Source organism: Pseudomonadota bacterium (assembly GCA_039193195.1).
GTDB lineage: Bacteria > Pseudomonadota > Gammaproteobacteria > Steroidobacterales > JBCBZW01 > JBCBZW01.
In genome coordinates this window covers 173015-230685 of sequence record JBCCWS010000004.1, presented here as the reverse complement: position 1 = coordinate 230685, position 57671 = coordinate 173015, and the positions used below count along the sequence as shown (strand labels likewise).

General features: G+C 64.0%; 47 protein-coding genes, 1 pseudogene and 1 riboswitch (2 of these 49 running past the window's edge). Of the genes and pseudogenes, 19 read left to right on the top strand and 29 right to left on the bottom strand.

All coding sequences use genetic code 11. The features are described 5' to 3' along the window. The 3 genes in view from AAGA68_06550 to AAGA68_06540 are tightly spaced (at most 30 nt apart) and all read left to right on the top strand, a layout consistent with a single transcriptional unit that may run on beyond the window. A protein-coding gene (locus AAGA68_06550) for a 4a-hydroxytetrahydrobiopterin dehydratase (GenBank protein MEM9384701.1) crosses the window boundary here: on the top strand, window positions 1-132 show its 3' portion. 246 nt of this gene lie to the left of the window's left edge; the window shows 132 of its 378 coding nt (coding positions 247-378); its start codon lies beyond the left edge, outside the window; it ends in the stop codon at window positions 130-132. A gap of 30 nt (window positions 133-162) precedes the next feature. Continuing rightward, window positions 163-1608, top strand: coding sequence for a DUF6513 domain-containing protein (locus tag AAGA68_06545; GenBank protein MEM9384700.1), 1446 nt, complete (start codon window positions 163-165; stop codon window positions 1606-1608). Window positions 1609-1616: 8 nt separating this feature from the next. Further along, complete coding sequence (locus AAGA68_06540; protein MEM9384699.1) at window positions 1617-2180, top strand: DUF447 domain-containing protein; 564 nt, start codon at window positions 1617-1619, stop codon at window positions 2178-2180. Window positions 2181-2203: 23 nt separating this feature from the next. Here AAGA68_06540 and folP read toward each other — a convergent pair whose 3' ends face one another. Continuing rightward, the gene (folP, locus tag AAGA68_06535; GenBank protein ID MEM9384698.1) at window positions 2204-3547 is read right to left on the bottom strand and encodes a dihydropteroate synthase; all 1344 of its coding nucleotides are present in this window, start codon (window positions 3545-3547) and stop codon (window positions 2204-2206) included. A gap of 179 nt (window positions 3548-3726) precedes the next feature. On the opposite strand from folP, the gene AAGA68_06530 reads away from it, so the two are divergent. Together AAGA68_06530 and AAGA68_06525 are read left to right on the top strand one after the other, a co-directional pair. Beyond that, on the top strand, window positions 3727-4650 hold the full coding sequence (locus AAGA68_06530; GenBank protein ID MEM9384697.1) for an HDOD domain-containing protein: 924 nt from the start codon (window positions 3727-3729) through the stop codon (window positions 4648-4650). Next, window positions 4607-6382 carry a PP2C family protein-serine/threonine phosphatase gene (locus AAGA68_06525; protein MEM9384696.1) on the top strand — a complete coding sequence of 592 codons (1776 nt, stop codon included), beginning with the start codon at window positions 4607-4609 and terminating at the stop codon, window positions 6380-6382. The genes AAGA68_06530 and AAGA68_06525 overlap by 44 nt, the downstream gene beginning before the upstream one ends. A gap of 34 nt (window positions 6383-6416) precedes the next feature. Here the strand turns inward: AAGA68_06525 and AAGA68_06520 are convergent, their stop codons facing one another. The 10 genes from AAGA68_06520 to AAGA68_06475 all read right to left on the bottom strand — a co-directional run bounded on the left by AAGA68_06520 (window position 6417) and on the right by AAGA68_06475 (window position 17708). Then, window positions 6417-6857, bottom strand: a complete 441-nt coding sequence (locus AAGA68_06520) for a YtoQ family protein (protein ID MEM9384695.1) — start codon at window positions 6855-6857, stop codon at window positions 6417-6419. A gap of 13 nt (window positions 6858-6870) precedes the next feature. Next, entirely contained in the window at window positions 6871-8601 is a 1731-nt protein-coding gene (locus AAGA68_06515; protein ID MEM9384694.1) for a CRTAC1 family protein, read from the bottom strand. Continuing rightward, window positions 8598-9989: a tetratricopeptide repeat protein gene (locus AAGA68_06510; GenBank protein MEM9384693.1), complete on the bottom strand. Its 1392-nt coding sequence runs from the start codon at window positions 9987-9989 to the stop codon at window positions 8598-8600. Before AAGA68_06510 ends, AAGA68_06515 begins: the two co-directional genes overlap by 4 nt. Window positions 9990-10000: 11 nt before the next feature. Next, a complete protein-coding gene (gene argH, locus AAGA68_06505; GenBank protein ID MEM9384692.1) occupies window positions 10001-11350 on the bottom strand; it encodes an argininosuccinate lyase in 1350 nt (449 codons plus the stop codon). Then, window positions 11347-12297: an N-acetyl-gamma-glutamyl-phosphate reductase gene (gene argC / locus AAGA68_06500; GenBank protein MEM9384691.1), complete on the bottom strand. Its 951-nt coding sequence runs from the start codon at window positions 12295-12297 to the stop codon at window positions 11347-11349. Before argC ends, argH begins: the two co-directional genes overlap by 4 nt. Beyond that, window positions 12294-13607 (bottom strand): acetylglutamate kinase, encoded by a 1314-nt coding sequence (locus AAGA68_06495; protein MEM9384690.1) that lies wholly within the window; start codon window positions 13605-13607, stop codon window positions 12294-12296. The genes argC and AAGA68_06495 overlap by 4 nt, the downstream gene beginning before the upstream one ends. 2 nt (window positions 13608-13609) lie before the next feature. Further along, complete coding sequence (locus tag AAGA68_06490; GenBank protein ID MEM9384689.1) at window positions 13610-14755, bottom strand: acetylornithine deacetylase; 1146 nt, start codon at window positions 14753-14755, stop codon at window positions 13610-13612. Next, on the bottom strand, window positions 14752-15978 hold the full coding sequence (locus tag AAGA68_06485) for an argininosuccinate synthase (GenBank protein ID MEM9384688.1): 1227 nt from the start codon (window positions 15976-15978) through the stop codon (window positions 14752-14754). The genes AAGA68_06490 and AAGA68_06485 overlap by 4 nt, the downstream gene beginning before the upstream one ends. Next, window positions 15975-16982 carry an N-acetylornithine carbamoyltransferase gene (locus tag AAGA68_06480; GenBank protein ID MEM9384687.1) on the bottom strand — a complete coding sequence of 336 codons (1008 nt, stop codon included), beginning with the start codon at window positions 16980-16982 and terminating at the stop codon, window positions 15975-15977. Before AAGA68_06480 ends, AAGA68_06485 begins: the two co-directional genes overlap by 4 nt. A 240-nt stretch (window positions 16983-17222) precedes the next feature. After that, window positions 17223-17708, bottom strand: a complete 486-nt coding sequence (locus AAGA68_06475; protein MEM9384686.1) for an Lrp/AsnC family transcriptional regulator — start codon at window positions 17706-17708, stop codon at window positions 17223-17225. Window positions 17709-17933: 225 nt separating this feature from the next. Here AAGA68_06475 and AAGA68_06470 point away from each other — a divergent pair, with 225 nt between their 5' ends. Both AAGA68_06470 and AAGA68_06465 read left to right on the top strand, forming a co-directional pair. Continuing rightward, window positions 17934-19952, top strand: a complete 2019-nt coding sequence (locus tag AAGA68_06470; protein MEM9384685.1) for a transketolase C-terminal domain-containing protein — start codon at window positions 17934-17936, stop codon at window positions 19950-19952. Window positions 19953-19954: 2 nt separating this feature from the next. Next, complete coding sequence (locus tag AAGA68_06465; GenBank protein ID MEM9384684.1) at window positions 19955-21292, top strand: 2-oxo acid dehydrogenase subunit E2; 1338 nt, start codon at window positions 19955-19957, stop codon at window positions 21290-21292. 31 nt (window positions 21293-21323) lie between these two features. Here the strand turns inward: AAGA68_06465 and AAGA68_06460 are convergent, their stop codons facing one another. Then, on the bottom strand, window positions 21324-22535 hold the full coding sequence (locus AAGA68_06460) for an amino acid aminotransferase (GenBank protein MEM9384683.1): 1212 nt from the start codon (window positions 22533-22535) through the stop codon (window positions 21324-21326). A 43-nt stretch (window positions 22536-22578) separates the two neighbouring features. Further along, window positions 22579-24702 carry a 3-hydroxyacyl-CoA dehydrogenase NAD-binding domain-containing protein gene (locus AAGA68_06455; GenBank protein ID MEM9384682.1) on the bottom strand — a complete coding sequence of 708 codons (2124 nt, stop codon included), beginning with the start codon at window positions 24700-24702 and terminating at the stop codon, window positions 22579-22581. 1719 nt (window positions 24703-26421) lie between these two features. Between AAGA68_06455 and trpS the strand changes: the two genes are divergently transcribed. Together trpS and AAGA68_06445 are read left to right on the top strand one after the other, a co-directional pair. Beyond that, entirely contained in the window at window positions 26422-27438 is a 1017-nt protein-coding gene (trpS, locus tag AAGA68_06450; GenBank protein ID MEM9384681.1) for a tryptophan--tRNA ligase, read from the top strand. Between the two features lie 20 nt (window positions 27439-27458). Further along, entirely contained in the window at window positions 27459-28085 is a 627-nt protein-coding gene (locus AAGA68_06445) for a glutathione S-transferase family protein (GenBank protein MEM9384680.1), read from the top strand. Window positions 28086-28092: 7 nt separating this feature from the next. Here AAGA68_06445 and AAGA68_06440 read toward each other — a convergent pair whose 3' ends face one another. Continuing rightward, window positions 28093-28962, bottom strand: coding sequence for a hypothetical protein (locus AAGA68_06440; protein ID MEM9384679.1), 870 nt, complete (start codon window positions 28960-28962; stop codon window positions 28093-28095). Window positions 28963-29121: 159 nt separating this feature from the next. On the opposite strand from AAGA68_06440, the pseudogene AAGA68_06435 reads away from it, so the two are divergent. The 3 genes and pseudogenes from AAGA68_06435 (at window position 29122) to acs (ending at window position 32948) form a co-directional block, all read left to right on the top strand. Continuing rightward, a pseudogene (locus tag AAGA68_06435) lies at window positions 29122-29816 on the top strand (cytochrome ubiquinol oxidase subunit I). A 39-nt stretch (window positions 29817-29855) separates the two neighbouring features. Continuing rightward, the gene (gene cydB, locus AAGA68_06430) at window positions 29856-30860 is read left to right on the top strand and encodes a cytochrome d ubiquinol oxidase subunit II (GenBank protein ID MEM9384678.1); all 1005 of its coding nucleotides are present in this window, start codon (window positions 29856-29858) and stop codon (window positions 30858-30860) included. A 123-nt stretch (window positions 30861-30983) separates the two neighbouring features. Beyond that, window positions 30984-32948, top strand: coding sequence for an acetate--CoA ligase (gene acs / locus AAGA68_06425; GenBank protein ID MEM9384677.1), 1965 nt, complete (start codon window positions 30984-30986; stop codon window positions 32946-32948). A gap of 97 nt (window positions 32949-33045) precedes the next feature. Here acs and AAGA68_06420 read toward each other — a convergent pair whose 3' ends face one another. Further along, window positions 33046-33324, bottom strand: a complete 279-nt coding sequence (locus tag AAGA68_06420) for a hypothetical protein (protein MEM9384676.1) — start codon at window positions 33322-33324, stop codon at window positions 33046-33048. 152 nt (window positions 33325-33476) lie between these two features. Here AAGA68_06420 and AAGA68_06415 point away from each other — a divergent pair, with 152 nt between their 5' ends. Continuing rightward, window positions 33477-34175 carry an NAD(P)H-dependent oxidoreductase gene (locus tag AAGA68_06415; GenBank protein MEM9384675.1) on the top strand — a complete coding sequence of 233 codons (699 nt, stop codon included), beginning with the start codon at window positions 33477-33479 and terminating at the stop codon, window positions 34173-34175. Window positions 34176-34323: 148 nt separating this feature from the next. On the opposite strand, the gene lon is transcribed toward AAGA68_06415, so the two are convergent. The 8 genes from lon to AAGA68_06375 form a co-directional block, all read right to left on the bottom strand. Beyond that, entirely contained in the window at window positions 34324-36762 is a 2439-nt protein-coding gene (gene lon / locus AAGA68_06410; protein ID MEM9384674.1) for an endopeptidase La, read from the bottom strand. A gap of 191 nt (window positions 36763-36953) precedes the next feature. After that, window positions 36954-37406 carry a cysteine-rich CWC family protein gene (locus AAGA68_06405; protein MEM9384673.1) on the bottom strand — a complete coding sequence of 151 codons (453 nt, stop codon included), beginning with the start codon at window positions 37404-37406 and terminating at the stop codon, window positions 36954-36956. Between the two features lie 435 nt (window positions 37407-37841). After that, the gene (locus tag AAGA68_06400) at window positions 37842-38021 is read right to left on the bottom strand and encodes a hypothetical protein (protein ID MEM9384672.1); all 180 of its coding nucleotides are present in this window, start codon (window positions 38019-38021) and stop codon (window positions 37842-37844) included. Window positions 38022-38043: 22 nt separating this feature from the next. After that, a riboswitch (cobalamin riboswitch) is annotated at window positions 38044-38261 on the bottom strand. A gap of 300 nt (window positions 38262-38561) precedes the next feature. Continuing rightward, window positions 38562-39293 carry an aspartyl/asparaginyl beta-hydroxylase domain-containing protein gene (locus AAGA68_06395; protein MEM9384671.1) on the bottom strand — a complete coding sequence of 244 codons (732 nt, stop codon included), beginning with the start codon at window positions 39291-39293 and terminating at the stop codon, window positions 38562-38564. Window positions 39294-39388: 95 nt separating this feature from the next. Further along, entirely contained in the window at window positions 39389-40276 is an 888-nt protein-coding gene (locus AAGA68_06390) for a DMT family transporter (GenBank protein MEM9384670.1), read from the bottom strand. A 186-nt stretch (window positions 40277-40462) separates the two neighbouring features. Then, window positions 40463-40888 carry a GtrA family protein gene (locus AAGA68_06385; GenBank protein MEM9384669.1) on the bottom strand — a complete coding sequence of 142 codons (426 nt, stop codon included), beginning with the start codon at window positions 40886-40888 and terminating at the stop codon, window positions 40463-40465. A gap of 264 nt (window positions 40889-41152) precedes the next feature. Further along, window positions 41153-41581 (bottom strand): hypothetical protein, encoded by a 429-nt coding sequence (locus tag AAGA68_06380; GenBank protein ID MEM9384668.1) that lies wholly within the window; start codon window positions 41579-41581, stop codon window positions 41153-41155. Between the two features lie 217 nt (window positions 41582-41798). Next, window positions 41799-43388 (bottom strand): DUF3612 domain-containing protein, encoded by a 1590-nt coding sequence (locus AAGA68_06375; GenBank protein ID MEM9384667.1) that lies wholly within the window; start codon window positions 43386-43388, stop codon window positions 41799-41801. Window positions 43389-43638: 250 nt separating this feature from the next. Here AAGA68_06375 and aceA point away from each other — a divergent pair, with 250 nt between their 5' ends. Continuing rightward, window positions 43639-44940 (top strand): isocitrate lyase, encoded by a 1302-nt coding sequence (gene aceA / locus AAGA68_06370; protein ID MEM9384666.1) that lies wholly within the window; start codon window positions 43639-43641, stop codon window positions 44938-44940. A 229-nt stretch (window positions 44941-45169) separates the two neighbouring features. Continuing rightward, window positions 45170-46123 carry a M23 family metallopeptidase gene (locus tag AAGA68_06365; protein MEM9384665.1) on the top strand — a complete coding sequence of 318 codons (954 nt, stop codon included), beginning with the start codon at window positions 45170-45172 and terminating at the stop codon, window positions 46121-46123. A gap of 32 nt (window positions 46124-46155) precedes the next feature. Here the strand turns inward: AAGA68_06365 and AAGA68_06360 are convergent, their stop codons facing one another. Then, the gene (locus AAGA68_06360; GenBank protein MEM9384664.1) at window positions 46156-49101 is read right to left on the bottom strand and encodes a DUF349 domain-containing protein; all 2946 of its coding nucleotides are present in this window, start codon (window positions 49099-49101) and stop codon (window positions 46156-46158) included. A 230-nt stretch (window positions 49102-49331) separates the two neighbouring features. On the opposite strand from AAGA68_06360, the gene AAGA68_06355 reads away from it, so the two are divergent. Then, window positions 49332-49928 carry a sigma-70 family RNA polymerase sigma factor gene (locus AAGA68_06355; GenBank protein MEM9384663.1) on the top strand — a complete coding sequence of 199 codons (597 nt, stop codon included), beginning with the start codon at window positions 49332-49334 and terminating at the stop codon, window positions 49926-49928. Window positions 49929-49932: 4 nt separating this feature from the next. On the opposite strand, the gene AAGA68_06350 is transcribed toward AAGA68_06355, so the two are convergent. Continuing rightward, window positions 49933-51408: a hypothetical protein gene (locus AAGA68_06350; GenBank protein ID MEM9384662.1), complete on the bottom strand. Its 1476-nt coding sequence runs from the start codon at window positions 51406-51408 to the stop codon at window positions 49933-49935. Window positions 51409-51729: 321 nt separating this feature from the next. Between AAGA68_06350 and AAGA68_06345 the strand changes: the two genes are divergently transcribed. Then, the gene (locus AAGA68_06345) at window positions 51730-52446 is read left to right on the top strand and encodes a M23 family metallopeptidase (protein MEM9384661.1); all 717 of its coding nucleotides are present in this window, start codon (window positions 51730-51732) and stop codon (window positions 52444-52446) included. Between the two features lie 9 nt (window positions 52447-52455). Here AAGA68_06345 and AAGA68_06340 read toward each other — a convergent pair whose 3' ends face one another. Then, on the bottom strand, window positions 52456-52749 hold the full coding sequence (locus tag AAGA68_06340) for a hypothetical protein (GenBank protein MEM9384660.1): 294 nt from the start codon (window positions 52747-52749) through the stop codon (window positions 52456-52458). A gap of 145 nt (window positions 52750-52894) precedes the next feature. After that, complete coding sequence (locus AAGA68_06335) at window positions 52895-53788, bottom strand: DUF72 domain-containing protein (protein MEM9384659.1); 894 nt, start codon at window positions 53786-53788, stop codon at window positions 52895-52897. A 114-nt stretch (window positions 53789-53902) separates the two neighbouring features. On the opposite strand from AAGA68_06335, the gene AAGA68_06330 reads away from it, so the two are divergent. Together AAGA68_06330 and AAGA68_06325 are read left to right on the top strand one after the other, a co-directional pair. Beyond that, a complete protein-coding gene (locus tag AAGA68_06330; protein MEM9384658.1) occupies window positions 53903-55750 on the top strand; it encodes an aspartyl protease family protein in 1848 nt (615 codons plus the stop codon). Window positions 55751-55761: 11 nt separating this feature from the next. Next, a complete protein-coding gene (locus AAGA68_06325) occupies window positions 55762-56694 on the top strand; it encodes a PDZ domain-containing protein (protein ID MEM9384657.1) in 933 nt (310 codons plus the stop codon). A gap of 26 nt (window positions 56695-56720) precedes the next feature. On the opposite strand, the gene AAGA68_06320 is transcribed toward AAGA68_06325, so the two are convergent. Both AAGA68_06320 and AAGA68_06315 read right to left on the bottom strand, forming a co-directional pair. Next, a complete protein-coding gene (locus AAGA68_06320) occupies window positions 56721-56990 on the bottom strand; it encodes an acyl-CoA-binding protein (GenBank protein MEM9384656.1) in 270 nt (89 codons plus the stop codon). Between the two features lie 43 nt (window positions 56991-57033). Further along, a protein-coding gene (locus AAGA68_06315) for a hypothetical protein (GenBank protein MEM9384655.1) crosses the window boundary here: on the bottom strand, window positions 57034-57671 show its 3' portion. Its footprint extends 538 nt past the window's final position; 638 of the gene's 1176 nt are visible here — the last part of the coding sequence; its start codon lies beyond the right edge, outside the window; its stop codon occupies window positions 57034-57036.

Here is a 57671-nt window from a genome sequence, read left to right as displayed (position 1 = left end):
ACGGATAAGGACTTCGAGTTGGCGGCGCGCATCGAGGACGTGATTCAGTGGCAACCCGGCGAGGACAGCGACAGTGCGCTCGAGGGCACCCCGAAGGACGACGCGCGCGTTCGCTACGTGAAGTACGACTGAGCGGGCGCTAACGGGCGGATCACCACGGCCATGGGCGAGCGCATTCTCTTCCTGACCGGGCGCCTTGCCAAGGACAGCCTGGAACGAGAGCTAGCGGCCCTCGAGAAACGTCAATTCGACTATGAGGTGCGAGATCTCGGCCTGAAGGTGGCTGCGTTGATGACGGCGCAGATGATCGATCGTCGCTTGGGTGATGTGGCTGGCTTTGACCGTATTCTCGTGCCCGGCTTGTGCGGGGGCGATCTGGGGGCAGTCAGCGCCAACCATGGAGTCCCCTTCGAACGCGGCCCGAAGGACCTAAAAGACCTATCGGAGTTCTTCGGCGGGCGCGGTCGCGAAGTCGACCTCACGCGTCACTCGGTGTTGGTATTCGCTGAGATCGTCGATGCGCCTGATGTCTCGGTGGAGGCTGTCGTGGAGCGCGCGCTGCGCTACCGGCAAGACGGCGCGGATGTGATCGACATCGGATGCCTGCCGGGTCGGGAATTCCCCCATCTCGAGGAGTGCATCGAGGCCTTGCACGAGGTGGGCCTCGCGGTCAGCGTGGATTCGCTGGAGGTGGATGAGCTTCGCCGTGCCGGTCGCGCGGGGGCTGACTACCTCTTGAGCCTCAAGCTCAGCACGCTACATCTCGCTGATGAGGCAGCGAGCACCCCAATCTTGATTCCCGAGCAGCATGGGGATCTGGATAGTCTAGTGGAGGCGGTGGCAGCGATGGAGGCCCGGGGGCGCCCCTACTTCGCCGACGCTATCCTGGACCCGATTCACTTTGGATTTACCGAGTCAATCGTGCGCTACCAGACCTTGCGCAAGCGCTTGCCTAAGGCCCCGATCATGATGGGTGTAGGCAACGTGACTGAACTCACGGATGCGGATACCACAGGTGTCAATGCCGTGTTGTTCGGCGTTATCTCCGAGCTCGATGTGGGTGCCGTACTGACGACCGAAGTAAGCCGCCACGCGCGCAGTGCCGTGCGAGAAGCAGATGTGGCCAGGCGAATGATGTTCGCGGCGAGGGCAGATCAACGCCTGCCGCGGGGTTACAGTGGCGATCTCATGACCCATCACGAGAAGAAGCCCTTCACCCACTCAAGGGCCGAGATCGAGGAGATCGCGGCGCAAATACGAGACCTCAACTACCGCATTCAGGTGACCGAGGAGGGGATTCACGCCTATAACCGCGCCGGCCACCAGCATGGGAGGGATCCCTTCGATTTTTACTCCGGTCTCGCGGTAGACGACGATGCGAGCCACGCGTTTTACCTTGGCGTGGAGTTAGCTCGCGCGCAGGTGGCTTGGCAGCTTGGTAAGCGCTACTTACAGGACAACGAACTCGAGTGGGGTGCCCTAACCCCGCCAACGAAGGCGACGCCGGTAGATCCCGCCACCGGCTATCGCGCACCGGGCCCTACGCTCAAAGCACGGCGCGCGAAGGCGGCGCGCGCAGCGCGAAAGACGAAGCAGCACAAGGAATAATCGTCGTGATGATCACTGAGGCGGTGGTGACCACCGTGGCGCCCCAAGGGCAGGTCCATATCGCGCCGATGGGCGTGCGCGAACTGGATGGGCGCCTTCTGCTGGCGCCGTTCCGTCCGTCTACTACGCTGGATAATCTCATTGACACGAAACGGGCCGTGATCAACCTTATCGATGACGTGCGCGTGTTCGCTGGCTGCGTGACCAAGCGCCAGCGGCTGTGGCCAACGGTCGGTGTTGGGGACGGACGCGTCCGCTTAGCGTGTGCGCTCGTGCATCGCGAGCTCGCAGTCGACGAAGTGGAGCCGGACGAGCAGCGCCCCCGCATCTGGTGCCGCCAGACTGGTGCTTATACCCATGCCCCCTTCGCTGGCTTCAATCGCGCGCAGGCGGCTGTGGTGGAGGGGGCGATCCTGGCTAGCCGACTCTCGATGTTGCCCGCCGAGAAGATCATCGGCGAAGTGGCTTACCTGCGCATCGCGATCGACAAGACGGCAGGCCCGCGTGAGGCGCAGGCCTGGTCCTGGCTGATGGAGGCCATCGATGCGCACCTCAAGGCGGACGCGCCCTAGTGGGCCGCTTGGCATTCGTCGCCTTAGGGATTGCTGCGCTCGGCAGGCGGCAGGGGCATCGCGACCAGGTGGCTCCAGCCCCGATAGGCGTCCGTGTGCATCGGAACGTTGTGAACGCGGATGATATCCACCCCTTGCTGAGACAAGTTCAGCGAAGCTCCGGTGGTGATCAGGTCGCGTTCCATGCTGTCCAATGGCCCTTCACTGAAGCTCTTCATAAACGACTTGCGCGAATGCCCGACTAGTAGGCGCACGCCCAGTCGGCCGAGCTCGCCCGCGGACCGCAACAGGCGCAGGGACTGAAGCGCATCCTTGCCGAATCCGATTCCGGGGTCGATCACCGTGCGCTCGGACGCAAGCCCCGCCCTCGACCAGGTCTCGAGCTTGCGCAGGATCCAATCGCGCACCATCTGATAGGGATCGGAGTCGCCAGGCAGGGTCACCGCACGATCAGCGGGCACGCCGAGGTTATGCATAGCGATCACCGTGGTGTCCGGATGGTCGACAGCCACCTCCAGCATGCCTGGCGCCTCTAGCCCGCTTACGTCGTTGATCACCTGGACACCGGCCTCGATAGCCCGTGAAGCAACGCTCGCGTGGTAGGTGTCAACGCTGATCAGGGGGCGCAGAGGGTCGTCGCCGAGGAACTCCACTAGGGGAAGCAGGATCGTTGCTAGGCGCGCCCATTCGGCCTGCGCATCGAGGGGTTCGGCACCTGGGCGGGTGGATTCGGCGCCGAGGTCCAACAGGTGCACACCGTGCTCTCTCATGCGTTGCACCTGCCCCTTTACGGCTTCCCAGTCTTGGTGCTTGCCGCCGTCGGAAAAGGAATCCGGGGTGATGTTCAACACGCCCATCCAAAGCGGGATGTGGTGGGGGAGTGCGCGACTGTAGGCGAGGGCTGTCAATCCGCTCGTGTCGCCCGGAATCCGCAGCTCCGGGCAGATCGCGGCGAGTGGACTGAGCACGAAGTTGCGCGTGAGCAGATCTGGGTGGGGAACCGTGACGCGTCCCACCGTTCTTTGCTCCTCGCCGAACAGCAGTACATCGATGTCGAGCGGTCGTGGCGCCCAGCGCGAGGGGTGGGGGCGGCCACAAGCAGCCTGCGCTGCATCGATATGCTCGCGCAGGCGGGTGATCGCGCTCTCCACGGTGCCGTTCGCCTCGTGCTCGTAGGTGGCGACACAGTTGAGAAAAGGTCGGTTCCAGTCCCACGGTGAACCTGCCGGCAGCAGGGCCGGTGACTCCACCACCGGCGAGACTCGTTGCAAGGTCAAACCGGGCACGCGTTGCATGGCGCGGATCCCCTCGCGCAACCAGTGGTGACGATCGCCGTGATTAGAGCCGAAGCCAAGGATTACTTGCATCAACGATTGCTCTGCCTTCTAAGGAAGCGGATGTGCGTCCCGCGCGCTGGCGATATGCGGTCCAGTTCACGGACCCATCGTTTGGGCACTCGGTAGTCTTGTGATCTGGCGCATCCTACCCCAACCGACACCAGACCAGGGTTGCGTCACCGCGTCTACAGACTCAAGAGCCAAACCCCATGCCCGTAGTGCAAAGTGACAGCCTCGAGGCCCTCACCCGAAAGACGAGCGTCGAGGTTGCCCCCACCATCACCACCAGCGTCAGCGCCGAGCGCATCGCGCGGCAGATGGAGGCACTCGGGCCCCTTCCCGCCGTGGCCCTGGAGGTGATGCAGCTTACCGAGGATCCGAATTCGGACGCCAAGGATCTGCAGCATTCCATTTCTCGCGATGCCGTCATCGCAGGCAAGGTCTTGCGGATGGCGAACTCCGCCTACTTCTCCTCGGGGCAGCCCTGCCAAACCCTACAGCAAGCCAGTACGCGCCTTGGGATGAAGATGATCCGCAACCTCGTGGTCAGCTCCTGCGTGACCGGTATGATGGATAGGGACCTGCCTCACTACCCCTACCACTCCTTCGGGCTGCAAAAGCACTCGCTGGCGACGGGGTTGATTACCGGCGAAGTTGTCACTCGACTCGGCTTGCCGCGCACGTTGACCGACGAGCTGTTCCTCGACGGCCTGCTGCACGATGTCGGCAAGCTTGTCCTCAACCCGCTGCTCCCAGATCGCGTATCCGCGACGGGTGTTGCCGGGATCAAGCGGGAGCGCCTGTTGACGGGGACCGACCACGCGGCCGTGGGAGTTCTCATGGCCGAGCACTGGAAACTGCCCGAGCATGCGGTCGCCGTGATCGGTCACCACCACGACGTGGACGGCGTCGATGAGGACTTTCGCGCCCACGCTGCGGTCGTTGGTATCAGCGACTGGCTGCTCAACACGCGCCGCATCGGTCTGGCTGATGACGCTGAGCAGGTTGAGCCTACCCCGGACGGCCCCGCGCTCGGTGCGTTGGGGATCGATGAAGAACAATTCACGGAATTGACCAGCGATATCGACGATGCCCTTGTCACCATCCTCGAGTTCTGCGACGCCGCTATCTAAGGCGCGCCCGGGCTTCGCCCCTGCCGCCGTCTTCGATCCGCTGCCCCTGCACGCGGCCGAGTCCGCCGACGAGCTGTCGCGGGCACTAACGCAGGTGCTGCAGGCAGCGGAGGTCGCCAGCGGCTGGAGCATCGCCTTCCGTTTGGTGGGCGAGGAAGACCAGGTCACGGTCTACCTCACCACCGACAGCGTGCTGCACGTGGGTGAGCGCCTAAGCTTGCCCGAGCCTGTGCTGCGGGTTGGCCTGATGGCCGGCGATGAGGCGATCCCTGTTGCTCGTGCTGACGGCACCCCCAGTGGACTGCAATGCACGGCGCTGGTCTCCCTGGAGGTGCGGCATAACCACTACGGTTACCTGCTCCTTCACGATGATCTCGACATCATTCAACGGGCCGTCCTGCTGGCCCTCGCCGATCACCTGGCGCTCGCGCTCTACGCCTTGCAGACACGCCAAGAGCGGGCGCGCCTGCAAGCGTTGGACGGACGCAAACTGTCACTCATGATTCAGGCCTCGAGCGTGGTCCTGCGCGAGTTGGATCTCGAGCGAGCCATGTTCAAGCTGGTCGAGCTCGCCGTGGACAGCGTCTGTGGCGAGGTGGGTTGTGTCGCTCTAACCAGCCGCGAGGGGGAAACGCTCGACACCCACGCCAGCTGGGGTATCGACGAGGCGGCGCTTGCCGCGTTTCGCTTGGAGGACGGGCGCAGCGTCTGGCAGTTGGCCACGGCTGACGGTCTCGCGTGCTTGTTTCGCAACACTGAAGAACTGCAAGAACTCGTGCCCTGCGAAGCCCTCGAGCGCATAACGAGCCTGGTCGCCTTGCCCTTGAGCGCTGTCAGCGGCATTCGCGGTTGCCTCGTAGTGGCCAACGCGCCCGATCTCGACAGCGACGCGATCGATCTGCTGAAACTGCTCACCGAGGTATGCGCGACCAGCGTCGACAATGCGATTCGCCACCTAGACTCCATGGAACGCGAGTCCCTCGCCGAACAGCTACGTCTCGCCGGCAGTATCCAACAGGCGCTGCTGCCAGACGGCGCCCCGCAGGTGACAGGTGTCGCCCTGGACGGCTGCAACCTCCCGTGTGACGACTCCAGCGGCGACTACTACGACTACTACCGAATCGATGACTCACGTATCGGTTTCGTGGTGGCGGACGCCACCGGCCATGGCATTGGCGCTGCTCTGATCGCGACCACCGCTCGCGCCGCCTTGCGCGCGCTCCTGCACCGCCAAAGCCACGAGTCCCTCGATCTGGCGGAACTCCTCGAGCAGCTCAACGAACTTGCCGAGGCGGATATGAAGGACGATAAGTTCATCACCTTGTTCGCTGCCGTCTTCGATTCGCAGACCGGAACGCTGACCTACGCGAGCGCCGGCCACGATCCCCCCATGCTCTTGTTCCGACGAGAGCAGGATGCCATTGAACGGCTGGAGGCCACCGGGCTTCCACTCGGCATGTTCCCGATGGCTAGCTACGAATCCGTGACCGTCGCCGATCTGCGCCCTGGCGATCTGATGCTGGTGATGACGGACGGCGTGGACGAGGCGCGCAACAGCGCTGGCGAGCAGTTTGGCTTGGACCGGGTGGAGCAGGTGCTACGGGAGGCCGGGGATCTAGCGCCTGGGCAAATGATCGGCACCCTGATTGATCAGCATCAGACCTTCACAGAATTCGGCAAGCGCGAAGACGACATCACGATGATATGCGTCCGTGTGGGCGATCCCCCTTGATCGCCCTCCCGCGCCGAGCATCCCCAGCGTTGGCTCAGTCGCCGGTCACGTAGCGCAGGATCTCCACCACCTGGGCGGGCGTTCGCGCCCAGGCCATCGCCGCGGCGTCTACCTCTTTCAACGCGTGGACGATGGACTCGTCGTGTAGGGTGATGTAGGGCTTGTCGATGGCCGCGCAAACGCCAGCGTCGAAGGCGGCATTCCACTGCTTGTACTTCTCGCCGAAGCGCACCACCACGATGTCGGCACGTTCGATGAGCGTACGCGTGCGAATGCTATTGACCTTCGACGACGCGTGGTCGCGCCAGAAGGGGGTCGCCCCCAGATCCAGCATGTCAGCAGCGGCATCGCTCGCCTCGTGGTCGGTTACCGGCGCTGTAAAGTCGATGCCGAGGTCGAGTTTTTGCGCACCCCGGACGATCCGCTCACGCCAGTCGCTGTGGATTTCACCGGACAAGTACACTTCCCAGACCATGACAACAGTCTCCTTAGGGTTGATCAGCGCGAGTGGGCACTGGTAGGCATACCGCCGCTTGCTCGCAGGGCGCGCCTTGGCCGCGTGCGAGCGCGTGGTAGCGATCGGGCTTGGTCACATCGAAACGCTCCAGCTGCCCAGTGGGCCAACGCACCACGGCACCGATCAGTGCGCCGCTTTCGCCAAGACCGAAGTGCACGCGGGGGTCGTTGCTCGATTGATAGCTATAGGCCGGTTGGGCGACGCGCCGGCGCAAGCGCCCGTCGGCGCTGCGAAGAATGACCTCGGCACCATGACCTCCCTGAGAAAGCTCGAAGCCCACCCAGTGGCCATCGCCTCGCGGCGCATCATTACGGAGCAATCGTGCCGGGCCGCCATTGTTGACCACTAGCACGTCGATGTCGCCGTCATCGTCGTAGTCCGCGAAGGCGGCGGCGCGGCTGTTTTCGATGTCAGGAACGTTCGTCGTCAGCTTGCCCTCGAGCTGACGGAAGCGCCCAGCGCCAAGGCCCTGGAACAGCAAGTTCGGTTCGGCGAAGGGCTTGCCGGGCGTCATCGGGGGAAGGCTGGCGCCGACGCGACCATTGGTCACGTAAAGATCGATGATGCCGTCCAAGTCGAAGTCAGCGAAGCCCAACCCAAAGCCCGTGTAGGCCACGCTCGGAGCCGCCAGACCCGCCCCTGGGGTGCCATCGCGAAAGAAGTCGCCACCCTCATTCACGTACAGCGTGTTGGTCTCACCTCGCAGGTGACTCATGAACAGGTCGAGATCCCCGTCATCGTCCGCGTCCACGGCGGCAACGCCCATGCCCGCCTCGGCCTTGCCAGCCATATTGACGGCAGTGCCTGAGAGCAGGCCGATATCCTCGAAGGTGCCGTCGCCGAGGTTTTGCCACAGCTGATTTGGCATTCCGTCGTTGGCCACGTAGATGTCAGTTAGGCCGTCGCCATCCAGGTCGGCCACCGCCACGCCTAGCCCATGGCCGAACGCGCTTACCAGGCCTGCGGCCTCGGTGGTGTCCGTGAAGGTGCCATCGCCTTCATTGCGGTAGAGTACGTCGGCGGCAGGGGCGTTGTAGTGACGGGGATGGCAGTAGTCACGGGTCGCCCCGCCGGTGAAGCAGTTCAGCTCCTGGGCGGGCGCCCAGTTAATGTAGTTGGCCACGAACAGGTCCAGATCGCCGTCCGCGTCGTAGTCCAGCCAGGCGGCGCTCGTCCCCCAGCCGTCGTGGCCGGTTCCGCTGCTGGCGGTCACGTTCGTGAAGCGTCCCTTACCGTCGTTACGATAGAGCACATTAGGTCCGAGGTTGGTCACGTAGAGATCCGTGTCGCCATCGCCGTCGTAGTCCCCGGCGGCGGCGCCCATGCCGTAAGCCTGGTCACCCGTTCCACTGGTGAGGGTGATATCCTCGAAGTGATCGCCCGCGTTGCGCAAGAGTACGTTGGTAGGCATATCTATCGGGTCGGCGCCTTCAAGGTCGCCAGTGTCCTTCGCCAGCGAGCCCAGGAAGCCTCCCTGAACGAGGTACAGATCGAGGCGGCCGTCGCCATCAGCGTCGAGCCACGCCGCGCCTCCGGACATGATCTCGGGCAACCACAGGCGGGTGGTGAGGGCGCGAACGTGGGTAAAGTCTACGTAGGCAGTGTCCGATACCTCGGTAAACCAAGCGCTCTCCGCTGCATCGCTGACCCCCGGAAGGCTGCTGAGGAGTGTTAGTAGCCCGACCGCGGTCTGACTGCTCATGGTGCGGGTGACGTCGCGAGCGCTTCGCCCACGGCCTTCACGCCAGGGTGGTCCGGGGCCAAGGCTACTGCCCGCAGATACATCGTACGCGCCGCGGCCTTATCGCCGACGCGCAGATGTAATCTGGCGAGCGATAGCTGCACCGGCAGGAGATCGGGGAACAGCGATAGGGCGTGTGCATAGCGCGTGGCTGCTTCGGAATCGCGGCCCAGGCGCACCAGCACATCGCCGTGCATCGCGGCCAGCTGCGGATCGCGCGAGTCGAGCTGCTCCGCCTTTGCCAGGCTGGCGGCAGCGCCTTGCCAGTCGCGCAGTTGCGCCTGAACTCTGGCGAGGGTCTGGTGGGTGCGGGCGACGCGCGGTGCCACGCTGACCGCGCGACGCGCGTGCTCGAGTGCACGGGGCACGTCTTGCTCGCGCATAGCCACGGAAACGAGGTTCAGTTGGGTGCCGAAGTGCTCGGGTGCCTCGTCCGCCAGCGTGGTGAGGATGTTCTCTGCCGCTTCCAGGCGACCCAGCTGGAGATAGGCCACAGCGAGGTTATTCAAATCGTTGATATCGGCCTCACCCGCAGCGGCGATCTTCTCTAGTACCTGTGCGGCCTGATCGGGGCGTCGGGTGGCGAGCATCGTGTTGGCGAGGTTTCGCCGTGCCGGTGCGTTTACCGTCGCTTCATCGACCCGATCGGAAAGGGGGTCGTTGTAGTAGGCGCGCACGCCATCCACCCCACGGCGCAGCTCCTCGGCAGCTTGCTCGCGCTTGCCTTGGGCTCGGTAGGCCAAGCCGAGCATGTAGCGCGCCTGGCGATAGGTCGGCGCGATCGCGACCGCGCGTTCGAGTGACGCCACGGCCCCCGCGTAGTCCGTTTGGGTGAGGCGGACTTGCCCGAGGCCCGTATGACCGAACGGGTTGACTACTCCCGTGGCGATCATCTGCGTGTAGGCGGCTGCCGCGCCTTCGAGATCGCCTCGCTCGAAGAGCGCCTCGCCCAGCCGTTCTTGTACCCAGGGTTGGCGCGGATCCGCCTTGGCGAGGGCCTGCAGGACGCGCAGGGAGGCTTCCAGGTCGCCCGACTCGCGAAGACACAAGGCGTAGTGAAAGCGCCATAGGGAATTCTCACCGAGCGACAGCGCAAGCACCCAGGTCTGAGCGGCAAGCGCCCACAGATTGTTTGCCTCGTAGGCGATTGCAAGATCGGCCAAGGCCTGTGGATCCGGGGCAGGTGCATCCTCGATCGTCGCCACCCGCTCGCGGACCAGGGCCGACACGTTGGCATCGATGGTCTCGAAGGATGCGGGCAGCGGCGGCTCGAGGGCCGAGGCGGAGAACGACCAGATGCTGACGAGCATAGCGACCAGATGCCGGGCACCAATAGACTTGTTGTTCATGGGCGATGATTCTAGCCGAGGCCGCCGCCGGCGCCGACGTCAGAGAGCGCAGAAAGACGCTTGCGCAGCGTATCGAGCAGCGGTTGGCCCGGTGCGCCCGGTGAGATCCGCCGACGCAGGCTCGCGACGGGGTCGCGCGGTGCTGACTCCTCGGTCCGGGCCGCCGCTTCGCGATAAGCCTGACGGAAAGGCATGCCCTCGGCCACCAGCTCGTAGGCGTAGTCCGTGGCGTACATGTCCGGTGAGATCGCCTCAGCCATGCGCGTTCGGTCGAAGTCGACGTCCGTGAGCAGCCCGACGGAGATGCGCAGCGCCTGCAAGCTCGCTCTCACTCCACGCACCATCGGCCCCTTGGTGAGCTGCAGGTCGCGCTGATAGCCGCTGGGCAGGCTCAACAGCGACTGCAGCTCGGTGATCGCTCCCAACACCGGTGCAGGCGCCGCTCTTAGCAGCTCCACCGGGTCTGGGTTTCGCTTGTTGGGCATGATCGAAGAGCCCGTCGTGTACCGATCCGGAAGTCTCAAGAAGTCGAACTCGGCGGCGGCGAACAAGCTCAGGTCCCAACTGATTCGACGCAGATCCATCAGCACCTGGGACAGCGCCGTGAGTGCCTGCAGCTCGAATCGCCCGCGACTATTTTGTGCGTAGATCGGGTTGACCTGCAGGCGCTCGAAGGCGAGTGCGCGCGTGCTGAGCTCACGGTCTAGGGGCAAGCTGACGCCGTAGCCTGCGGCGGTGCCGAGCGGATTGGCGTCGATCCAGCGCCGCGTGTCGCGGCTGAGCACTACGTCGTCGATGAACGCCTCGGCGAAGCCGGCAAACCATAAACCAAGAGAGGAAACGACGGCACGCTGCAGGTGCGTGTAGCCCGGCATTGGGGTGAGCATATCGGCGTCCGCTCGCTCCAGGCAGATCGAGGCGAGCTGCGCGCAGAGTGACTCGACCTCCTCGAGGGCCTCACGCAGATAGAGGCGGCTCGCCACCAGTACCTGGTCGTTGCGACTGCGCCCCGTGTGGATCTTCGCTCCCAGCTTACCCAGATCTTTCGTTAGCCAGTCTTCAATCGCGGAGTGGCCATCTTCGTAGCGTGAGTCAAGGGTGAAGTCACCACCTGTGTACGCAGCCCGGAGGGCGTCGAGGCTAGCCTCGATGGCCTTCAGTTCGTCGTCCTCCAGGACCCTTATGGAGGCTAGCGCGGCCGCGTGAACGCGCGACGCCGCAATGTCGTGAACGAACAGCTCTCGGTCAAGCACGATGTCGTCACCGGCCATGAATGCCATTAGTTCGGCGTCGACCTGAGCTGCGCCTTCCTTGCGCCATAGTAGGGTCGGGGAGGGGGTCTCTCGTCGTTCATCGGTCATGGGGTCAATCCACTGAGCGCGGGCAGATCGAGCCCGAGGTTGATGTTCTGGATGGCCTGCGAAGCAGCTCCCTTGAGGAGGTTGTCGAGGGCGCTCACCACGGTGATGCGATTGGTGTCGTGACTGCCGCGCCCGAAACCGCCGATTTGCGCACCGTGACGCCCGACCAAGGCACGTGGCTCCGGGATACCCTCGCCAACGACGATGAGTGGATGCTCGGCGTACCAGTTGGCGAAGCGGTCAGCGAGATCCTCGGCGGCGCCCGCCTCTCGCAACCAACCCGTTACGGTCATGCTAATGCCGCGAAAGAACGGCGCCACGTGCGGCGTGAAGGCAACGCCCATACCCAGCTGGTGGCTGACTTCTCGCTCATGCACGTGGTCGGTCAAGGCGTAAGGAAGCAGGTTGTCATGCAGGCGATTGGGATCATTGCGCTGGGACGGGCTGGTGCCGGCGCCGCTGTAGCCAGAGACGCCGAAGCAGGCCACGCCGTCTCTCAGGTCCTGAGCCATCGGGGCGAGGGCTAGGGACATAGCGGTTGCGTAGCAGCCAGGATTGGCGATCAGCCGCTGTCCCGCGTAGCGATGGGCCGTCAGTTCGGGCAGACCGTAAAACCAGCGATCGTCGAAGCGATGATCGGCGCTGAGGTCGATCACGAGGGGGAGCTGGCGCTGAGCGCTCAAGGCGTTGACGTAAGCGGCCGCGTGCCCGTTAGGCAGCGCTAGGATCACGACATCGAACTCCCCGTCACGCGCACCAAGGCTCTGCGGCGCAAGGACCTCGAAGGTGAGCGTCGAATCAACTTGGTAGTGCGCCCCGACCGACTCTCCTGCCAACGCTCGCGAGCCGGCAGCGGCCAGCTGCAGCTGAGGATGCTGATCTATCAGTCTTACGAGCTCGCTGCCCGTGTGCCCCCGGGCGCCAATCAGCGCGACCCGAGCGCTCATTGCGGGTGGTCCGTGAGGCTCGGTGCCTGCGATCGGGCGTGCTCTATGCAGCCGCGAATCAGGTCGAAGTCGTCGAGGCCATACCAGAAGACATTCCAGTCATCGCCCTTCATGCATCCATCGCTCTGTGCGAAGTAGAAGTCGTTTACGGGGTTGCTCGGGCGTGAGCGCCAGAACATGCTCGGGTGTCGGGTGCGTACGCGTTCCCAGATGACCCGCCCGAGCCCCTCCCCACGCGCTTGGTCGGCAACGGCGAACTTGTCTAGACGGGCAATGCCGTTCCAATCGCCGATGATGGCCCCTGCGCGATAGCTGTCGGATATGTAGGCCGCTCTCAGGGGCACTCGCTCCTCGTACCCGGGCACGAGTCGACGCTGGAAGGCGGACTCGATCAACGATCGCGTCCGTTCGCGATCTAGCGCCTGCCACGAGTCGTAGGCGTGCACCTGTTCTCCGCGACGCACGAGAGTGCCGTCGCCGCCGTGCGTAAACAGCTCGCGCGCCAAGGCTTGGGGACGGGTGATGGACACGGAGCTGTCCGGTGGCAGTCGCTGGAGCAGGGCGTTGATCTGCTGCAGCTTTACCCGCATGCCGGAGTGCACCCACGCGGCGTTCATCAGCGCGTCGTAGTCTGTGCGCAAGTTGATGGAGGACAGGATCTCCCCGTGCTCATCGAGAAGTCCGCCCGTGCCCGTGAGGAACACGATCTTGTTTGGCTGCAGGGTTGCGACCAGCTCGTTGGCAGCGAGATCTGCATTGACGTTCAGGGTCTGCCCGCCGGTAGTCTCGCCCAGGCATCCGAGCACGGGAATACAGCCTGCCTCGATGCTGGCATCGATGGCCTCCGTATGTACCCGCTCGACCCGACCCACGTAGCCGTAGGTCGGCTGATCGATGAGCTGCGCCTCGAAGGTGCCCGTGAGAATCGATCGGGCCCGTGCTCCATTGCGCTCCAACGCGCTTACCAGGGCGAGATTCTGGCGCAGGACGACGGCGCGGATATGAGGCATCGCCTCGGCCGACGTGCAACGCATCCCTTCGTGGTAGTGGCGTTCGATGCCAGCGGCGTCTAGGGCCTCGTCGAGCTGAGGTCCAGCCCCGTGCACGACCACCGGGAACAGCCCGAGCTGGTGCAGAAAGCTCAAGGAGCCGGCGAGATCGTCCAGCTGGTCGCGCAGGATTGCGCCGCCCACCTTGACCACCGCGAAGCTGTGCGTATCCAGGCCTGAGAAGCGTTGGAGGTACTGGCGAATCTCCCGGGTGCTGCCGATGCTACCGAGCAGCTGCACCACCAGACGACGGGTCTTCATGCTCAGCCTCCGCCGATCGCCGCCGGAGGGCTAGTGCCCGCCGCCGCGCCGAAGATGCGCTGGTAGTGCCCGAGCGCAGTGCTCAACTGCTCCAGGCTGACCCACTCGTCCGCTGTGTGTGCTTGCTCTATAGCGCCTGGGCCGAAGACCAGCGCAGGGAGCCCAGCCGCGGAAAACAAGGCCGCCTCGGTCCAGAAGTCCACCGCAGCGCCGATCGGCAGCCCCAGGTCATGCGCCAAGGCGCTTGCGTGGGCCAGAGCCTGATCGAAACCACCGTGCGCGTCGGCGTCCGGTAGGGCGGGGCCCGCGTAGCGCGGCGTCCATTGCACTGGATGTGGTCCCTGGTGAAGCGAGTGCACCTCCAGAGCCAAGGCTTGCGGCGATTGGCCCGGCAGCGGGCGAAAGCCAAAGGTGACCTCAGCTGATGGTGCGATGACGTTGTTCTTGACGCCACCGTGCAGCGTGCCCGTGTTGAAACAGAGCCCTTGCAAGCTGTCGAACTGAGCCTCTCGCTGCTGGCATTCGGCCCACCGAACGGCAGCGCTAACCCAGTGGGCTGCCTGGTGCAGGGCGCTGTCGGTGAGGGCGCGCGCCTGGGACGAGTGTCCTGCTTCGCCGGCGAAGCGGCCCGCCCAAGAGTTGATGCCGCGATGGCAAAGTACCGCTTCACACTGGGTCGGCTCGGCGATCACAGCTCGGCGAAAGCCATGGTCGGTCCCTAAGAAGCTGTGGATGCAGTGATTGCTCCCGGCCTCTTCGTCGGAGCTGAGCAGCAGCGCCATGGGGCTAGCGCTCTGTGATGCCACCGTCAGTAGGCAAGCTGCGGCGCCCTTGATATCGCAGGCGCCGAGCCCGTAGGCGCGATCGTCCTCGACACTGAGAGTCAGCGGATCCCGCTGCCAGTGCGCCGTACCAGGCACCGTATCCATATGCACGTTGTACACGGTGTCGGGCTCACCTCGTACCGCCAGCAACGACACGCAGCCGTCGCCGAGGTTGTCGACCGTGACGCGGAAGTCGGGAAGTTGCTCTGCGACGTAGGCGAACAAGCCGCCCTCGTCGATGTTCCGCGGTGGGTTCTGCGTATCGAAGGACACCAGGGCGCGCAGGTGCTCGAGGGTCTGCACCAAGGTCTGCCTATCGGTCATGAGTCGTTCTCCGTCAGGCTGCTGCCGTTGACCTGAGACCAAAGGCGAGAGCTCTGGCCGAACAAGCGAATGAACCCCTGGGCCTCAACGCCGCTCCAACTCGCCCTTTGTGCGTACACTGCCTCGGCGTCGCGCAACAGGTGTGGCGATTCCACAGCCGTCGCTTGCACCTGCGCACCGTCCGTCGACAGGGTCACCCGGCCGTTGACCGTGCGCTCCGCGCTTGCCAGGTAGGCCTCGAGATCGGCTCTTAGCGGATCGAAGAACAGTCCCTCGTAAGCGAGTTCCACCCACTTGTCAGCGACCATCGGCTTGAAACGGTTTTGCAGGCGTGAGCTCACCGCTTCTTCCAGCGCGCGGTGGGCAGTCAGCAGCGCTGTAAGCCCGGGCGCCTCGAACACGATACGGCCCTTCAGGCCCACGCACGTATCGCCCGTGTAGATGCCGCGGCCGACGCCGTATGTACCCAAGCGCTGATTGAGGGTCTGCAGCAGCTCGGCGCCGGCCACCGGCACACGGTCTAGGCCTACGGCTACGCCGTCGGCGAAGTCGATCTGCACGGACATCGGCTCGGACGGCCATTCGGCGCGGGGTCGGCACAGTTGCCAGGTGCCCTCGCCGGGGGCCTGCCACTCGTCGATCTCGTTGCCTGAGATGGTGACCCCGAGTAGGTTCTCGTTCACCGTGTAGCGGCTGGTCTTCGCCGATACTTCGAAGCCACGCTCGCGCAGGTAGGCCATCTCGTAGTCCCTCACGCCATCCACCTGGGCCTGCGCCTCGCGCACCGGAGCGACGATCGTGATGCCTCCAGATGCATCGCCGAGGGTTTTGGCGGCGATATCAAAGCGCACCTGATCGTTGCCCATGCCCGTGCACCCGTGGGCAAAGTGCGAGGCACCAATTTCGCGACACAGTTCCAAGGATCGTTGCACGACAAGGTAGCGATCGGAGCACAGCAGGGGATATTGATCCTGATAGGTAGCGCCGGCTCTTACCAGGGGGATCACGACGTCTTGCCAAAGGCGCTCGCCACCCTCGAAGGTGATGTGGCGCACGGCGCCCAGTTCATGCGCGCGAGCTTCGATGGCGTCAACCTCTTCGCGACTGACGCCGCCGGAATCGACGAAGAGGGTCGTCACCTCATAGCCCTGTTCGCGCAGCCATGGCACACAGTAGCTGGTGTCTAGGCCGCCAGAGAAGGCGAGTACGATGGGCTTGCTCATGAGCCGGTCCTCTGCAGCAGATCGATCATTAGGGCCTTTTGGACGTGCAGGCGGTTCTCCGCCTCATCGAGGGCGACGCATGCCGGGGAGTCCAGCACGGCGTCACTTACCTTCACGTTTCGTCGCACGGGCAGGCAATGGCTGAACAGTGCGCGGTCCGTGCGCGCCATCTTCGCCTCGTCCACCATGAAGTGGCGGTGCGCCTCTCGCACGGGCTTCTCCTCTTCCCAGCGACCAAAGTAGGGCAGCGCGCCCCAGCTCTTGGCGTAGACCACGTCGGCGCCTTCGTAGGCCTCGTCTACATCGTGGGTGACCTTCAGGGAACGACCGTTTTGCTCAGCGAAGGTTTGGCCTAGGTGCATGTAGCGCTTATCGAGGAGATAGTCCACGTTTGGGCAAAGCAAGGTGACGTCCATGCCGAACTTTGAGGCGATGAGGAGGGCTGAATTCGCCACCGCGGTGTTCAAGGGCTTCGGGTGGTACGTCCAGGTGAGCAGAAAGCGTCTTCCGTCCAAGCGCCCCAGGTGCTCCTTTAGGGTGAGCATCAGGGCCAGTTCCTGACACGGGTGGGTGATAGTCTCCATGTTGATCACCGGTACGCTGGCGTGGCTGGCCAGGGCGTTGAGTAGACGATCCTCGCGGTCCACCGTCCAATCTTGGAACTTGGGAAAGGCACGTACCCCGATCAGATCGACGTAGCGTGAGAGCACCCCGGCGACCTCGCTGATGTGCTCTTCCGCGTCGCCATCCATGACCGCACCAGGCTCGAACTCGATACCCCACGCGTCCTTTCCCGGCTGGAGCACGATGGCCTTGCCGCCGAGTTCGTGCATGCCGAGCTCGAAGGACGTTCGCGTTCGAAGCGAAGGATTGAAGAAAAGCAGGGCGATGCTGCGCTCGGCGAGGGCATCGTTGAAGCGCGCCCGTTTGAGCTTGGCAGCCTCGCTCAACAGGTGAGCTAACTCGTCGCGTGACCAATCGGCGGTGGTCAGGAAGTGTCGCATGCGTTTTTGGTGTCCAGTCGTAGGGGTGGGCGGCGGCGGACTGAGCTTCAGATGCAAAAAAACCCAGCGGATGCCGGGCTTTCGAGGAACGGTGTGCGGCCTGTGTGTCGCCTGCGCGCGCGTGCTCTACCCGGGGATGCTTCGGGAGCGTCGGCGTCGCAGTCGGCGACGGATGGCGGTGGGCGCGCTTACGTTCGTCATCATTGCATTTCACCATCGTCTAACGGCGCTGACAAGTCGTCATCTCGCCCACGTGTCACCGGGCAGGGGGAGGCGGGTAGTGCTCTTCATCTCCCGCATGGAGAAGGTGGTATTCAGCTCGCGCACGCAGGACAGCTGCAGGACGCGGTTAGAGATGAATTCGTCGTAGCTCGCCAGATCCTCGGCGACGACCTTGAGCATGTAGTCATAAGCGCCGCTAATCTTGTGGCACTCAAGAACTTCAGGCCAGGTTTGGATCGCCCCGTCGAAGGCCGCCACCGACTCGGTATGGTGGTTCTCCAAAGACACGCTCGCCAGCGCCAAGATGCGATAGCCGAGTTGATGGCGATCCAGGCGTGTTACGTAGTCGGCGATGACCCCCTGGTCCTCGAGCTCCCGCACCCGCCGCCAACAAGGCGAGGCGGAGAGGGCCACGCGTTCGGCGAGGGCCTTGTTCGACAGACGCGCGTTTCCTTGCAGTTGGTGCAGGATGCGATAGTCAGCGTCATCGAGGTCGGTAGGCATATTCTTTCGGTCAAGACTAAATTTGAGCAACATCCTACCCATGTTGCGCCGCTTTGCCAAAGAAAAGGACAACACCTTGCTCGCCTGCCGCTCTAGACTTCCTGAAACATATGAACGTGGGAGCGAGCGACGATGGTGGCGGCGACCCCCTTGGCCCGCGGCAGCGGGGCCCATTCCAGCGGCGATGGCAGCGCCAGTTTCGATTGGCCAGAACTCGCCCGTCTGATGCACCTCTCCCGGGCCCTCGATGCGATCGAGGAAGAGCGCCTCTTGCCACAGGGCAAGCTCTTCTACCAGTTCTCTGCCCGCGGGCACGATCTCGCCCAGCTGTTGCTCGCGCAGCGCTTGACCCATCCGGCCGACGCGGTGAACGGCTACTACCGGTCGAGACCGATGATGCTGGGCTTGGGGCTTGAGCCTGAGGAAGCCCTGGCGGGCCCGTTGATGAAGGTTGGCGGCTTCAGTGACGGGCGCGACATCGGCGTGGTGTTCAATCTGCCGCGCCCTGATGGCCCGAAGATGTTGCCCATGTGCGGTGGCGTGGGCGCGCAGTACACGCCGGTCGCTGGCTGGGCCCAGGCGTTGACCTACCGGGAGCGGTCGCTTGGCGAGGACTGTGCTGAGGCGATCGCCGTTGCAATGGGCGGAGATGCGTCCTGCGCCACCAATGGCTTCTGGTCGGCGCTGAACATCGCCACCGCTCAGAGTCTCCCCATGCTGTTCTTCGTGGAAGACAACGGCTACGGCATCTCCGTGCCGTCCACGGTCCAGACACCGGGCGGTAACATCGCCGCTAACTTGTCGGGCTACGGCAACCTCCACATCATTGAGGGTGACGGGACCATGCCCGAGTCAGCGGCATCGAAGACTGCAGATGCTGTGGCCTACGTACGGCGCGAGCGCCGCCCCGCCATGCTCCGCCTGTCCGTGCCTCGCCTGAGTGGCCACTCGGCCCAAGACACGCAAGCCTACCGTGGCTCGGCAGAGCTGGAGGCCGAGGCGCGACGTGACCCGCTGGTCCGGCTTCACGACTTTCTCGTGCCAACGCAAATGAGCGAGCACGATTGGCAGGTGCATGCGCAGGTGGCGCGGGCCACCGTTGAGAACGCGCTAGATCGTGTCCTCGCAAGGCCCACCTTGGACCCTCAGGCGGTGACCCGTTTCGTATTCTCCGACCCGGACGAAACGCAGCAGGTGGGTGGGCTACGCGGCGCCGGTGTGCCCCACCTCGCCGGCACGTTGGAGCTCAAGGCCGAACCGGGCCGGGTGAACATGCTTGCCGCGATTCGTCGCACCCTCGATGCGGAGCTAAGTCGCAACCAGCGAATGGTTGTGTTCGGTGAAGATGTGGGCGCGAAGGGCGGCGTGCATGGCGCAACCCTCGGCCTGGCTCAGCGCCACGGTGCCGCCCGAGTTTTCGACACGAGCCTGAGTGAGGAGGGCATCATCGGTCGGGCCGTGGGCATGGCCATGGCTGGGTTGCTGCCGGTGCCAGAAATTCAGTTTCGAAAGTACGCGGATCCTGCTGAAGAGCAGCTCAACGACTGCGGAAGCATGCGCTGGCGGACCGGGAATCGATTCGCTGCACCCATCGTGGTGCGCATGCCCGGAGGGTTCTTTCGCTGTGGCGATCCGTGGCACAGCCAGACCGGTGAGGTGAAGTGGGCGCATGCGGTCGGTTGGAAGCTCGCTTTCCCCTCGAACGCGCAAGACGCCACGGGCCTGCTGCGAAGCGCGCTACGCGGCGACGATCCGGTGATCTTCTTTGAGCATCGTGCCCTGTTGGATGCCGCCAGCGCCCGCGCGGATTATCCGGGTGACGACTACGTTCTACCCTTCGGTCAGGCGCGCGTAGTGCGCCCGGGCAAAGACCTGAGTCTGATCACCTGGGGCGCGATGGTGGCTCGCGCCGAGCAAGCTGGCCGCGCCCTGTCCGCCGCTGGCGCGGGCGAGGTGGAGGTGATCGACTTACGCACGCTCGTGCCATGGGACCGAGAGTGCGTCATTCGCGCCGTCCAACGCACAGGGCGCTGCTTGATCGTGCACGAGGACAACCTCACAGCGGGGTTCGGCGCCGAGATTGCTGCGACGATTACCGACGAGGCCTTCTTCGCCCTGGACGCGCCCGTGCGTCGCCTGGCGATGGCCGACATCCCCAGCCCCCACAGTCCTGCGCTGCTTGAAGCAGCGGTACCCAGCGCGAGCGATATCGAGAACGCTGCGCGGGCGCTGTTGGAGTTTTGAGCATGGGCTCGCAGACCCCGAGCGCCGGTGACGCACGGGCGGTCAGTAGCACGGTACGTGTGAGTATGGAGCAGGATCTGCAAGACGGCACTCGTGCCGTGCTCGGCACCTGTCTAAAGGCAGCCGGGGATGCGGTTTCCGCCCACGAGCCGATCGCTGAAGTGGAAACCGACAAGGTGGTCGTGGAGCTGGCGGCCCCCTGCAACGGCGTGCTGTCCGAATGGTGTTTCCAGGTCGGAGATGAGCTACCGCCGGGGTCCGTGGTCGCACACATTTCGCCTGCAGGATCTGACGCCATGACGTCATCGCCCGCGGACGTGGATTCAAGGCAGGCCTTGGCGCACGATAACGATCGCAAGGAGGCTGTGCCGCGTAGCGGTAACGCAAGTCGGCGGCTGAGCCCGGCTGTGAAGCGAGTGCTGGCCGAGAACCGACTGGACCTCACCACTGTCCTGCAGAGCGTTAGCGGCTCCGGTCGCGACGGGCGTCTGAGCGCGGCCGATGTCCGCGCTTACCTCGATGGCCGCGCCGGCCACGGTGAGCAGCAACAGGGTGAGCCGATACGACAGGGGACGGCGACACCACTCCCGGCGCCTACCCCTGAGCCGAATGGCACGCCCCCGTGTGCCGACGATGGCGCCGCGCGTCGAGTCCCCCTCACTCCGATGCGTCGCGCCATCGCCGAGCACCTCTCGCGAAGCTTGTTGGAGACAGCACCCCATGTCACGACGGTGTTCGAGTGTGATATGACCTGGGTGCTCGCCCACCGCAAGGCTCATCGGGAGGACTACCGGGGTCGCGGCGTCGATCTGACCCTCACCGCCTACTTCGTAGCGGCTGTCGCTGGGGCCTTGCGTGAAGTGCCCGAGGTGAACAGCTCCCTGGACGGCGACGATCTGCTCTTGTGGGAGGGCATTCATGTGGGGCTCGCCGTTGCCCTGGGAGAGGACGGTCTCGTGGTGCCCGTGCTACGCGACGTGCACCAACGAAATTTGTTCGGTATCGCGCAGGGCCTTGGAGAGATAACCGAACGTGCGCGGGCGCGAAGACTCGTGCCCGAGGACATGCAGGGCGGTACCTTCACCATCTCCAACCACGGCGTGAGTGGGAGCTTGCTCGCGGCCCCCGTCATCATCAATCAACCGCAATCAGCGATCCTAGGCGTTGGAAAGCTGCGTAAGGAGGTGGTGGTTCGTGAGCTGGAGGGCGAGGATGTGATCCGTATCGCCCCCTTGTGCTATCTGACCCTATCGCTCGATCACCGCGTGTTGGACGCGTACACGGCAAACCGCTTCCTCGGCAAGGTGGTAGCGACGCTAGAAGGGTGGCGGGACGGGTAGCGCGGGCGCCCGTCGCCACGAGTCTGCAGGCCTAAGCGGCGGCCGTCGCGCAGATCGATTCCGCCACCGCGGCGGCCAAATCATCGACCCGCTGACCAGGTAGTCCGGCCAGGTTCATGCGCCCAGAACCGACGATGTAAATGTGGTGCTGGGCGCACAGGCGGTCGATCACCTCGCGCGCCACGCCGAGCAGGGAGAACATGCCCTGCTGTTGGGTAAGGAACGTGAAGTCCTGATCGGGCACCTGCGCGTTGAGCGCCTGTGCCAAGGTGCTGCGCAACTCGGCAACCCGTTGGCACACGGCACTCAATTCTCCGCGCCACTGCCTCTGCAGGGACGGATCGCTCAGCACCTCAGCCACGATGCCTGCGCCATGGTGGGGCGGCATCGAGTACATGCTACGTGCCACCGCAGACATGTTGCTGGCGACGACGTCTGCGCTTGACCCCTTGCGCGCGAGCACGCTGAGTGAGCCGGTCCGTTCTCGATAGAGGCTGAAGTTCTTCGAGCAAGATGCCACCACCAGCATTTCCGGCACCCGCGCAGCCATCGCGCGTACACCGCCAACGTCACCCTCGACATCGCGGCCGAAGCCCTGGTAGGCCAGGTCGACAAAGGGCACGAGGTGGCGCTCCAGGATTAGGTCGGTGACCTGCGTCCACTGCGCTTCGCTGAGGTCGGCACCGGTGGGGTTGTGACAGCAGCCGTGCAGAAGAATGAGATCGCCGGCCTGCGCTTCGCCGACGTCCTCTAGCATGCCCTCCAGGTTCAGCGCATGGGTCGACTCGTCGTAGTAGCGATACTGCTTTAGCTGCACGCCTACGGAACTGAGCAGGGGCACATGATTCGCCCACGTCGGGGTGCTCACCCACACGGTCGGTGGCTTCGCAGCGCGGTTGAGGAGCTCCGCCGCGACGCGCAGACCGCCGGACCCCCCAGGGGTCTGTATCGTGCGCAGGCGCCCGTCACGGCGGGCAGGGTGGTCCTCGCCAAAGGTGAGTGACTGGTGTAAGTCGCAGAACTGCGGATCCCCCGCGATGCCGACGTAGGTCTTGGTGGTTTGCTTCGCCAGCACGCGGCGCTCGCCTTCCAGGACCGACGGGAACACGGGCGTGACGCCGTGCTCATCGGTGTAGACGCCGATGCCGAGATCGAGCTTTTGAGGGCTGCTGTCCGCTCTATAGCGCTCCATGAGCGCGAGGATAGGATCGGGCGGATTGGGTGTGAGGGCGTCGAACATCATGGCGCGGGCTCCGCGAGTAAGCAGTGATGGCAAGCACTGTAGTTTACCTTTCCGCGAAGCGCCCTGCGCCCTCAGCGGCCGCCCGCAAGAGCGCAGGTACGCGCCACTGGTGGGATTGGTCGGTCAGGGCCCCGTAGCGCTCCGCTGCCTCAACTACCCGGCCTAGACCGCAGTGCTCAGCGTGGTGCATCGGCCCGCCCCTATGGCGAGGAAACCCATAACCATTGCACCAGATGACGTCGATATCCGCGGCGGAGCCTGCTACGCCCGACTCCAACAGTCGGCTGCCCTCCACGGCGAGCGCGAACAAGCAGCGCTCGAGGATTTCCGTGTCGCCGTGCTCGCGTTGGACCACCCCCAAAAGATCTGCTTCGTGACGGATGAGGGCGTCCGTGGCAGGGTCGGGTATGGCTTTGCGACTCCCGGTCTCATAACGGTAGCACCCGGCGCCGCTCTTCTGTCCGAGGCGTTCCGCCTCGACCAGGGCGTCTGCCACCCGATAGAAGCGCGGATCATCGGGTCGCTCGGCCCAGGCTCTGCGAGCCCGATAGCCGACGTCGAGTCCCGCCAGATCGCCCACAGCGTTCGGGCCCATGGCGAAGCCGAAGTCCTCGAGTACCTGATCGATGCGCTGCGGAGAAGCACCTTCCAGGAGCATTAGCTGATTCTCGCGACCGTAGGCATAGAGCATGCGATTGCCGACGAAGCCGAAGCCGTTACCGACCACCACCCCGACCTTATTCAAGCGCCGCGTGAGGTCTCGGCCGAGGTGCTCGGCCTCCTTACGGTTCCAGTCGCCCACCACCACTTCCACCAGGGGCATGAGGTGGGCGGGGGAGAAGAAGTGCAGGCCGATGACGCGCTCAGGCCGTGTCGTTGCCCTCGCGATCGATTCGACATCGAGCGTGGAGGTGTTGCTGGCGAAGAGCGCCGCCTTTGGCAGGGCGGCGTCGAGCGTGCAGAACAGGCGCTGCTTCAACGCCAGATCCTCGAAGACGGCCTCAATGATCACCTGGGCTTGGCCCAATGGGTCGAGCTGATCGGTGACCTCGAGGCGAGCCGCGCGCGCATTTGCTTGCGCAGCGCTGAGGCGTCCACGTTCGACGTCGCGGCTCAGGAGCCTGTCGACTTGTTGCCGTGCACGCTGCGAGGCCTGGCGACTCTGATCGTGCAGCGTCACTGCGAGTCCTGCGTGCAGGCACGCGAGCGCGATCCCAAGCCCCATGGTGCCAGCGCCGACGACCGCGATGTGATCTACCGGGTCCGCTGCGCCCTGCGCCGACGAGGGCAGCTGGCGAGCCCGACGCTCCGAAAAGAACATGTGCAGCATGGCCAAGTGCTGGGGGTCCTCACTGCACGCTCCGTGCTCGGCCGACTCGACCGCCAAGCCATCCTCGAAGGTGGCCGCACTCGCCGCCCGTACGCAGCTGACCAGTCGCCCGGGCGTGCGGTAGCCACGGCTGCGGGCGAGCAGCTTGGCCGCTTCGCGATCGAAGCTGTCGTCGGCAGTGTTGAGCGCTACCGTTCGCGCGCTCACCCGTCGGCGGGACGTCTGCTGCTTTAGCAGCGCTTGCGCGGCTTCCAGGGCGGCACTTGCGGGAGATCGAGGGCGCTCGTACACGGCGTCGACGAGGCCGAGCTCAAGCGCCCTTGTAGCGGTAATGCGCTTGCCGCTGCCCATCAGCTCAAGCGCCGCCCGCGCGCCAATGAGTCGCGGTAGGCGCTGAGTGCCGCCGGCGCCAGGCACGAGCCCATAGTTGATTTCGGGAAAGCCCAGCAGCGTGTCTTGCGCCACCACGCGGTGATCGGCGCATAGCAGCAGCTCTAACCCCCCTCCCAAGGCGACCCCGTGAGCGGCCACCACGATGGGCAGCGCGAGCGATTCCATCCGCGAGAACAACTCGCGCAGGCTGGGCGCTGCGACGGGCCGCCCGAACTCGCGAATGTCCTGCCCCGAGAGGAAGTTCTCCCCTGCACAGACGATCAGCACGGCTCTCGCCGCTGGCGCTTGGGTCGCGCGCTCGAGCGCCCAACGCAGTCCTTCTCGCACGCCCTGCGAGATGCCATTGACCGGTGGGTTGTCGATCGCGACGAGCGCAAAGGCGGGGTCGTGCTCGAAGCTGAGCGTGACGACTGGGGAGCTGGTAGCGTTTGGGGCATTAGACATGGTGGATGCGTCGCTTCAGGTCAAATCGTGGTCGAGCACGATGAGTTGTGTGGTCGAGTTGGCTTGGCAAGCTAGGACGCAGTCTCGCTCCACCTCTCCCAGGGCTTAAGTCTATAGCTCACGTCCATCCCCGCGCTGCCTTGAGCCCCCGTACAGCCGTTCGCGGGGATGGGGCATTGGCCACGCTTCGCTTCCATGATTAGCGCAACGATTAGCGCAACTTCAACCTGCTCTTCGACATGTGCGGGGGGATATCCCCGATCGGTAAAGCTAAGAGGGCAATCGTTGCGCTGACGTCTATGGCGATGGTCGTTGAGTGCCGCTTTCACAAATGAGTGGAAATCCTCAATTTTATCAGAACTCTGTAAGCTATATCGCAGGTATATGCGAGGTTATTAACTCGCCCGCCGGGAGCTCACTGACGCGCAGTCACGAGTTAGCCCGCGCACAAAGCGCTACCGGCGCCCAACGACGAGCAGGGGGTGCGCGCTCGGTCCCCTTAGACCCGCGGCCTGCATCTGCCTAGCGGGCTTTCCCGTGCCTTTGGGCGATGAAGGTGTGTTGAGTCTGGCGGGTCGGTCGATCTGGAGGTTGGCCGCTAGCCCACGGGTGGAGTTGACAAATTTAACTCATCCTAACCTTGAAACTAACTACGATTTGTCCGCTAATGACCTGATATAAAAAGTAAAAGCCCATGCGATCCCATTCCTACCACCGCGCGCAGGGGCAGTACCGGCCCAGTGGAGCGCCACGGTATCTCGTGGACAGCAGCATGCTCCGATGGCGCTGACCTAAGCGTTGGTAGGACGCGCCTTAGCACTGGAGTGGGCTGCCCTTCCAGCTGACACACTGCGCGGAAGTGGGATGGCAAATCGGTCGCCAAGCGTCCAGCCGGCGGTAGTTGACGGACGAAGGTCAGCGGCACGTCAACGGCGCTTTGATCCGGCGATAGTCGCCTGAGGCAATTATCGAAAATGATTTAGAAAACCCGCTTACGAGATTGAAAAGATTAATATTAGAGGCGTATCTCGACGAGGTCCTAATGAGGCGCTTCAGCGACCGGTGCCCGCTGCCGTACCGGACAAAGCACAGATGGATCGGGGGGAACGACGTCCCAGTCGAGGAGGCCAATCGAGACCTTGGTGAACGCTGATGTCGGACGTGCGGACGCTGGCAGCCGAGCCGAGATCAGCTGCCGGCGTATCCATCTCGGTCCTAGGCGCATACCGGGCGAGAAGCACTAGATTCAGGCCTCATCCCAAGCTCGGCACGGATTGCATGGATCCGCGTTGATGCTGCTTGACTGCGCTCAACATCATGGATGTGCTCAGGTGATCGACGCTGCGCCGCCCCCACACCTGCTGGATGGCAACGATGGTCCTGGGCGAAGCGCATCAGGCTGGTGTGGACAAGGCGCTGGCTGAGTTGGAACGCGTCCATTGGGGCGAGCAAGACCGGCGCCAGACCACACCCCCGCCCGTGGGTAGAGACGTCGTCGAATGCGGCGATGGAGTAGCGAGCCTGATCGCCGGGGCACTGGGCGTAGAATCGCGAGGTGAGGCGTGTGCGATCGGGTGTCTGAGGGGGCGGTGTTCCTTCATCAGAACACACTAGATCGACACCCGGCCCCGTACCAGATCTCGGCCACGGTTGCCGGTGGGGAGGTTCCCGGTATAGTGCCCCGGATCCTCCCAACGGCCAGCGATTCCGAAAGTTCAGATGAAGCGCGTGTTCTCGGGCATGCAGCCCACCAATCAGCTCCACCTTGGTAACTACCTCGGCGCCCTGCGCAACTGGGTTGGCCTGCAGGACGAGATGGACGAGTGCATCTATTGCGTGGTCGATCTCCATGCGATTACCCAGCCCTACGATCCCGCACGTCTTGCCGAGGCGACGCGAGAGGTCGCCGCAACGTACATTGCCGCTGGTGTCGATCCGGACCGGTCCATCGTGTTCGCCCAATCCACAGTCCCCTCCCACGCCCAGCTCATGTGGCTGTTCGCTAGCCTGGCGCAAATGGGGGAGCTGAATCGGATGACGCAGTTCAAAGAGAAGTCTGGCAAGCACCGCGAGCGCGCAGCGCTCGGCCTCTTCGCATACCCCGTGCTGATGGCTGCGGACATCTTGGTCTATAAGGCCACGCACGTGCCCGTGGGGGAAGATCAAAAGCAGCACTTAGAGTTGACGCGGGAGATCGCACGCACCTTCAATTTTCGCTACGAATGCGAATGCCTGCCGGAACCGGAGCCGCTGATTCTAGGCGCGGCGACCCGCGTGATGAGCTTGCGCAACGGTCAGGAGAAGATGAGCAAGTCAGCGCAATCCGATATGACACGCATCAACTTGACGGATGATTCCGACGCGATCGCACAGAAGATCCGCAAGGCCAAGACCGATCCGGAGCCGTTGCCCGAGTCACTCGAGGAACTCGACGGGCGTCCAGAGGCGCGCAACCTCATCAATATCTTCGCGGCGATCACCCAGCGAAGCCCCGACCGGGTGCTTGAGGAGTTCGCTGGCAAGAACTTCTCCGCCTTCAAGCCGGTGATGGCTGAGGCGACTGTCGCCCATCTGGGGCCCATCGCGGCCCGCCTGCGCGAGCTTCTGGCCGACCCCACCGAATTGGACGCACTGCTCGAACGCGGCGCCGAGCGCGCTGAGGCAATCGCCTCACAGGTGGTGATTGAGGTCAGCGAGCGCATGGGGTTCTGGCAACGCCGCCCCAACACCCCCTAACGCTCGGAGCGAGGGCCCCTATGTCTCAGCCGACGATCACGCTGTACGCCATCCCCTCCAGCCGCGGGATGCGCGTTACTGCCACGCTCGAGGAGCTGGGGCTCGACTACGAGTTCCAGGCCATGATGCCGGGCACGGACCTGGCGAAGGCGCTGCACTGCATGGGCAAGACGCCAGTGCTGAAGTACGGCGACCTCACTCTGATAGAGTCTGCCGCGATCTGCCAGTTCTTGGCGTCCCGCCACGGGCTAGGCTCGCTGCTGCCGGCGCAAGGCAGCGCCGAGCGCGCAAAGCACGATCAGTTGCTGTGGTTTGTGGTGACCGAACTCGAACAGCCCTTGTGGACCCTTGGCAAACACAGCTTCGTCATGCCGAAGGAAGCACGCGTCGAGGCGATCAAGCCCGTTGCCAGGGAGGAGTTCTCGCGCGCTATGGCTGGCTTTGAAGTGCTTTTCGGGGAGGGGCCTTTCGCCCTCGGCGAGCAGTTCACGCTGGTCGATATCGTGACCGCCCATACGCTCAATTGGGCGGTGTCGGCGAAGTGTGAGGTGAGTTCGCCAAAGGTGAGCGACTACCGAGCGCGTGTGCTGGAGCGAGCGTGCTTCGTAGCCGCACGCGCGCGGGAAGAGGCCGCGCGGGAAGGCTGAGCAGCCTTCAGTAGGAGCCGCGAGCAGCCATTCCCGCGCGTCGCCTTATCCAGCCGGTCAGCGGTTCGTACCACCCCTTGCGCAAGGCGCCATCGAGAAGCAAACGCCAATCGACTGTCGCCGCGCCTGCATTTGCCTGTCGCGCGCTAAAGGCCGCGACATCATCTTGCAGATCGCCCGCGTACCGCGCGCGCTGAGCTGGGAGTACTGAGCTCTTTACCTGTTCGTAAAGGGCCAGGTCTGCTTGGTTTCGGGCCACCACTTCGTCACCGAACGCCTGCATCAGCCGGTCCGCCTCGTCGCGATCGCCCTCACCCGTGTTGCGCGCCTGGTAGCGGGGATCGAACGGGAGGGCGCTGATGGCTGCGAACTGGACGAGGAACTCGTCCAGGGACTCCACGGTGCCGATCAGGGCGAATTCGCCGCGCAGCGCGTCGAGTGCCGCATTGCTATCTCGATTGCCGCATAGTTTGCGCGTCTGCAGATCGAAGGACGGTTCGTGATCCAGAAAGCGCTCGAAGCTCCAGTCCTTCGCCATCACGCGATTCCAGTACCGAAACTGCGACAGGTACCGCGCCACCGGATCGCGCAGCAGGGTGATGTAGCGCACAGGCCGGGATGCCTGCGAGGCCAGGTCAGAGAACGGCGCAACGGCGTGTCCGCCAATGGCACGGATGAAGGGATTGACGCGCAGCGCCACCCGCAGATCCTCCGCCATGAAGATCCCGCTCGGTGTGCGTTCAGCGTAAGGGCGAACGTCTAAGTAGCGTCCGAGGTAGTTGCGTCGAAGCAGGTACAGCAGGGTGGTGCCAGCGGCCTTCTCGATGTGCACGAAAGCGACCAGCGCATCCTTCGGCACGGCGCGGTCCTGGATCATGTGAGCTGTGCCTGGAGCATCGCGTCGAACGAGAAGGCCCTCGACGTCGCCAGGCCCCGCTCAGACAGCCGTTGGGTCCACCCGCTGTGCTCACGACAGACAGAGCCAACCGTTACACTACGCAGGCAGTGCGCCCGACTTCTCGGGCCTCGGCGGAGAATCCCTGTGCTCGACGCGCTCGATCTCGCTCGCATTCAGTTCGCCTTCACGGTGACCTTTCACATCGTGTTCCCCGCCTTCTCCATCGGCCTCGCCAGCTATCTCGCGGTGCTGGAGGGTCTGTGGCTCTGGCGGCGCCAAGAAGTCTATCTGAACACCTACACGTTCTGGCTGAAGATCTTCGCCGTCGCCTTCGGCATGGGGGTCGTGTCCGGCATGGTCATGAGCTAGCAGTTCGGTACCAACTGGAGCGTTTTCTCCGACAAAACCGCACCAGTCATCGGCCCCTTGATGGGCTACGAGGTACTCTCCGCCTTCTTCCTGGAAGCGGGTCTTCTTGGCGTCATGCTGTTCGGCATGAAGCGTGTCCCGAGGCCAGCTGGCTGCAACGGGCGTCAGTGCTGATGGGGCCTGCCGGATTCGTTGCGGTGGTCAGCGGTTGGGTGGTCACGGAAGCGGGCAGGCAGCCCTGGGTGGTGTACGGCGCCCTGCGTACTGCCGATGCTGTGTCTCCCATTGCGACTCCCGCCGTTACTTTCTCGCTCGCGGCTTTCGTCATCACGTATCTCTTCGTGTTCGGCGCAGGCGTGCTTTACCTTTTGCGCTTGATGGGTCACACACCCAAAGAGGGCGAGAGTGATCCGAAGACCAGCATTCCCACACGTGCGGCGGGAATCACCCCGCCTCGGCAATGACTTCCGCGCTCAACGCGCCACGGGGCGACTGATCCGGTGGTGGGACTCGATCTGCCCTTGGTCTGGGCTGGAATGATCGCGTTTGCGGTGCTGGCCTACGTGTTGCTCGACGGATTCGATCTCGGCGTTGGCCTGCTGTTTCCACTACTTCGGAGCAAGCGACAGCGAGACGCTGCCATGAACTCCGTCGCCCCGGTGTGGGACGGCAACGAGACTTGGCTGATCCTCGGTGGCGGTGGCCTCTACGCCGCATTTCCCCTCGCCTACGCTGTGCTCCTGACCGCGCTCTACGCCCCGATGACCGCCATGTTGATCGGTCTGGTCCTACGCGGTGTCGCCTTCGAGTACCGCTGGCGCACGGAGCGTGGTCGATGGCTCTGGGATTTCGCCTTCACCTTCGGTTCGCTGACGGCTGCGTTTTCCCAGGGGGTCACGCTCGGCGCACTCGTCGACGGCATCGCCGTGGACGGGCGTGCCTACGCCGGCGGATGGTGGGATTGGCTCTCACCCCTTAGCGTGGTCACGGGCATCGCCTTGGTCGCTGGCTATGCGGCCCTCGGCGCGACCTGGTTAGTGATGAAAGGCACGGAGGATCTCGAACAGCGTGCGCGACAACTCGCCACCTGGTTATGTCCGGCGCTCCTGCTGTTCATTGGCCTGATCAGCGCATGGATGCTGCTGATGCGTCCGGAGTTTAATGAACGCTGGTTTGCCCGCGCCTCCATCCACTACGTCGCTCCCGTGCCCGTACTTACCGTTATGGTGGGTCTCGGATTGCTGCAAGGGCTGCGCAGCGGCCAACACATCGGACCGTTCCTGGGCACCACGCTGTTGTTCGTGCTGAGCTTCATCGGCCTCGTGATCAGCTTTTACCCGAACCTACTCCCGCCGAGTCTGAGCTTCCGCGCCGCTGCCGCCCCAGACAAGAGCCTCAGCTTCTTGCTGGTGGGTGCCACTGCGCTCATTCCGCTGATCTTGCTCTACACGAGCTACAGCTACTGGGTGTTCCGCGGCAAGGTGGCAGCCGACGAGGGCTGCCACTAGCTACGGGGTGCGCACACCACCATCACCTCGCCTGCGCGTATAGGTGCGCGCTGTAGCGTGGCGGCCCCGTATCCATTAAGGTTTGGCGCGTGTTGTGATATCTCGGTTCGAGAGGGAGTTGGCATGGGGGCGGGTCAATCAGTGTCGGAAACCGATGAGGTATTCCCGGTACCTAAGCACATTCTCGAGCACACGCGGTGCACCGAGGATCGCTATCGCGCGCTCTACGAGCAGTCCGTTGCCGATTCTGAGGGTTTCTGGGGAGAACAGGGCAAGCGCCTAGACTGGCTGGGCCCTTACTCCCGCGTGCGCGACGTGTCCTTCCAGCAAGAGGATCTTCACGTCGGTTGGTTCACGGACGGCGTACTTAATGTTTGTGCTAACTGCGTGGATCGCCACCTTCCCGCTCGCGCGGACGATGTTGCCATCATCTGGGAGTCGGATGATCCGGCCGTTGATACCCGCATCACATACCGCGAGCTGCACGTGGAGGTCTGCCGCTTCGCCAACGCCTTGAAGGCCTGCGGAGTAAAGCGCGGCGATCGGGTCGTTCTCTACTTGCCGATGATTCCCGAGGCCGCCTACGCGATGCTGGCGTGCGCCCGTATCGGGGCTGTCCACTCTGTGGTGTTCGGCGGATTCTCAGCCGAGGCGCTGGCCAGCCGTATCCAGGACTGCGGCGCCCATGTGGTGGTCACAGCGGATGAGGGTGTGCGCGGCGGCAAGCATGTGCCGATGAAGGCCACGGTGGATGCGGCGATCGACCAGGTTGGCTCGCACGAGGTTCGCCACGTGCTCAGCGTGCGACGGACCGGGGCGGCGGTGCCCTGGGACAGCGCGCGTGATCGCTGGTGGCATAAGCTGCGTGAGGAGGTTAGCGATAGCTGTCAGGCGGAAGCGATGAGTGCGGAGGATCCGCTGTTCATCCTCTACACATCCGGGTCCACCGGTAAGCCGAAAGGCGTCCTGCACACGAGTGGCGGCTACCTCGTTTACGCCTCCATGACCCACGAGTATGTCTTCGACTACCGACCCGGGCAGATCTACTGGTGCTCCGCAGACGTCGGCTGGATCACCGGTCATAGCTACATCGTGTATGGCCCTCTGGCCAACGGTGCGACCACGCTCATGTACGAAGGCGTGCCGAACTACCCCAGTAATAAGCGCCTGTGGGAAGTAATAGACAAGCATGCGGTGGAGATCTTCTACACAGCTCCCACGGTGATTCGCTCACTCATGCGCGACGGTGAAGGGCCCGTGAAGGCCGCGAGCCGCTCCAGTTTGCGCATCCTCGGCACGGTGGGAGAACCGATCAATCCAGAGGCTTGGCGCTGGTACCACGATGTGGTCGGTGATGGCACTCGACCCATTGTGGATACGTGGTGGCAAACGGAAACCGGCGGCGTTGCGATTACGCCGCTTCCGGGTGCGACGGCCCTTAAGCCGGGTTCGGCGACCCGTCCCTTCTTCGGGATTCAACCTGCACTGGTGGATAGCGAAGGTAAGCGTGTGGAGGGGGAAGGCGAGGGCAACTTGGTGCTGGTCGACTCTTGGCCTGGACAGATGCGCACGGTGTACGGTGATCATCAACGTTTCATCGACACCTACTTTAAGACTTTTCCCGGCACCTACTTCACCGGAGATGGCGCTCGGCGCGATGCAGATGGTTACTACTGGATCACCGGACGCGTGGACGACGTCCTTAACGTCTCCGGCCACCGCATGGGGACAGCTGAGATCGAGAGCGCGCTGGTCCTGCAGGATAGCGTCGCCGAGGCCGCCGTCGTGGGCTACCCACACGAGATCAAAGGCCAGGGCATCTATGCGTATGTCACCTTAAATGCCGGACTCCAGGGTGATGAGGCCCTACGCAGCAAACTGGTGAAGGCCGTACGCGCGGAGATAGGTCCAATCGCGACGATCGACAAGCTGCAGTTTGCGGCCGGTCTGCCGAAGACTAGGTCAGGCAAGATCATGCGCCGGATCCTGCGCAAGATTGCGGAGGACGAGGTAAGCCAGCTGGGCGACACCTCCACCCTGGCGGAACCCGCTGTGGTCGAGAAGTTGGTGGAGCAGAGGATTCGCTAGCGAGAGAAGGTGGGTTAGCGAGCCAGCAAGGCGCGAACGCCGCTACGCTGCCTGGCGGACCCTGCGTCGAGCGTAGCCGCGCAGGGTCCTGGAGGCCTCAGGAGGCGTCGGAGAGTTTGATCCAGAGGTCCACGATCTCCGTGACGTCCCCAGAAACCGCGTACTGATCGCCGTCCCAATGGACCCAACCCTCGGCTCGCAGGGAGGACCATAGTACGTGAAGCGTGCGCAGGGGAATACCGAGCAGCTCTGACAGGTGGCCGCTGTTGCCGGGCTCTCCGAGGGCCAGCGCAGTGATCACAGCACGCTTCTGCGGGGAAGGCCACTTGTAGGTTTTCACGTTATCGACTGCTGAAATCAGCTTACTCTTTTTCATAATTGCGTTAACTCACCGGTCATTGGTAAAGAAGTTCAACTTCAGGTCCCGATCTACCGTTCATGGCTACCGGGTAGGCGGTCGTGTCGCCCCCGGCATGGAACAGCCCTTCTAGATCGGACATGGAAGTTTAACATGAAACCATTCGGTTCATGGAACCGTTGAAGTGGCTAATTTTTGATCGCCGTATCCATTCACTAGTTTCGTATTCAACCAATAATTTTCCCAAGGACATGCCAACCATGCAGTTGCTCGTGATCAGCGGTAGTCACCAAAGAAACTCCCAATCCTCGAAGGTTGCTCGCCATTTGGCCCAAAGATCAGTTGAGCTCCAGCTGTTCGCGAGTAGTGAGGTTCTCGATTTGAGCGCGAGTACCATCCCATTCTGGGACGAGGGTGCCTTCGATCCGAAACATGAACAATGGAAAACTCAGCTATCCGAGCTGAACGATCAGCTTCGCGCGGCCGCAGCTTACATTCTCGTAAGCCCTGAATGGCACGGAACCGTGCCTTCGCGCTTAAAGAATCTAATGCTTTTCTTTTCCTCCGCCACCGTGGGGCACAAGCCCGCTCTCATCGCCGCGGTCTCAGGCTCGCGCGGCGGTGCCTATCCGGTGGTTGAGCTGCGCGCCACGGCTTACAAGAACAGTCGCCTTTGCTTCATTCCAGAGCATCTGATCGTGAGAAACGTCGGTGAGGTCATGAACGACGGAGAGCCCCAGGGCGAGGAGGACGGCTACATTCGCGATCGCGGCGACTTCGCGCTGCGCGGACTCGCCGAGTACGCACGCGCGATGGCTACGATGGACCGTAGCATCCTAATCAGTAAAGAGTACGCCAACGGCATGTAGCTCCTGGGCGACAAGCCCACTAGCTTTCGCAAACCGATAGGCGGTGATATCTGGTAGGCGAGAGGGGTAGCCAGCAAGTCGTGGGGGCGATCGCGAGTTGATCGCCCCCCGTGGGCTGACGTACCTGGTGTGGCACGCAAGGTGTGCCCTAGACCAAGAGGCTGCTCCCGCGTTGCGCGGTGCTCTCGTCTTCGGACCCGCTGTCCTGTGTGCCGCCATCGGGATCGCCCAAGGCGATGGCCAAGGCCTGGTCCACATCGCGGATCCAGATGATCTCCAGCTGCTCCCGGGCGGACTCGGGGATTTCTTGCAGGTCCTTCGCGTTGCGTTCCGGCAGCATGACTGTGCGTAGGCCTGCTCGGGCCGCGGCCAAGACCTTCTCCTTGATTCCACCCACCGGCAGTACTAGGCCGCGAAGGCTAATCTCGCCCGTCATCGCGATGTCGCTGCGAACCTGGCGGTTGCTGAGCAAGGAAGCCAAGGCGACGTAGATCGCGACTCCAGCGCTGGGCCCGTCTTTGGGGATCGCCCCCGCGGGCACATGAATGTGCAGATCCGTCCCTTCCAATGCCGTGGGGGATGAGCCCAGTTGCGTGAGTCGGGACTTCGCGAGGCTCACCGCCGCCTGGGCGCTTTCGCGCATCACATCGCCGAGCTGCCCGGTCAGGATCAGCTTGCCGTGACCGGGCACCTGCGTGGCCTCCATGAACAGGAGGTCACCGCCGACCGGCGTCCAGGCTAACCCCGTCGCTACACCGGGCACGCTCGTGCGAAGGCGCAGCTCGCTCTCAAACTTTGGTTGTCCGAGGATGCGGGCGATGTCCTGCACGTCGATCGCGATAGGTCCCTCATGACCCTCGCTCACGCGGACGGCCGCATCGCGCAGCACCGCCCCCAGCTCGCGTTCGAGGTTTCGCACGCCCGCCTCGCGGGTGTAGCCGTCGATTATCGTCCCGATTGCGGGATCCGTTATCGACACCTCGTAGCCATCAAGACCGTTGGCCTCGCGTTGGCGCTGCACCAGATATCGCCGAGCGATCTCCAGCTTCTCATCCTGGGTGTAGCCTGGGAGCTCGATGACCTCCATGCGATCGCGCAGGGGGCCGGGAATTGCATCGAGCACGTTGGCGGTGGCGACGAAGAGCACTTGTCCAAGGTCGAAGGGAAGATCCAGGTAGTGATCGCGAAAGCTACCGTTCTGTTGGGGGTCTAGCACTTCGAGCAAGGCGGAGGAGGGATCGCCATGGAACCCGACCCCGAGCTTGTCCATCTCGTCGAGCATAAAGACCGGATTACGTGTGCCGGCGCGGCGGATGCTCTGAATGATTGAGCCGGGGAGGGCGCCCACATAAGTGCGCCGATGACCTCGTATCTCCGCCTCGTCGTGCACCCCGCCCAAGCTCGCCCGAACGAACTCTAGCCCCAGGGCGCGCGCGATGCTGCGTCCGAGAGATGTCTTGCCGACCCCAGGCGGGCCGACGAAACACAGAATGGGGCTGCGGCCCGACGGGTTGAGCTTGCGAACCGCGAGGTATTCGAGGATGCGTTTCTTCACCTTCTCCAGGCCGTAATGATCCTCGTCGAGGATCTCGCGCGCCCGGGCGATGTCGATTTGCTCCTCATCGAGGCGACTCCAAGGCAGGGCCACCAACCATTCTAAGTAGGTACGCACGAGAGAGTACTCGGCAGAGGCCTCCGGAATGCTGCGCATGCGGCGCAGTTCGCGTAAGGCCTGCTGCTCAGCCTCCTCCGGCATGCGAGCTTCGCGGATCTGTGCCTCGAGATCTTCGCTGTCCACCGAGCCATCTTCGCCAAGCTCGCGTTGGATGGTCTTTAGCTGCTCGCGAAGCATGTACTCACGCTGACGCTCGTTCACCTTCTCCTGGGTCTGCTCTTCGATCTCACGGGAGAGCTTTAGGACCTCCAAGCGCCGCGACACCATCTCGACCAGCCGTTCGAGGCGCGAACGCACATCGGTGGTCTCCAGCAACTCCTGCTTCTGGGCACCTTTCACGTCGATCAGGCCTGCGACTAGGTCAGCGAGCGCGCTCGGCGACTCGATGTTCGCCAGCGCCTGGGGAATCTCCGAGGAGACCTGGGGTAACAGTTCGACGGCGTCCGCCGCTTTTTGCCGCAGTGCCGCAGAGAACGCTTCGATCTCCGGCCCGCGGGCCACGGTCTCGCTCAGCGCTTCGAATCGTGCCGCTAGGAACGGCAGTCCGGGTACGTAGTCCAGCACCCGGAAGCGTCGCTCAGCCTGCACGATCAGATGGTGCATGCCATTCGGTGCAGTGATGTAGCGAACGACGCTGACTATGGTGCCAACCTCGTAGAGGTCATGGGCGCCTGGCACGTCGACTTGCGGGTCGCGTTGCAGCACCAGCCCCAGCTTGCGCTGGTGCTGTACGGCCTCGCGAGCTGCGGCCACGGAGATGTCCCGACCAAGGGAAACCTGGCTGACGGCTCCGGGGAACACCACTTGATCCCGTAGGGGCAATACCAGCAGCACATCATCCGGCACGCGGACCGCCTGGGTCACCGACGTGCCATCGCCATCGTCGCCTTGGTGTTCATAGATATCGCTCATGCGGTCTTGCGTCCCTGGCACGCGTGGGGCGTGCGGCTGCTAAACATGAGCGGGACATGGCTCCGCAGGGGGTCCCTTTCAAGATCCCTACACTGCGCATAATGTATATTATGTTAAATACTGTCTACGCTCGAAGGGAACCCCGAGCCTATGGGGCGTGTGGACAGAATCCATTAGGGGTCCAGTCCCAGTCATCCGTACTGCTGCTGCTCCACTCGCAGACGTAGCAGCACCGCGGCCTTGTCCACAGGTCCGAAGGAACTCCAGGCGGAGATTTCGTCCACCGTACGGCCGCAGCCTACGCAGAAGGCTCGAGTGTCGTCGAGCCGGCACGTGCCAACGCACGGTGAGGGGACCTTACCGGCGGCGCAGCCGGCGCACAGGCAATGCCCGTCCAAACCACGAGCACCTACCCAATCGAGCAGCTCACGACTGACCTTCGCTGCGAAACACCAGCACGTGGCAGCGGCCTCGGGGCCGGCCTCGGCGACGCCGCACCCGTTGGGTCGGGTACAGACCGGACAAGATCGGCTGTCGCCAGCAGCAGCAACCTGCGGACTAGGTCGATGTACTGGAGGTTCATCGCTCACGTTTATCTTGCCGTCGGCCAGCCAACCGGTGTAGCGGAGCGTACCGAAGTCCATGTACTGCAGCCGCGTTGCGCATTCATGGTTGAACCACGCGATTGGCTCGACGACATGTTCCGCTCGCACAGCAGTGCCGGCTGATCGCTCCGAGCAGTGCGAGCACTTGCCGCTGCCGCAGGTTTTGCCCGGTGACCAACGGGCGTGGCGGGGGGCAGGCAACCGTAGCCCTCTCCTCCCCTTCCTCGTGGCGCCGCGCTTCATGCCGCGAGAGCTCCACAAGGTGCACCCGCATTGCCCAGGCCGCACGGCCGTGGCATCGCGCAGAAGGCAGCGCCCTCAACCATGCCATCACTGCTGCCTCGCCGCTTGCGTGCCTAGATCGATGGCCCAGAAAGAATGCTTCGAGTTGCTCGCGGCTGGCAGTGACCTTGGTGTTCAAGCGCTTGCGGGGGAATGGAATCACCTTTCCCGCGCCGCTTATGCACGCATCCATCACAAACCTATACCGTCGGCATGCGCGCCCGACCAAGCAGCAGCCTCATCGCTATGGTCGGCGCAGCAGCTGGCGCCGCCGTGTGAAGTATCGAGCAATGCGGCGGCGGCGAGCGAGGTCGCCAACAACGACGTGAAGCCGTCGCCGGATTTCACGACGGATTTGATAATGACCTCCAACGGCACACCCCGGCCGACCAGAACAGCTGAGCAACGCGACGGTAGGTCTCCTGGCTTGCGGGCATGGCGGCGCTGGTCTTCCCGATGTCCCGGTACTAGGGGGGCATCAGTGACTCGGGTCAGCGCGCTTCACCGCTCACAGTTGCGGGGGCAGCTCCGGTATTCCAGCCACGCATAGTAATGACCGGGCACCGGATTCCCTGTTATGCCCCTTCGGGCACCGTCGACGTAGATAGTCCGATGCGGGCTCGGCGAAATCAAGTCCAGGGGCGTATCCGGTCATCATGAGCACATCCGTTGCCACGGTCTTGCGCCCGCGCTGCAACGGGATACCCTGCCCTGCTGTTGGTTTTTTTGCGCACTGAGCCAACGATAGATTCTGTTAGCTGCGCAGCGCGCAATCCTCGTCGGCGTCTGATCGCGACTGGAGCCGAACTTCCCCACGAGATGCGCCCACGCGCTGATCCGTCGCTGGCACCGCGCCTCCTGGCGCTGGAAGCTGGAGAGGCCAAGATCGGACGCGCGGCACGGCGTGGTGACTTACCCAGCGTTGCCGCGCGGCGGATGCGCGCGGTTCCACTCCCGGAGGTTTGCCAGCGGTTTCTTCACGTAGGTCGATGACTTCAGTAGAGCCAGCAACGCACCGTTCACCCACTGCCCAACGCGGTCCATAGGTCGAAGCACGTCGATGAACAACACCACGCGTACCTCGTCGGTGTTGTTGTACACCTCATGCTCATAGGTGTCGTCGAAGAGGACGACCTCGCCCTCGCGCCAGTGATAGCGTTGCGTGTCTACGCGGATCCAGCAGTCGCCCGCACTCTCTGGCACGCGCAGGGCCAGATGCACCCGCACCAAGGCTCGCGTCGGGCCACGGTGGGGAAGGATGTGGTACTGGGGCGCGAGGATCGAGAACCACGCATTCTGCAGCCCTGGAATCCCCTGCAGGGCCACCGCCGTCTGCGGGCAGAGCGCACAGTTGTCCTCGAGCCGCTGCCCCATCACGCAAAAGGCAAAGGTCTTCCAGTTGTTGCCCTTGGAGATCCGCTTTTGGTCTGGCGAGAGCTGGTGGAACGCGGGGATGTCCTCCGGATGCTCCAGCAGGCGATCTAGCTCCCCGCGAATCACCGCTGACTGCGCCTCAAGCGCTGGGACCCAGGGGAACACGGCGTTGTCGATAAAGGGTGTGGTGGGCAGCTTGGAGTGCTTCGCCTGAAACTTGCCGAACCAGCGCAGCAGGTGCTTGCCCCCCTTGATGATGTATTTGCGCAACCCGCGCTCCTCAGCTGATTTGCCGCGCAGCTTACACGGAAGCGCGCGGTGGGCCTACGGGAGCGGGCGCGCACTAGGCAAGGCCTAGGCGCGGATCAGTGCAGTAGGCGTTGAAGGAGCCAGCGCATCGGACGACCGTCGATGGCGGCCAAGCCACCGCCGATCAACAACATGCCAAGTGCTTCTTGCAAGCGCAGTTGCTCGCCGAGGATCGCCACCCCAAGCAGGATAGCGGTCACCGGGATGAGGAAGGTGACCAGGATGAGGTTGGTGGGTCCCGCGGACTGCAGAATGTGAAAGTACAGAATGTAGGCGAGTGCTGTCGATCCTAGGGCAAGGGCGAGCACTGCCCCTAAGGCACTCAGCGGCACCGGCCCTGGCAGGGCCCAAGGCTGATCCACGGCCATCGCCAGCGGCACCATGACCAGGCTCGAGGCGATGACTTGGCCGGTTGCGCTGGGAAGTGGCCCGACTCCCATGGCCCTGAAACGCCGTCCGTAGATCCCTGCGCAAGCGTAGGAAAGCGCAGCACCGAGCACCGCCAGCTGGGCGAGATTGGCGACTCCGAGGGACCGCAGTGCCGATACGCCGACCATCACGGCCACGCCTATCAGACCCAGTAGTACGCCGACTATCCGCGATGCGGTGAGCTTCTCATCGCTTGTCACGGCATGGGCGATCACGACCGTGAACAACGGCGCGGTGCCGTTCAGGATCGATGCCAGGCCACTGGTAATGTGGGTTTGCCCCCAGACGATCAGCGTAAAGGGGATCACGTTGTTCAACGCGCCCATGCAGAGCAATGCCCACCAGAGCTGCGGTCGGCTGGGTAACGGCAGTCCGGCGAGGCGCAGTACCGCAAGCAGGGCGACCGAGGCGAGCATGAGTCGCGCGGCGACGATAGTCATGGGCGGCAACGACGCGAGGGCAATCTCGATGAAAAAGTATGACCCGCCCCACAGCACCGAGAGGGCGATCAGCATTAACCACTCGTTGACAGCCATTGGTCGGCTGGCAGTTGCCGTGCCCACTGACGCCCTCTCCCTCCACGCATGCTCTCACCGGAGCTTGCCGAGCATAGCGCCCGACTCGGTCCAGCGCACTGCGATGCTTGCACCCACCCCCGGTCCGCTGGTACGGACAGGGTTGCGGGATTCTGGGAGGTGAGCCTAGGTGCACAGATCAGGATTGCGACGAAAGACGATCAGGCGTGAGGTCGTGTAGTTCCAGGCGAAGATGAAGACGAACGACGCCAGCTTCGCGGTGAGGTCCGGAACACTCTGCGATAACCACCACACCACGGCGTTAGATACGGTGAGACCACCGAAGGCGAGCGCTAGGAACACGAGATACTGGCGGGCCATCGGCTGGTGGTGTCGACGATCGGCGAAGGTCCAGCGCCGGTTGAGGAAGAACCCGCACGTCACTGCACAGCTGAACCCGGCGGAGTTGGCCACCAGCAACGGCGCCTCGAAGACCAAGCGCAATAGAGAGAACACCGCCAAATCCACGCCGGTGTTGAAGATACCGATAGCGGTGAAGCGTCGTAGGCGCGAGAGCTCACTCGGGATATTGTGTGCTGTGTCGCCGTCCAATCTGTACGTCCTATCCCCTACTCGGCGGCCCTCTGCTGATCGCCCGCGACGGAAAATCGTTGTTATGTCCGTTGCTTACAGCCGCCTTCGGGGGCGGATGCTACCACTGTCGGATGGTTCGTGCGCGAGGAATAACGAGTGAACGCCGCCTGGGGCGGCCGGGCGAGAGGTGTTCGCCAGCGGTTCGGGCACCTCTGGACGCGTGGTGCCCCCGTCGACGCTACGATAAAGGCGTGCAAACTGCGGGGAGCAGCAGCCTGCTCGCTAGCGCAAGAGAATCTCTACCCGGGTTCTTTCAGCGCGGCGACGTTGGGCTAGCTTGTAGGCCACGAACTGCAGGAGCGGCGCACAGCGGCGCTGGGGGATGCGCGTGCCGGTGACCGTGAATTTTCGGCATACGAGGGGGTTGCGCTCCTCATCCTCACTTTCGTCGCTGGTTCTACGCCGGTACCGCAGATCGTACTCGCGCAGTTCCGGCACGAGCTCGACGAGGTCATCCCACGTGTACCTGGATCCCTCGGCCTCGCTATCCTGAGCGGCGGCGGTTTCCCCGCTGCCGGAGGGGCTCTCCGCGCGCCCTCGGTCAAAGCACTCCGCACCGCGCTCGAGCGAGCAGGCTTCCGCCGCCACTGCAGCGGTGGTGCTGAGCGAGCAGCAAAACAAGAATCCCACTGCGTACTGTCGAATCTTCACGATGCTTCCCCCGATGTCGAGCTGGCGAAACGCAACGGCTTCCCCGCAACAGTATGCCGCAGGTAAGTGGCCGTATGCACTGCGCAAGCCGACGGATGCGGCGACCGGTCGCGAGCGCGCGATCGGTGGATTCACAGCTATTGCTTGGCGGCCCGTGTGCGCCGTCACACAGCGGCTGGCTGTAAGGCTAACGGAAAAATTGAGTTGGCCGCGGCGGCTACACCTGTTGACCGTGGACCTCACTCAGGATCTCCTCACGCACACGCTCCAACAAGGGTCGAGGCTGCGGCGGCCGATTCCCCTGGCAGGGCGTGCTGCGCGGACAGTGCGAGTTTCGTGCGCAGATAACGTTGGCGGGCCGGCGCAGTCCATGGCGAACCCAGCCGATGTTCAGGACACGAGCGGCGCGGGCCAACTGGTCAGCCGCAGCGTCCGGCACGGGTGCTTCACCGCCCGCCGCGTAGCACGCCTGCGCGATACTCGAAATCACCGATTGCGCATCACCGTCCTGCGTCTCTAGGGCAGGCCCTAGGTCGACTCCCATGCAGATGACGTGGCGATTGCCAGCGGCGTCCTGCGATTGGTGCGTCTCGCACGCATACAAGCTGCGTTGCCCCTCGTGCTCCATGATGCTGATCTGTGCGAAGGGCGTGCGATCGGCGGCCCGAATCACGCGGAACACAGCCCACTGGCGGCAGGGGTTGAGCACCATGCGCATATTCCCCCACGGCAAGGCGATGCCGTTGCCTCGATACACATGGCGCAGCTGTCCCTCATCGTAGGCATCCAAGTAGTGCCAGTGCTGATACGGCGACACGGCTGTCGCACGGCGCATCAACACGGACAGGGTGAGATCCAAGCGCTCGACGCCCACCTGCATGTCGTATTCGTGGCGCTGCAGGAAGTCACGGTAGGCCGTTCGTGGGCAAAGCAGCGCGTCAGCGAAGAACCCGCACTCGAAGTCGCGCCAGGCGAACAGCACCTCCTCGGAAGCGATACCATAGGCGTCTTGCAAAGCGGAGCCGCCGCCCCAGCCACCCGTCGTATGGAAGGAGCGCTTGCCATCGCCTCCGTGCAACACCTGATGGCCGATGTGGGTGGCCACGTCGTACTTCACGCGTGCGGGAGCACGCTCGAGCTGACGATTGAGGTAGATCGTGTGCGGCGGATCGAAGAACGACCGTACCAGGGCGCGATGGGCAGCCCCCTGCTCCTGACTCCCGGTGTCGAAGGGCGACCGGTCGAACCAACGAATCCGTAAACCGACCTCATCGGCTAGCGCGAAGAGATCCTCGGTCTGCAGCGCAAAGCGCTTGCCGCCCACCGACTCGGCCGCCCGTTCTAGGTCGGGAAGGCTATTGTGCCGCGCCTCCTGGAAGGAGCGGATCAGCAGCTGAGCAAACTGATAGCCAGTCGTACCGGTTTGACTGAGGAGCTCGGGGATGGCGCGTTCCAGCTGGCCCTCGGAGAACAGGGCCCGGGGTTCGAGGTTGAAGCTGGTCAGCACATTGGCTGGACTCGCGCTTCGCGCACGGCCATCTGCTTGGGTGGGCTCGCTGGCGTTACCAGACTCGTCCAAGAACCATGAGGCGGGCTTTTGGAAGGCGTCGGCCAGCAGGTCGAGCAGGGCTCGGGAGGGTACCCGCTTGCCGGTCTCGATCATGCTCAAGTAGGACACGGACGGTGCGTTGCCAGGGTCCAAGCGTGCACAGCGCGTGGAGACCTCCTCCAAGGTCCAGGCGTGCCTTTTGCGTAGGGTCCGAAGCTTGGCGCCCAAAAAATGCGCGCGTCTTAGGAGCGTCGACATCGTCAATCCGACCTGTTTCTGCGACCGATGTCCCGCTCCAGCATAAGTATCGTTGGAGCGACTCACTGGTGTTGATGAGCGTATATCAGTGAAATTTACACTGTGAAATTTTCAATGTGAAGTTTTTTCCCCAACAGCAGTAAGCTCACTCAGAGAACGTCGCATGTACACCGGCGCGTGCCCGCCTGTGCGACTGCCTCTCAACCCGATGCCCTGCTGGTCCCTCGAACCCCCTTGGAGCCGAAGCCCCATGACCAACCCCACCCCCTCCCGTGAAGAGCAAGTCCGCCAACTCGAAGCCGAATGGCAGGAAAATCCACGATGGAAGAGCGTCGAGCGCCCCTACAGCGCTGAGGACGTCGTCAAGCTTCGTGGCCACGTGCAGATCGAGTACAGCCTCTCGCGCCTGGGTGCAGAGAAGATGTGGGCACGGATTCATGAGGACCAGCCCTTGTGCGGGCTCGGTGCAATGACGGGCAACCAGGCCATCCAAGAGGTACAAGCCGGCCTACGGGCGATCTACTGCTCTGGATGGCAGGTCGCTGGCGACGGCAACAGCGCCGGGGAGGTGTATCCGGATCAGAGCCTCTACCCCGTGGACTCGGTGCCCAAGATGGTCGAGCGCATCAACAACGCCCTCCTGCGCACCGATGAGATCTACGCCCTGAATGGCGATAGCTCCGTGGACTGGTTGGTTCCCATCGTGGCCGATGCCGAAGCGGGTTTCGGCGGCAACCTGAACGCCTTCGAGCTGATGAAGGCAATGATCAAGGCCGGCGTGGCAGGCGTGCATTTCGAGGACCAGCTGTCCTCGGCTAAGAAGTGCGGGCATCTTGGCGGCAAGGTGCTAGTGCCGACGCAAGAGGCTATCAACAAGCTCGTCGCCGCACGGCTTGCGGCGGACGTGATGGACGTGCCCACGCTCGTCATCGCGCGCACGGATGCCGACGCGGCCAATCTTCTCACGTCCGACATTGACGATCGCGACAAGCCGTTTCTCGCCGGCGGTCGCACCCACGAGGGTTTCTTCAACGTCAACAACGGCCTGGACCAGGCGATCGCGCGTGGCCTCGCCTACGCTCCCTACGCCGACCTGATCTGGTGCGAGACCTCGAAGCCCGATCTCGATCAGGCGCGTCGTTTTGCCGACGCCATTCACGCCGAGTACCCCGATCAGCTGCTCGCCTACAACTGCTCGCCTTCCTTCAACTGGAAGAAGAACCTAGACGACGACACTATGCGGACCTTCCGCGAGGAGCTGGGGCGCATGGGTTATAAGTTCCAATTCATCACCCTCGCCGGCTGGCATAACCTCAACCTCGGCATGTTCGAACTCAGCCAGGCCTACGCTAAGGACGGCATGTACGCCTACTCGCAGATGCAACAGCGCGAGTTCGCCCAAGAGGAGAACGGCTTCCGGGCCACCAAGCACCAGTCTTTCGTCGGCACCGGCTACTTTGACGCTGTGCAGAGCGTGGTGACTTCGGGTACATCCTCCACCACCGCTCTGACCGGTAGCACGGAAGAGGCGCAGTTCAAGACCGCCAGCTAGCGCAGCCGCCGCAGGCCCGGCCGGTGGGTCGTATCCGCACCGGCGGGCCTCTGTGACCTCTCCTTCCGCTCGCCGCGGCTTGTGAGCGGGCCATCAGTTCTCCTTGATTCTGCTCGATTTCGCGACCCGGTTCCTCGTTGCCGGGCGTGCCCCGTGACAGGCTGAAGGCTGAGCAGTCGTGTGTCCGCTGAACCACGGCCCTGCCTTGCTTTGAGCGGAGAGCGTTCGGATGAAAGTGATGCTGGTCACTGCCCGTGGGGCGCGAACCCGACGGTTCGACCTACGTAGGCCGGGTGAGGCGCTCCGCTTCACGGGCTTCGTGGGCCCCCTAATGCTCTGCGTGTTGGCTGTCTCTTTCGCCGCAGGCATGCTGGCCCAGGCCCACTGGTTCAACAGCACCCAACACCAGCTACACCTTTCACTAGCTGAAGCACGCGAGCACCTTGACGATCTGCGCGTACTTCGCGCTGGCGAGCACGAGGCCTTCTCACGACAGTTGGGCGAGCTGCAGGCGCGCATGCTGCGCCTGGATGCGCTAGGCAGTCGCCTTGTTCAGCAAGCCGCCCTAGACCCCGCCGAGTTCGACTTCGCCCATAGCCCCTCTCAGGGCGGTCCGGCTATCGGATGGATTGAAGCCCCTGAAGAGTCCAGCGGTCTTGAACAGCAGCTGTCGAGCGTTTTGGACAACGCCGGTAAACAAGAGCTGCAACTTTCTGCGCTCGCCGATCTGTTGCAGACGCGGGCCGTCGTCGAGGCTGCTACCCCCGAGGGGATGCCGGTAGCGAGTGGCTGGATTTCCTCTTTCTTCGGTCGCCGAAACGATCCCTTTACCGGTCGTCGCGCGCACCATCGAGGCGTTGACTTCGCCGGTCGGGAAGGCTCTCCAATCGTGGCGGTGGCTTCGGGTGTAGTGGTCTTCTCAGGGCCCCGCTACGGCTATGGCAACCTGGTTGAGATCAACCACGGCGCTGGCCTGGTCACGCGCTACGGCCACAACCAGAAGAACCTCGTCGCCGTGGGTGCGACCGTAGAACGCGGTGAGAAGATCGCGCTGATGGGGGCGACTGGCCGTGCTACCGGCCCCCACCTTCACTTCGAGGTTCATCGAGACGGTCTCGCGGTGGACCCCTTAGCCTTCATCAACACTAAGCAAGGCCCGACCACCTCAGCGGTCGGCCAGTAAGAGAAGTATTCGGGACCTGCTGGTCCGCGCGATCAGCGACGCTTCGCCCCATGCGCTGCCGCGCTCACTCGCCCGAAGCGTGCCTCCAAGCTTTCATGATCCCGTGCCGCTACGGCGCCGAGCCCGTGCCAGCGGCGCAGTAGCCCCTCGATCTGAGCACTCGATGGCTTGTCTGTGCCGCTCATCGATGCCTGCAGGCGGTCGATCTGGAATGCCATGCGTTGAGCCTTTAGATGGGCGGGTGAGTCCACACCTGTCGCGATCTCAAGCTCCAGGCACAGCTGTTCGCGGTCCCGAAGCGTATCGGCGAGCGAGTTCCGCAGGGTCTGCGCCGCCGCCTCATCGCCGCGGGCGCATGCCAAGGCTCGCTCGTAGCGGGTCACCACTGCACCGAGGCCCTTGTCGGCGGTATCCTCCAACGCGTCCCACTGGCTGCTGACCGAATCTGCCCTTTCGGCGAGGTCCGACACGTTGGCTAACACGGCCTGTTCCAGCTGAGCTGCGAGGGCCGCCCGCTCGGCCAGCGCACTCAGACCTTGCAGCTGGCGAGCGTCGCGGCGCTGGCGGCGGGTGGCGTCGACACCATCGCAGGCCTTACGGTAGCGAGCCTTGAGTGCGCCCTCTTTGGCGCGTGGAACCTCACCTGCGTCCGCGTACGCCTTGCGCGCCTCGCCGTAAGCCCGCACCAGTGAGTCTTCTCGGCCTCGGTCGTCGTCCCGAAAACCGAGGGAAGCGAGTTGCGTAGCGAGCGTCTCGATTTGCTCACAGGCCTGTTGTGCACTCTTTAGCGCATCATCACGCGCTCCCTGGGCCACTTCGCGCTGCTCGCGCAGGCGCTCGAAGATGCGATCGCAGGCAGCGCGAAAGTCGGTCCACAGGGCCTGCTCAACCTTGCGAGGGCCGCGCACGAGAGGCGACCAGTCGGCTTGCGCGCGTTTGGCCTGATCGGCGGCTCCACGAAGGTCATCGCGTTCAGACAATTCAGTGAGGGCCTTCACCACCTGGCGGCGCCGCTCCAACTCGCGCTCACGGATCGGGACCAAGCGGCCATCGAAGACCGCGCGGATCTTGTCGTGGCGCGCCATCAACGGTTTGTTATCACGTCTGTTCACTGGGCCGACGCCACGCCACTCGCGGCGAAATTGCCCAATCGCCTTGTCGAGGCCACGCCAATCGACCTCGCCTTCCCAGTCCGTGCCGACAGCCAAGCTTTCCAACCGCTCTACCAGCGCCACCTTGAGCGCCAAATTCGCATTGCGTTGGTCCGCCTCCGCCGCGAAGTGCTTGCGGCAGGGCTCGTAGGCCTTGGTGCACGCGGTGTTGAAGCGCCCCCATAGCGCCTTGGTTGCACCGCCCTCGGTCTTGTCTAGCTTTTTCCAGTTCTCCCGGTAACCGCGAATCGTCCGAGCCAGGGCCGCGGGATCTTGCGGCTCGCTCGTCAGCAGCTGCTCGACTTCATCGCAAAGGCGCTCGCGGGCCCGATCGGTGCTCCAGCGCCGCCAGGAACGCAGTTCGTTGAGCTTCGGCCCCGTGCTGGCGAGACGCTCTCGGGCCGAGCGGATGGTGGCATTGCCGCGGGCCTTGCCAAGTTGTTCGCTCAGCACTCGGGCGGCGTCGAAGGCCGCAGTTGCTGGCTTGAGCTCGCCGGCTGCAATGTGCGCGTCCGCTTGATCGAGGCGCTCGGCGAGTTGATCAAGGCGCTTGGCTAGCTCCGCCGGGTCGATAGCGCGGTCAGGGCCCTGCTTGGCGGTCTCCTCGCCGACCCCGCCCTCGGAGTTGCTGCCAGCGTCCGACGTGGTGCCGCTATCGGCGCTATCGCCTTCGGGGATGGGATGCAGCGCGTGGTAGCGTGCAGCCAGGGGATTTAGCAGGTTCTCGCTCTTAGGCTTGTCGAGCGCCTCCCAGGCGCTCGCAAGGCACGCATCGATGACCTCCCCCTGCCCCTCGCGTTCGGCGAGCCACGTCTGGAGTATCTCGGCCCGACGCTGGTCTTCCACTCGGGCCGCTCGCGCGGCCTCCAGCCGTGTGGCCGCGTCGTCGAAGGCAGCGAGACCGTAGTCGGGGCCGGCGGCATCGCTTAGGACACGCCACTGCTCCCTCAAGCTGGCGATTTCCGTGGCCCCGATTTGGGCGCTTGAGGCAGTCGTTTCACGGTCCATCATCGCCAGGATGTCGTCCGCTCGCCGCCGCGCCTCAGCGCGTCCCGTAAGGCTGGCCTGAATGCGCGCGCGAGCCCCTGCGTAGCGGGCTCTAGCCTCGGTGAAGTCGTGCTCGTCGGCGCTTGCCCATCGCTCCCATTCCTGATCGACCTTGAGGTAGGCGGCGGTATCCACCGCATCGAGGCCCGACTCGGCAAGACGATCGATCTCCGAACACAAGCGGTCGGCTTCTTCCGCGCGCTCTCGCGCTAGGCGCGCCGCATCGGCACGTTCCCGCGCCAGTCGAGCAACCCCCTTATCGCGATTGCGGGCCGAGCGTGCGATTTCCTCCAGCAGGGACTCCTCCTCGACACGTTCCAGAGCCGCGCTACGAAGTTGCCCCGCGGGATCCGTCGCAGCCACCTGCGCCAGCAACGCCTGCTTTGTGACCAAGGCCAGGGCCGCGGCGCGCAGGGGAGGGTCGCTGGCTTGCGTCAGCACCGCTTCGACAAGGCTCGCGTCCCCGGCCCCGGCAAACCGCGCCATGCAGGCTGCTCGAGCCGAGTGTGCTTCTGCGGACGGGGCCGCGGTGCAGAGCACCTCGACTAACCGTTGCTTGGCGTGCGCTCGGGTCTGCGAGTCCACGTCGGCCTCAGCGGCCTGACTAAGCACCTCAAGGGAGTTCAGCTTGGCGAGGGCGGCGCGGCGAACGGCGGCGGCGGCGTCGCGCAGGGCAACGTCAGCTAGGCGCGGGTCGTCGACGTCTAGCTCGTCGACCGCCTGCAAGCGTAGCTCCGGTTCAGGGCTTTGAAGTTTAGAGCCGAAGATCTGGCGAAACATGTTGTCAGTCCGTCCTTGGGCGAAGGGGTCACGAGACGTGTTCTTTGACGGCGGCGGAGTATAGCAATCCGCTCCGACGAGGAGATGACAGCGCCGCGAAGCGTCTTAGAAGAACCGCGACATTTGACAGGAACCACTGGACGTCACTCCAAACAGCGGTATTCTGCGGCGGCGACGGCGACGCCCCGGGGCAGACGGCCCCCCCTCGCCTGGAGTAACGTAGTGCCCTCATGAGCGATATCGACACGGACAGCAACGAGGAACGGCGGGACGAGGTCACCCAACTGCTCGGCGCATGGCGCGCCGGGGAGTCGGCAGCGCTCGATCGCCTCGCCCCCATTGTCTACGACGAACTGCGCCGCCTGGCTCGTCACTACATGTCCCGGGAGCGTCCGGGGCATACGATGCAAGCTACGGAAGTCGTCAACCAAGCGTTCGTGCGCATGATGAAGGTGGATGTTTCCTGGCAGGATCGCGCACACTTCTTCGCCGTTGCCGCGCGCATGATGCGTCGGATCCTGGTCGACCATGCCAAGGCCAAGCACCGGGTCAAGCGCGGGGGCAACGAGACCACGCTCCATATCGACACCTCAATGCAGATCGCCGTGGCCGAGAACGTGGAGCTGCTCGCCTTAGACGAGGCGCTCACCCATCTGCAGCAGCTCGATCCGCGCAAGGCCGACGTGGTGGAGCTGCACTTCTTTGGCGGGCTTACCTACGATGAGATCGCCGAAGCACTCTCGATCTCGCCGGCGACGGTCCATCGCGAGCTGCGCATGGGCCGCGCCCTCTTGCACGCTACCCTCACCGCCGCGGACGAGGACTGATCGCTCACCGCGGCCACTGCTCTACGGCCCCGTCGGGCCCCGCCAGGTAGTGCACTATTCGGTGGTTGTTCGTGTCCACCAGCAGGACGCGATCGACGTCTTCGGCATAAACACCCATGGGCTCGCACAGAGGCGCCAAGCGCCCGGACCAGGCGGGCATGTCGATCACGCCGTCTCCTCGTAGGGCGACTTGCATCACTCGATCGTTGTAGCAGTCGGCCACCAACAGCGTGCCTTCGACCCACGCGATGCCTAGCGGGTACTGTAGGTGGTAAGGACTTCTTGCAGCGGCGGGTGCCGGGTCCTCAGCAGGCTGGGCCAGGGTGCTCACGCGAGCCGTTTCATCGAGCGTGAGGGAGCGCACCAGGCCGCTGTCACTGTCGGTGAAGAACAGGCGATCTCCCGACTCCTCTAGGGCCAAGTGCGCCGGTTGGGAGAGTCGAGCACCGCCTCCGGGGCCATCCTGCGTACCCGCCTCGCCGGAGCCTGCTAGGCGCCGGACGCTATCGTCCATGCAGTTGTAGACGCCAATCTGGTGGCTACCTGCGTTGGCAAAGTAGATCGAGGCGCCGTCGAGTTCCAGATCCCACGGTGAGGAGAGCGCGCTGCTGAGGGCGTTGCGTGGCTCGCGCGGTAATCCGTACCCGCGCCGCCCCGTGCCCGCTACGGTGGTGACCCTATGTTCTGTCACGTCGATGCGCCGGATCGCGTGATTCCCCGTGTCTGCCACGTAGATCGCGTCACTGCTGCAGACGAGGCCGTGGGGACTGTAGAAGCACGCCTGCGCGGCGCTGCCGTCGCGGTGGCCTGGCACGCCGGCGCCGAACCGCGCTTGTTCCACACCTGAATCGTCGAGCAGCACGACTTGATGGTGACCGCAATCGGCGACGGCCCAGCGTTGCCCGGCTCCGGGGAGCGGCTTGATCACCGTGGGGAATCGCAAGGCACCGTGAAACATGGGTGTCGCGAGCGCTGGCGCGGCGCCCACGCGCGGGCCGAGGATTCGCACTGGGCCCGTGTCGCCCACCTCGCCATCGCCTCGAAGTTCCTCCAGTACGCTGCGTAGTCGCCGCACGTCGGGTTCGCCAACGTGTCGCGAGAACGCGCCATCGGCGCGTAGGGAGACGAGCGTGGGCAAGGTATCCACGGCGTAATCACGGCGTAGTTCGCCGCTGCGGTCGTGAATGACGGGCATCCTCACGGACAACCTCGCGATCGCCCGACGCACGTTCTGCACGTCGCGTTCCCGGTCGAAGCGCGGGGAACACACGCCAGCGACCAGCACCTCAGTACCGAAGGTAGGCAGCAGCTCGTTGAGCAGGCGCAGGGTCTGCAAACATGGCACCGAGCTGCTCGAGAAAAAGCACAGGAGGACGTCGCGGCCAGCGAAAGCTGGTCGTTCGTGTCCCTCGAGGTTGATCCAGTTCAGAACTCCTGGATCGGGCTGCTTGCGCACATGGTCTGGAAAGTAAGCTGTCACGGACCTGCGCCGCCTCGTGCGGTGGGGTGAATCGGGTGCTGGCCTAGGGCGGTACCGAAGCACGTGGGGCCACGAGCCTCATCATATCGGATATTTTGGGGAAAGTTTCCCAATCTGGAGGTACGGGTGGCGATCCGCAGGTCCCGAGCGGCGAGTCTCGCGTCAGCGTCCTGGTGCTGCGCAACCTTAATCGCAGGTTCCCTGGCGGCTCAGGGTGCAGATCTATATCGGTACCAGGATGAGCAGGGGAACTGGCATTTCTCAGATAAGCCCCCGGCCGACAGCGAGGCGACGCGCCAAACGCTGGGTCGGGGCTCAACAATGCCAACGCTGGACATGCGCCGTCTGGGCGCAGACTCCGTGGAGCTCACAAACGGGTTCGCGATACCAGTGCAGGTGCTGGTGGTGGCAAGCAACGGACGGCGCTTCGGCGCGGTGATTGGAGCACTTACCACCCAGACGCTTGCGATTGAAGGCGTTCCAAATGACGCCACCTTGGAACACGCCTTCCAGCTAGGCGATCCCGAGGCGGAGCACCGACCCACTCGCCTCTACCGTGTTCCATTCGCCGCATCCTCCCGCCATCGGGTCAGTCAGGGCTTTCATGGCCGCATCACCCACCTGGACCCGTCGAGCACCTACGCAGTAGACATCGCCATGCCCATCGGTACGGGCATCATGGCCTCGCGGGAAGGAGTCGTCGTGGAGATCGCCTATGCAAACTTCGCCGGCTTAGCGGATGCACCGACGCGCCCACCGCCGGCCAATCTTGTGCGCATCGCACACGACGATGGCACCTACGCAATCTACGTTCACCTCGATCGCGCGTCCGTGCGAGTAAGACCGGGACAGCTAGTTCGGCGTGGCGAATTGATCGCCGCCTCGGGGAACACGGGGTTCAGTACCGGCCCCCACCTGCACTTCGCCATTCTGCGCAACGCCGGTGGGCAGACCGTATCAGTCCCCTTCGAATTCGAAGGCGCGGCGGGCACGGCTGTCATCCCGGAGCAGGGAGCGTGGCTGACGGCCTACCCATGACGTGGCAGCTCACATGCTCTTGAGCATGGCCTTAAGGGACAGCTTGCGCGGCAGGCGCTTCACGCCATCCACCACCTTGGCCTGGGAATGGCGTGCCTCAGACTGCCACTTCTCGAAGGCCTCCCAGCGAGGACCGCCGCCCGGCGCTCGACGCGTGCACGACCAGGGGTCACTTTCACCGCCGCGATTGAGCTTGCTGAAACCATCTTCCGTGAGCAAAAAATTCACGCGCGTGCGTTCCTTCACGCGACGTTCGCTTGGGTTTGCCGGCGCACTTGGCATGCCTTTGGACTGCTGGTTCATCAGGAGGACTCCGCGTCGGTTCGGGATGAGAGGGCCCGCCTACGCGTGACCCGATGTCTGCCTTACCGTAATCAGCAGAAGCCTCGGGTACGCAGACGCAGTTAACATTTTCATCCGCGCTTCGACATAGCGGCGATTGTGTGTCCTAGAGTAGTGACATCTGCCCAGCGGTCGGCCCGATCTCCTCGCCAGGCCATGGCGCGAGCGTTCCGACGTCCGCACTGTTCTCATCGCTCACGGCCACTAGCGCGTCGTGGAACATGCGGGCGAAGGTCGGACTATGTGCGTTGTTTGGGCAGTGCATGAACATGAGTGGCCGCTTGCCTGCGCCAAGCCAGTCCCGAACAATGCGTGCCCAATGCGTGAGCCAGGGGCGGGTGACCGTTGGATCAGGGTGGGCGATGAAGCGCACGATCGGCGTTTGCGTGAGCGCTATTGGTCGCACGGGCAAGTTCGGCTTGGCATGCGCAGCGGCTAACACATCTGGATGGTTCCCATCGCCACTTCGCATAGGTCGGGAATCGAGGATGATGCGCTCGACCCCGAGCGCCTGAAGCTGCTCGTCCACTTCATCGGCCAGAAGCTCGTCGTCAAAGAAGCGGCGCTGACGTAGCTCGACCGCGTAGGAGAAGTCCTCCGGCAGCCCCTGAACAAACTCGAACAGCACCTCAAGTGATCCGGGGCCAAAGGAGGCTGGCAGCTGAACCATCAGGGGGCCCATCTGGCCACGAAGTGGGCGTAAGCGATCAATAAACGCGCGCACCGCCGGCTCGCACGCGCGCAGGCGCGCATCATGGGTCACGGAGCGTGGGAACTTGAAGCAGAAGCGAAAGTGCGTTGGAACCTGCGCCAGCCACCGCGCGACGGTGCTGGCCGAGGGGGTAGCGTAGAAGGTCGTGTTGCCTTCGACGGCATTGAAGACGCTAGCGTATTGGCGAAGGTAGTCGCCCGGCGTGCTCCCGGCGCGGTACAGTCCGCCCTCCCAATCGGCGAGGGCCCAGAGGGGGCAGCCAAGGCCGTAGGGCAGAATCGGGCTCACCAGCCCCTGGCTCGCAGCAGCGTTGTGGACCCTTCTCGTGCGGGCGTGGTCGAAGCCTGGAGATGTATAGACTGCCGGCGCAGCCCGCGCAGGCTCGCTTGAGGAAGACCGATCATGGCGAGAGCATACCTGTCGCTCGCGCTGCGCAGTAACCCATTCCCGATGCGCCAACGTGGCTCGCTCCGCAGCCACTTGCTGATCCTGCTGCTCGGCGGCGCGCTCGGGATTGCGGGCATGTGGTGGTCGGCCAGCCTCGGCCTTTGGGTGCCAGACCCGACAGCACTCCCCGCTGAGGGCGTTGCGCGCGCGGGATCGCCGACGACCCGCGAGAATCCCGCCGCTCGCCTCGGGCGGTTGCCATCCGTGCTTGAAGTCACCGTGAGCTACGCGGACAGCGCGCCGGCGCGCCTGCCCGCGATAACCGTCGCTCTGAACAACGGGCGCCTCGCAGTGGTGATGGCCCTGCCTGCCCTGATAGACGCCACTAAGGTGCTCGTTCCCCTAGGGCGCGGGCGAGCCCTGCGCTTGCGCGAGGTGCTGGCCGTGGCGCCCGAGGCGCAGTTGGTAGTGCTGGCCGCTGACGATCCGCAGGCCAACATCTCTCTCGCGGGCCTGAATCCGTCTGCCGAGCCTGGCGCCGGTTTACACCTCGGACGGCCCCTCTCGCTGTTGGGGCTAGGAGACGCTCGTGAGGCCGCCTACGTGGACTCGTCGGCCCAACGCAGCACGCTCGGTGGATACTGGTACGCCCTAAGCCCAGCGGCCTCTGCCGTGGGCGTTCCTGCCGCGATCGTCGATGAGCGCGGTGATCTGATCGGTATCGCTGTTCACTCCCCCGTTGACGATGCTGCGCCGGGAGCTCGGGCGGGGCTTGACCTGCAGGCTCTGAGGGCTCTACTCGCCCCCGATCCCACACAAGCCATCGCCCTCGAGACCTTCGTTGGCAGCTTCTTCGATCGCGATGATATCGGTCGGCTGCTCAGCGTCGAACGCGCGGCGCGCGCTAGCGACTGGCAAGCGGTGATCGCTGCCGGCTCCGAACTCATGTACCTATCCTATCCAATCGCTGATCGGGTACGCCCCCTCTTGGAGGAGGCTTTCCAGGTACGCATCGCAGATGCGCTAGCACGTCCGGGAGGAGCCCGCCTCGCCGAGAACGCCCTCGGCCAGGCTGCGGATCTACTCGGATGGAGCGCGTCGCGTCGGGTGCTCGCGGCGCGGGTCGCCCGCGCGCAGGGAGATGTCGCGACCGCCCTAGGCCAGCTAAACTCGGCTCAGCAAGAAGCCCAAGGCGACCTGCAAACGCAATCCAGCCTGCGCGAAGCAGCGCGTCGACTCCTAAGCGACCTTCTGGCAGGAGGCCAGGTCAATGCGGCGCAGGGCGAAGCCCTATTGCGAGGGCAGCTTAAGTGGGACCCAGACCACGCGCATTACCATGCTGATTTGGGTCGCTTGCTGTTTGAACAGGGGCGCTACCGTGACGCTCTGCTAGCGCTCTATCGCGCGCGCGCGCTGGACGGTGCCCGTTACGGAAAGGAGTTCGCATCCCTGATCGCGCTCGCCGAGGAGCGCCTGTATGCGCCGAGCGTTACGGTAGTACCTGTATTCAATCAGGGCGCAACTCTGTTCGTCAACGGCACGATCCCGGGGACGTCCGGTACCTATCGCTTCATCCTGGACACGGGCGCGAGCATTACGGCTATCTCTCCACGCGTCGCGGCTCAGCTTCCGGGGCTCGTGAGCCGCGGTACCGTTCGTTTGACCACGGCGAACGGCGAGGTGGACGCGCCGCTGGTCACCCTTCCCACCCTGGATGTGGCAGGAGCGCGCGTGGCCCAGCTAGACGTGGTCGTGCTCGACTCCCTCGCCAGCTACGATGGACTACTCGGCTTGTCCTTCCTCGATCACTTCAATATGGAGCTGGATCGCAACCGCAACGAGATGACCCTGCGCTTGCGCTAAGGCAACGCCCGATGACGCAGAACACACTCACCTACACACTTACCCGGCAGGTACTGCCAACACTCCTCGCCCTGCTCATGGGCATTGTGATCGGCGGCCGCTTCGCCGGTGGCGATGACGATGGGTTCACGGGCTTCTCCTCAGCGAACAGTTTCGATGATCGCTCGGCGCGTGCGCCCTGGGAGCCAGCGAGTCGGTCCGATATAGAGCCTTCAGACGACAGTTTGAGTGCCCTAAGTCAACGGCTTAGCGAGGAAAGGCGCGCACGGCAACAGCTCGCTCAGCAGATCGCCTCGCTCCAGGAGCAGGTGGAGGCGCTCGAAGAGCAACTCACGAGTGCGACCCCTACCCTCGATGCGGATGCCCTGGCGGAGGCGGCTCTGTCGCAAACCCTAGCGGAGCTAGAGTCTTCTGTGGCGACCGGCAGTCCGGATGACCGCCAGTTGCGACGCTTCATCGACGCCGGCTTCCCGCCCGATCGGGCCGCCGATCTCAAGGCCCGCCAGGACGAATTGTCCCTGAAGCGCCTGTTCTTGCGCGATCAGGCGCGCCGGGAAGGGTGGATGGGATCGGAGCGCTACCGCACGGAGCTGGCGCAGATCAACGAAGGCGTGGAGCAGCTTCGCTCTGAGCTCGGTGACAGTGACTACGATCGCTTTCTCTACGCTACCGGCCGCCCGAATCGCGTGCTGGTGCGCACGACCCTAACCGGCGGCCCGGCACAGGAAGCAGGCCTGCAGCCGGGCGATGCGATCTTGAGCTACGACGGCGCGCGCGTTTTCGACACGCGTTCCCTGGTCACGATGACCCAGGGCGGCTCCTTCGGTACGCCCACCTCCATCGAGGTTGAGCGCGATGGCGAGCGCCTCGTACTCTACATTCCGCGCGGCCCCCTGGGCCTGAACATGCGCTCGACGACGCAACGCCCGGAGGAAGGGGGCTAGGCCCCGACCAAGGCGCGTCGGCTCCCCTAGGCCCCGTAGGTGCTGATCAGCGACTTTGCGGTGCTGATGTAGCTTCGCATCGCATCGTCACGGTCCAAGCCGCTGATCTTGGCCCAAGCGTCGTACTTGGCGCGTCCGACGAAGTCGAGCATGCCCGGACGGCTACCGCTCACGTCTCCTGAAGACGCTTGCTTGTACAACGCGTACAGCTTGAGCATTTCGTCATCACTCGGCCGCTTGGTCAGCGCCTTGACGTCTTGCTGCGCCTGTTCGAAGGCCTGTTCCAGTTCACTCACGGCGGATCCCCTTAACTGCTCTTGCTCAACCGTATCCGATAGCTTACCTAGTCACCTGGTCGATGGTCACGGTGATGATCTCTCCCTCGCTCGCGGAGACCTGCTGGCTACCCCACAGGTCACCGGGAGAGGCCATCGCGTTTCCGCTCGCCGACACTCGCGCTACCACCTCTACTTCGTTAGCAGAGGAGATCCCGCGCCCGGGAATCATCGCGTTGGCATCGCTCAGTTCGAGCTCGATGGGCAGCTCAGAGCTGCGCCGGCGCACCACCGCAAGGGGGGGGCCGCCGCCGCCCGGCGTTCGGGCGATCACGAACAGCACCTGATCTTGCTCGGCGAGTTGCTCGCGAAGACTCTGCGCTAGCTCCACGCGTACCTGTAGGCGACCACTCGCATCGCCAGCCTCAGCTCCCTGCGGAGATGCTTTTGAGGGGCTCGCACCCTCCCCTGCCTCAGGCCCGCTGGCGGCCGTCATGGCCTCTCGGATCTGCGCGGGCGGCGGTGCGTTGCGCGCAGCGAGCTGGCTCGCCATCGCAATACGCTGCTCGAGGACCTCTCGCATCTGGCTCGGTTCGGCCATTTGGGGCGCCGCGAGCAGCCGTTCCCAACGCCCTTGGGCAGTGCCGTACTCGCCCCGTTCAAACGCGCCGAGGCCACCCCACCACAGGGCCCGTGGGTTGT

What these genes read in the sequence shown, in the direction of transcription:
- AAGA68_06545 (MEM9384700.1), top strand. Translation starts at nt 163, where the DNA reads ATGGGCGAGCGCATTCTCTTCCTGACCGGGCGCCTTGCCAAGGACAGC.
- AAGA68_06540 (MEM9384699.1), top strand. Translation starts at nt 1,617, where the DNA reads ATGATCACTGAGGCGGTGGTGACCACCGTGGCGCCCCAAGGGCAGGTC.
- folP (MEM9384698.1), bottom strand. Translation starts at nt 3,547, where the DNA reads ATGCAAGTAATCCTTGGCTTCGGCTCTAATCACGGCGATCGTCACCAC.
- AAGA68_06530 (MEM9384697.1), top strand. Translation starts at nt 3,727, where the DNA reads ATGCCCGTAGTGCAAAGTGACAGCCTCGAGGCCCTCACCCGAAAGACG.
- AAGA68_06525 (MEM9384696.1), top strand. Translation starts at nt 4,607, where the DNA reads ATGCCCTTGTCACCATCCTCGAGTTCTGCGACGCCGCTATCTAAGGCG.
- AAGA68_06520 (MEM9384695.1), bottom strand. Translation starts at nt 6,857, where the DNA reads ATGGTCTGGGAAGTGTACTTGTCCGGTGAAATCCACAGCGACTGGCGT.
- AAGA68_06515 (MEM9384694.1), bottom strand. Translation starts at nt 8,601, where the DNA reads ATGAGCAGTCAGACCGCGGTCGGGCTACTAACACTCCTCAGCAGCCTT.
- AAGA68_06510 (MEM9384693.1), bottom strand. Translation starts at nt 9,989, where the DNA reads ATGAACAACAAGTCTATTGGTGCCCGGCATCTGGTCGCTATGCTCGTC.
- argH (MEM9384692.1), bottom strand. Translation starts at nt 11,350, where the DNA reads ATGACCGATGAACGACGAGAGACCCCCTCCCCGACCCTACTATGGCGC.
- argC (MEM9384691.1), bottom strand. Translation starts at nt 12,297, where the DNA reads ATGAGCGCTCGGGTCGCGCTGATTGGCGCCCGGGGGCACACGGGCAGC.
- AAGA68_06495 (MEM9384690.1), bottom strand. Translation starts at nt 13,607, where the DNA reads ATGAAGACCCGTCGTCTGGTGGTGCAGCTGCTCGGTAGCATCGGCAGC.
- AAGA68_06490 (MEM9384689.1), bottom strand. Translation starts at nt 14,755, where the DNA reads ATGACCGATAGGCAGACCTTGGTGCAGACCCTCGAGCACCTGCGCGCC.
- AAGA68_06485 (MEM9384688.1), bottom strand. Translation starts at nt 15,978, where the DNA reads ATGAGCAAGCCCATCGTACTCGCCTTCTCTGGCGGCCTAGACACCAGC.
- AAGA68_06480 (MEM9384687.1), bottom strand. Translation starts at nt 16,982, where the DNA reads ATGCGACACTTCCTGACCACCGCCGATTGGTCACGCGACGAGTTAGCT.
- AAGA68_06475 (MEM9384686.1), bottom strand. Translation starts at nt 17,708, where the DNA reads ATGCCTACCGACCTCGATGACGCTGACTATCGCATCCTGCACCAACTG.
- AAGA68_06470 (MEM9384685.1), top strand. Translation starts at nt 17,934, where the DNA reads ATGCACCTCTCCCGGGCCCTCGATGCGATCGAGGAAGAGCGCCTCTTG.
- AAGA68_06465 (MEM9384684.1), top strand. Translation starts at nt 19,955, where the DNA reads ATGGGCTCGCAGACCCCGAGCGCCGGTGACGCACGGGCGGTCAGTAGC.
- AAGA68_06460 (MEM9384683.1), bottom strand. Translation starts at nt 22,535, where the DNA reads ATGATGTTCGACGCCCTCACACCCAATCCGCCCGATCCTATCCTCGCG.
- AAGA68_06455 (MEM9384682.1), bottom strand. Translation starts at nt 24,702, where the DNA reads ATGTCTAATGCCCCAAACGCTACCAGCTCCCCAGTCGTCACGCTCAGC.
- trpS (MEM9384681.1), top strand. Translation starts at nt 26,422, where the DNA reads ATGAAGCGCGTGTTCTCGGGCATGCAGCCCACCAATCAGCTCCACCTT.
- AAGA68_06445 (MEM9384680.1), top strand. Translation starts at nt 27,459, where the DNA reads ATGTCTCAGCCGACGATCACGCTGTACGCCATCCCCTCCAGCCGCGGG.
- AAGA68_06440 (MEM9384679.1), bottom strand. Translation starts at nt 28,962, where the DNA reads ATGATCCAGGACCGCGCCGTGCCGAAGGATGCGCTGGTCGCTTTCGTG.
- acs (MEM9384677.1), top strand. Translation starts at nt 30,984, where the DNA reads ATGGGGGCGGGTCAATCAGTGTCGGAAACCGATGAGGTATTCCCGGTA.
- AAGA68_06420 (MEM9384676.1), bottom strand. Translation starts at nt 33,324, where the DNA reads ATGAAAAAGAGTAAGCTGATTTCAGCAGTCGATAACGTGAAAACCTAC.
- AAGA68_06415 (MEM9384675.1), top strand. Translation starts at nt 33,477, where the DNA reads ATGGAACCGTTGAAGTGGCTAATTTTTGATCGCCGTATCCATTCACTA.
- lon (MEM9384674.1), bottom strand. Translation starts at nt 36,762, where the DNA reads ATGAGCGATATCTATGAACACCAAGGCGACGATGGCGATGGCACGTCG.
- AAGA68_06405 (MEM9384673.1), bottom strand. Translation starts at nt 37,406, where the DNA reads ATGGACTTCGGTACGCTCCGCTACACCGGTTGGCTGGCCGACGGCAAG.
- AAGA68_06390 (MEM9384670.1), bottom strand. Translation starts at nt 40,276, where the DNA reads ATGCTGATCGCCCTCTCGGTGCTGTGGGGCGGGTCATACTTTTTCATC.
- AAGA68_06375 (MEM9384667.1), bottom strand. Translation starts at nt 43,388, where the DNA reads ATGTCGACGCTCCTAAGACGCGCGCATTTTTTGGGCGCCAAGCTTCGG.
- aceA (MEM9384666.1), top strand. Translation starts at nt 43,639, where the DNA reads ATGACCAACCCCACCCCCTCCCGTGAAGAGCAAGTCCGCCAACTCGAA.
- AAGA68_06365 (MEM9384665.1), top strand. Translation starts at nt 45,170, where the DNA reads ATGAAAGTGATGCTGGTCACTGCCCGTGGGGCGCGAACCCGACGGTTC.
- AAGA68_06360 (MEM9384664.1), bottom strand. Translation starts at nt 49,101, where the DNA reads ATGTTTCGCCAGATCTTCGGCTCTAAACTTCAAAGCCCTGAACCGGAG.
- AAGA68_06355 (MEM9384663.1), top strand. Translation starts at nt 49,332, where the DNA reads ATGAGCGATATCGACACGGACAGCAACGAGGAACGGCGGGACGAGGTC.
- AAGA68_06345 (MEM9384661.1), top strand. Translation starts at nt 51,730, where the DNA reads ATGCCAACGCTGGACATGCGCCGTCTGGGCGCAGACTCCGTGGAGCTC.
- AAGA68_06340 (MEM9384660.1), bottom strand. Translation starts at nt 52,749, where the DNA reads ATGAACCAGCAGTCCAAAGGCATGCCAAGTGCGCCGGCAAACCCAAGC.
- AAGA68_06330 (MEM9384658.1), top strand. Translation starts at nt 53,903, where the DNA reads ATGGCGAGAGCATACCTGTCGCTCGCGCTGCGCAGTAACCCATTCCCG.
- AAGA68_06325 (MEM9384657.1), top strand. Translation starts at nt 55,762, where the DNA reads ATGACGCAGAACACACTCACCTACACACTTACCCGGCAGGTACTGCCA.